We start from the raw sequence: 57,671 nt of genomic DNA, 5'->3' as shown, positions 1-57,671 counted from the left end.
CACACTGGTGCTGGCGTAGGCTTCGATGTAGGCGTTGTTCTTGAACAGTTCGGGGAAGTTCTTCACCATGCGCTTCGCGATTCCCTGATGCTGGGCCACGCCGAGCTGGGTCAAGTCGCCTGCACGCGGGGCGGCATATTTGTCCAGGAACTTGGCGCGTTCAAGCAGACTCTTGCCGAGGTCCGTGAGCTTGCCTGCGGAATCGGCTTTTGCGAGCGTATTGTACAGCGCATGATAGTGGTCGGCCGGCTGGTGGAATCGGCTGCCGTGCCTGCCGTAATGGCTCAGGTAGAAAGGCTTGTAACCTGCGGGTGCCTTGGTGTATTTAGCTGTCGGAGTGGGGTAGGCGTAATAGTTGCTGCCCATCTGGTGACGGTCCTGGGCGATTCCTGAAATCGCCATTGTGAGCAACAGCGCGAGAATTTTTTTCATACTGCTAACCACCTGTTATTGGTGTGGAATGTGAAATGAGGAATGTGAAGTTTCCCATCTCACATCGCACACTACACGTTACACATTGCGGCAACGCCGCTTACATTTCACCTGATTGTCTTACTTTTCGCACGTCTTGAAGAAGCAGCTGCGAGCGCCCGTGTGGCAGGCGACTTGCGGGCCCTGCATGCGGACCTTAAAGAGCAATGCGTCAGAGTCGCAGTCGGCAGCCCATTCCACTACGGTCATCACGTTGCCGCTGGTGTCGCCCTTGTGCCAGTATTCCTTGCGGCTGCGGCTCCAGAACACCATTTCGCCGCATTCGTGCGTGCGGCGGAGGGCTTCCTCGTTCATCCAGGCCATCATGAGTACGTCACCCTTGTCGGCGTCCTGCACAATTGCCGGCGCAAGTGCAACACCGTCCACGACCACTTCAAACTTAATTTCTTTGATTAAATCTTCAAATTTCATAACTAGTTAGCAGTTCTTGTTTATTAAAGGAGATTCCCGCCTTCGCGGAAATGACATTTTATTCCCAAAATCCGAACTCTGAAATCCGAATTCCGAATTATCCTCTCACCTGCCCATTCCCGCGCAAGACCCACTTGTAGGTGCAAAGGCTTTCCACGCCCATGGGGCCGCGGGCGTGCAACTTGTCAGTCGAAATGCCCACTTCGGCACCGAGGCCGTATTCGCCACCGTCGGCGAAGCGGGTGCTCGCGTTCACCATCACGCTGCTGCTGTCCACGTTCGCCACGAAGTAGTCCTGCACGCTCGTGTCTTCGGCGACTACCGCTTCAGTGTGACGGCTGCTGTTCTTTTCGATGTGGTCGCAGGCCTCGGCCACGTTGTCCACGAACTTGACGCTTGCCTTGAGGGCCAGGTATTCGTGGTGGTAATTGCTGTCATCGCCGATGTCCTTGATACGGCTGTCGTGGCTCTGGGCGTCCTTATTGCCGAAGAGTTCCACGCCACGGTCGGCGAGGCAATCAATGAGTTTCTTGACGGTTGCCGCGTCAATGTGGCGGTCAATAATCACGCATTCCATGGCGTTGCACACGCCGGTGCGCTGCGTCTTGGCGTTAATCAGAATGTTCACCGCCTTGTCCATATCGGCGGACTTGTCCACATACACGTGGCAGATGCCGTTGAAGTGCTTGATCACGGGAATCTTGCTCTGTTCCACCACGGCGCGAATCAGGCGTTCGCCGCCGCGGGGAATCACTAGATCGATACAGTCGTTACGCTGCAAAAGCATGCCCACCAAGTCGTGGCTCGTTTCTGTCACGAGTTGCACGGCGTCTTCGTCAATGCCGTTTTCGGCGAGGGCTTCGTGGAAAATGCCGGCGAGGCACTTGGCGGAATTCAGCGATTCCTTGCCACCGCGCAAAATTACGGCGTTGCCCGCCTTAAAACAAAGGCATGCGCCGTCAATCGTCACATTCGGGCGGCTTTCGAAAATGAAGAACACGGAACCGATAGGCACGGCCACGCGGCTAATCTTGATTCCGTTCTTCAGTTCGCGGCTTTCCAGCACCCGGTTCAGAGGGTCGGTAAAGGCGGCAATTTCTTCGGCCCCCTTGGCCATGGCCTCGATGCGGGCGTCGTTCAATGTCAAACGGTCCATCTTGGCGTCGTCCAGCTTTCCGGCGGCGGCTTCCAGGTCCAATTTGTTTGCAGCAAGGATTTCCGGCTTACGGTCGCGCAGAATCTGGGCGACGCGGTTCAGCACGGCGCTACGCTTTTCGCCCGGGAGGGTACGGAGCGCCTTGCTTGCCTTCTGGGCGTTTTTGGCCAGAAGGTCGGAGTATTCTTCCAAGTTGGAATATTTCAAATTGGAGCAAGTCATAAGCCGTTTTTATCCTTTTTTGTGCAATCCATGTGGATGTATAAATTGTTTTACATTGTAAAACTTGATTTTCATCACATTGGAGTATAAGTTAGTATCGTACAGGTTTGTTTTTACCCGCGACGAGGGTTTATAGTCGCAAGGTATCGGACTTGGGTGTTTAGACTCGGTGCAATCCTTCTCTCTCGGGGAGCACCGAGTCCTTTTTTTTGTTCGAATCTTTTACAGCAAATTCACGATAGTCGCGAACAGCTTGTCGGCGAGCACGTTCGTTTCCAGGCCTTCGAATACGTTGAACTGGTTGAACATGATCTTGCCGTTACCGAACGGGTAGAGCTGCAGGTCCGAACCGGTCTTCACTTCGCCATCCTTTAGCGTGACAGAACGTGCGAACACCTTGGCGCCCGGCAGTTCGTTCAGCGAAATGCTCGGCATCACGGCGGCTGCATTGCTGTCGAGAACAGATGCTTCACCGAATACCGGTGCAAGTTCAGAACCCTTGGGCAAGTAGTGCAGGCTGAGTTCGTTTGCGCCCGTGCTCCAGTGAGATTCGATGTTGCAGTCGAACTGGTGGCTCTGGTTCATGTAGTCGATATCTTCTTGCGTGAGGTCAGACAGCAAGAGCGTCTTGCCGCCGTTCTTCACCACGTCTACAATCTTGTCCAGAATTTCATCGGGCCAGGAGCTCAGGTTTGCAGTAAAGATGACCTGTTCCGGACCCGTGAGGGCAGCGAGGGCGTCGCTCGATTCTTCGCTGTTGTCCAAGAAGCAAACCTTCCTCATGGCGCCCTTCACGTCGGCTTCGGCGATCACGATTAAGTCTTCTTCGGTCGTGTGAATCTTGTTGCCGTCGTTGATGAGCGTGACCTGCAGCTTGTACTTGCCTTCGGTGCGCGGGGCCATCATGGTGCAAATGCCCATCTGCGTAAGGCTTGTCTTGCCGGCAGGTTCTTCAGGGGAAATCTTGTCGGTGGCGAGTTCCTTGCCGTTGTCGTCAACGAGCTTGACTTCGACAGAAACGTCTTCGTAACGGCTGTTGTTCAATAGCGTCACCTGGAAACTGATTTCGCTCTGCGGGGCGACCACGTGTTCCAGTTCGCTCACGAGGGCGCGGCTCGGGGTCGTGATTTCCTTCGAGAATTCTTCAAAACCCTTGCTTACGCGGTTTTCGTCACACAGGCCGTCAAATTCGGTACCGCAGTCTGCCCACTGGTCCAAGAAGAAACCGGCAATCTGCGGGTTGCTCTGGAGGGCGGTAATCTGGTCGAGCTTACTCTTGATGGCGATGCGGTTTGCATCGGCCACAAAGCTCTTGTAGTCCTTCCAAATGGACATGTCGCTTTCCACGAAGGTTTCTACGGCCTTGATGGCGTTCTTGATGGCCTTCTGGTTCTTGGCGCTACGCGGTCCCTTGATGTTGGTGGCCGTTTCCGGGAGGAGAGTGTGGTTCTTGAGTGTCACCAGCATCTTGTTGTTGATGTCGCTCACTACATTTTCTTCTTCGTCCTGGAAGTGGCTATCGCCAAGGCCAGTGTCGGGCACGGAAATTTCTTCGGCGTCGCGGTCAAAGCTGTGTGCCAAGAAGTGCGTGTAGGCGGCGTTCGGCGTCATGCGCGGGTTCATGCGCAGAGTGGCGTAAGTCGAAATCTTGTCGACCGTAACCGGCAAGAGTTTGCCAGTATCCTTGCGGAAGTTTCCTTCGTTGTCGATATAGATACTGTTCAGGTTGCTAATAACCGGGCGAGTCATGTCGACCGGGCTAATGGCGTTCAAAAGCTTGTTGCCGTTCTGCAACAGGAGCGTGCCGTTCTCGGCACCCATGACCCATGCGCCAATGCAGGGGTGGTGGTGCTGTTCTGCCACGATGTCGTTGATCAGTTTCTTGACGATTTCAAGACCCTGGGCGGTAGACCTCATGGTGTGGATCGGGAATTCCTGGAACACGATAAGACCGAGTTTGTCGCAAATGTCGAGTGCCTGGGTAGAAAGCGGAGCGCCGCAGCTACGAATGGCGTTATAACCGGCAGCCTTCACGGCCTGCAGGTCCTTTTCGAGTTTCGGGTTGTCGAATGTCCAGAGGCCGCCTTCGCTCCACTGCTGGTTGTAGGTGATGCCCTGGATCTTCAAAATCTGGTCGTTCAGGTAGTAGTCGCCCTTGAGGCAGTCGAACTTGCGGAAACCGAAGGTACGCACCACGGGGAACGCGTATTCGGCGCGCTTGATTTCCTTGCCGTCCTTTTCCTTGCCGGCCTTGATTTCCATCTGGAATTCAATGGCGTAAACGTTCGGGTGTTCGGGGCTCCACTGGAACTTGTGGCGCTGCTGTTCCTTGACTTCGAAAACAAAACGCTGGGTCATGTTTTCCTTGTCGAGCTTCAGGTTGTTCACGAACTGCTCGTAAACGTCGCCATCGGGGTTACGCATGAGCACGCGGAGCCTGGTCTGGAAACCGCGGGGGTTGTTGAAGCTGATTTCGCAGGCGATGCGTTGGGTGTCGGCATCGGGTTCGAGCTTCACGTCAGAAATGAAGGCTGCGGTACCCAAAATCAGGTCCACGTGGCCAAAAATACCGCCAAACGGGTACTGGGTCCAGGGGAGGCCGACAGGCAGTTCGCCCGGGTGAACAAAGCGGTCATCGGCGCCGTCGGCGCTTTCGCGGCCAAAGTCGATACGGCTGTTCAGGGCACCCATGTTGGCGACACGCACGCAAAGCACGTTTTCTTCGCCGAGCTTCAAGGCCTTCTGCAGTTCAATAATAAAGGGGGTGTAGGCACCGAAGTGCGTGCCCAAAAGTTTGCCGTTCAGCCAAACGGTGGCGTGGCTTGCAATGCGTTCAAAACGCAAGAAAATGCGCTTGGCAACCTGTTTTTCGTCGTCGATGGTGAAACGCTTGAAGTAGAAGGCGCAGTCGTGCGACATCAAAAGCTTGTCAAATGCCCTTTCCCAGATGTGGGGAACTTGCACTGTCTGCGTGTCTTTGGGGTAAGTAGCGTACCAACGATTAGAAATACCGGCATCTTCGGTGTCCCAAATCATCTGCCAGTCGCCATCAAGGCTCAAAATCTTGCTCATTCGAGTTTCCTTTATGAAATTTTGGGTGAAAAGATAGAAAATTAGAGCTTAGTGCTTAGAACTTAGAGCTTAGAAAAACTTGTTTTAAGAACTTTGGGGAATCATCTAAGCTCTATCAACTAAGTTCTACCAACTATTTTTCCACAATCCCTTTACACCGAGTGGATTTTTTCTATATTTGGGGTCCCAATAGCAACCAAAAAAGGATTACAAAAATGTATTCTATTGTTGAAACAGGTGGTTTCCAGTATAAAGTTGAGCTGGGCAAGGCTTACAAGGTCCCCACGCTCGATGCCGCTGTTGGTTCCGAACTGGAGCTCAAGTCCGTTCTTCTTTTCGCAGGAAAAGAAGTGCAAATCGGCACCCCTGTCCTGAATGACGCCTCCGTGAAGGTCGAAATTCTTGCCCACGGCAAGTATGACACCGTCATCGTTTACAAGAAGAAGCGTCGTACTCGTTACGAACGTCGTAACGGTCATCGTCAGGGCTATACCGAGGTGCTGGTTACGGAACTTCGCTCCGGCGCAGAATCCGCAAAGGTCGACTCCAAGGTTATCGATCGCAACCGCGCTCGCGTGGCTGCCCTCGCCAAGCAGAAGGTGCAGAATGTGCCTCTGACTCGCAAGGAAAAGATTGCCCAGGGTCTCCCGAAGCCCGCCAAGGTTAAGAAGAACTCTCTGCGTAAGGCTAAGGAGGTATAATCCATGGCTCATAAGAAAGGTCAAGGTTCAGTACGTAACGGCCGCGACAGTAACGCCAAATATCTTGGTGTGAAGAGGTATGCGGGCGAAGTCGTCAAGGCTGGCAACATCATCGTTCGTCAGCGCGGTTCTCACTTCCACAAGGGCACCAACGTTGGTATGGGCAGAGACTTTACTCTGTTCTCTCTCGTTGATGGCAAGGTGAAGTTCGAACGCCTCGATGCAAAGCGTCAGAAAGTTTCTGTCTACCCGGAAGAAAACTAATCGGTTTTGAATCGTTTAGAGCCGACGGTACCACAAGTACCGCCGGTTTTTTGTTTTATCCCGCTACTGCCTACTTCCTACTTGTATTTTCGCTTTGCTCAAGTACCAAAAGTGTGCAAGGTTATGACGCAGCTGAATACTTGTATTCAGATATGGCATAACCGCAGCCACGAACGCCAATGGCGTTAAATGCTCGGCTCGGCCATGTTCAAGTAAACTTGACCGCGGCTCTCGCCTTACGCATTTGTCCTACTTCCTACGGTCTACTGCCTACTTCCTACTATGTTTTTTGCTATTTTATGAATAATGTCTAGGTTTATGACGATTCGTTATCTGTTTGTTGCCGTCCTTTTTTCGATGGCGGCTGTTTTTTGGGCTTGTTCTGACGACGATAGCTCTGTTGAATTTAGGGTAGAACGCGAAGTTTCGGATATTTCGACCTTGTTGCAGTGCGCCAAGGGTGCCGATAGCGGTGCCTACTGCTTTATGGTCCGTTTCCGTTATCCGGACGATACGGAGAGCCTGGACAGCATTTACCTGTGGGTCGGCGACGATGTGCTGGACGATACTTCAAAGACTGTTGGTGACAAGGAAAAGTCGAAGGCGACCGATCGCTTTGCATTCCCCAAAAAGACTGAAGAACTTTTCGACACGATTGACGTGACTCCGTATATCCAGGATTACGTGGAGGAACGCGAAAGCCTGATGGTGGCGCTCTATTGCGACTATTCGGGTGGACGTCCGGGAACGGTTCAAAGAATTTATTTGTATTTTGGCGACAAGATTGCGCCGTCCGATATCAATATCTCTGATTCTACATGGACTACCGGAGCGCTTCTGGAATGGACACGTCCGACAGACCAGACAAACCACTACAAGCCGAATGAACTTTCGGGACCGATTCTTGGTTACAATATCAGAATCTATAGCGAAAACAAGAACGAGGACTTGCGCAAGCTGAAGATCCGGCTTGAATCACCGGACGGAATCGATTCTACCGGCGAAACGCTTTACTTGCGCCACAAGGGCTACCATTCCAACGTGGATTCCGTGTTCCTGCAATCTAAAGAACATGGCGACAGCCGCAAGAACGAGTTGTTCCTGGCCATTCCAGACGGCAAGGGCTACAACAACGACAGCCCCGATTCCAATATTTTCCGTTTGACGATTGAAGGCCTCAAGGCTGAGGCCGAATACAAGATTGGTTATTCGACTTGGGATACTTGTGGCAACTATACGGGTGTAGACCGTTTGGACATGCGCGCATGGCTTACCATCAATACGACGGATTCTGTCGCTCCCTTGATGCCCACCAAGATATTTACGATGAAGGATACTTTGTACCCCGAAATGGCAAGGCTTGACAGCAATAACCGCCTGCTCATTTTCTGGAGCCAAAGCGTAGACCCGTACAAGCGCGAACACGACATCGAGGTCGATACCGTTCTGACGATTCCGGATACATGCCTTGTCAACTTGTGCTACGAAAAGGTGATAAAGTACAGGGTTGAATATTGGGACCGTTACACCGAACAGTGGGTGATTAGCAGCGATGTAGATACCCTGGACCGCTACACCAAATTTTACAAGCCTTCGGGCGATACCATGAAGGTTTCCGCTACGGGCAAGTTCATTTCTGACACGATCCGTTATGTCGCCCCGGGCGATACGCTTGTGCTTCGGATTATTGCAATCGATGAATCCGGTTACTGGTCTGTACCGCTGGTCGACACGATTGCGGTTTCTCCGGGAGCGATCGCAAACGAAATAGAATGCCCTGAAGGCTTTGTCGCGGTCAAGGCTTCCGATACCAATTACTTCTGCATGGAACGCATGGAACACCAGAATGATTCGGGCGAATTCATGACGAACGTTTTGCATTCCGAAGCTCTTGCAACTTGCGAAGCGATTTCGGCAAGCGGTTTCAAGGTGAGTCTGTGTAACGAACGCGACTGGGAACTCGTTTGCCTTTCGGGCGGAACGCTTGCCTATGGCGTGGTTCAGGACGATACTGTTGAAACGGCTGAATTCTTGTTCAAGTACTGCAATGTGGCGACTAACGATTCTGCATCGGCGGCCAATCCTGTCAAGCGCAGTTCCCGTTGCATGAACCCGATGGGCATTCGCGATTTGCCGGGCCAGTACCAGGAATGGGTGAGGGGCCGCTCTGAAGATACGATTGCTGTGGTCAAGGGTGGTTCTTACCGCGTGATGGGCGGGCTTGAAAGTGGCGAGTTTGGCCGTGAAACGCAGGCTCTTTGCACGAACCGCTATTTCCCGTATTTTACCCGTTTGGCCTATACGACTGATTCCGTATTCCTGTATCGTGAGGGCACCAGGGTCGATACCGTTTATACCGCCGATACTTCGAGAACCTTGTACAAGGTGCTCACCAAGAAAGATTTCAAGGATACCTTGCAGTTCTTTGATATTCAGGATTCTAGCGGAAATTCCGTGGGCACGGACTATGTGCCTTATGCAGAATACAAGCAGGGCGGCGATGAATGGCTTGAATCCATTTCCAACGGCATGAAATATGTGCCGGACCATATCGAGGTCGTGTTCCTAACGGGCGAGCGTGTCGCTTACCGCGGGGCGTCGAACTACTACAGGTCTACAAGCATCGGGTTCAGGTGCTGCGCATACAAGGAATAATTCGGATTTCGGATTTCGGAATTCGGAGCTGATTACAAATGGAAAATCAAGATTATTTAAAAGTTGCAGAGGCGCTTGCTAAGGAAGCGGGGGCTCTTTGTCTTGAAATACAGCAGAACTTGGGCGGTGTCAAGTACAAGTCCAAGAAAGATGTGGTGACCCGTGCAGACATAGCAAGCGAGAAGCTGATTGTCGAAGGACTCCGCAAGGCGTTTCCGGAACATTCCATTCGCACCGAAGAAGCTGGCGTTATCGAGGGGGTGGATCCGCGTTACCGCTGGATTATCGATCCGGTCGATGGTACCGTGAACTTTAGCCGCGGAATTCCGTTCTGGGGAATTTCGATTGCGCTTCACTTTGAAGGCAAGCCCCTGGTTGCGATCGTGAATCTGCCGCGTCTGGGTGAACTCTATACCGCGATAAAGGGCGAGGGCGCCTTCATGAACGGCAAGCCTATCCATGTGAGCGACGAGTCGGACCCGGTACACGCGATTGTATCTAACGGCGACTTTAACGTGGGTGACGTGGCCAAAATCAACGCCCAGAATTCCAAGAATTTCGCTCGCGAGGCAGAAACTTTCGAACGTGTCAAGTGCTTTGGTTCGGCGGTGATCGAAGGTTGCTTTACGGCCTGCGGGCGCCTGGACTGCTTTGTGATGACCATGAGTTACCCGTGGGATATTGCGGCCATTGCCTTGCTTGTCGAAGAGGCCGGTGGCAAGTCGACTCATATTGACGGCTCTCCCATGCAGTTCGTGGATGCCGAACAGGTTATTTTTAGTAACGGAATTTTACATAAAACGTTGATAGATACTATCTTGTAAACTTTCTTTTCGTGTGAAAAATCTTCAAAATATGCTATATTGGCTTTGGGTTTGCGGTGTGGTCAATTTTGGAGAAAGTCATGAATTGTAAAAAATACCTTTTTTCGGGTCTGGCCTTTTTGGGTTTGGCCACGACAACGGCTTTTGCAGCGCTCAGCACAGATGATTATGTAGAAGCAGCTTGGATGACCACCCGCTTTTTCGGGGCGCAGCGTTCAGGTGAAGGCCCCAACTGGATTCTGGATGGCACCAATCACCCAACCAGTTTTACAAAGGATAGCTACAACGGCAAGAATGTGAGCGGCGGCTGGTTTGACTGCGGCGACCACGTGATGTATGGTCAGTCCCAGGGCTTCGCCTCTTACGTGCTCGCTTTGGCTTACGCAGAATTTACCGAAGGTTTCTACGACCTTTATACGGGCGACTATTCCGACTACAAGGCCAGTAAGGACTATTCCATGAAGGGCGGCAAGCCTAACAAGGAACGTGACTTGCTCGAAGAACTCCGTTATGAAGCGGACTTCTGGGTCAAGGCCGCAATCGATGGCAATAACTTTGTGACCGTGAAGGGTGATGGCAATGCCGACCACCAGAAATGGGTCACCGCCGGCATGATGAGTACGCTGGGTTCCGGCGAAGGTGGCGAACCTCGCTCGATTACCGGTAATGCAAACGATTCTTACACGCCGGGTATGGCTGCCGCTATGCTTGCCGTGATGGCCCGTATGGATCCCGAAGAATCGAACCAGAAGAAGTACCTTGATGCAGCAAAGGTTGCATACGGTTATTCCAAAAACCATAAGGGCGTGACGACTTCGGGTGGTTTCTATGAATCTACCTGGTGGGATGGCCGTACACAGGACGGCGTGTTCCTTGCCGCCTTGGAACTTTACCGTACGACAAAGGACGAATCCTACAAGAAAGACGCTGAAAAGTATTTCAATGATCTTCAATTCTTGAAGGGTATGTATACCCGATTCTCTTACAGTAACGCAGTTCCGCTTTCCGTGGTGATGGGTGCCGGTGCCCTTGGTCTTGAACCCGGTGGACAGTACAGAGATGTGGAACGTTTCCTGGAAAAGCTTTACCAGGAAAATATGTCCAATGACGTGTTCAAGGGTGAAACCAGCAATAGCGACCATTTCCATGTGCGTACCCCCTCTGGCGGCGCCTTCCTCTATGCTCTTTATTCCAAGCTGTTCGACGATGATTCCTACGATAGCATGATTGAAAAGAACGTCGCTTACTTGCTCGGCGACAACAGCAACAAAAAGTCTTATGTGGTGGGCTTTACCAAGAATGGTGCCAATGCTCCTAAGCGTCCGCATCATCGTGGCTACTATGGCAACGAAGATCCGGGTCGTGAAGTTGGCGGCATGGGCGATGCTCCTGAAAAGAACAAGTATCTGGGCGGCATGATTGCTGGAAACTTTAACGACGGCAACCACAGTGGCGATGTGTCGAACTGGCAGCTTAATGAAGTCTGCGTCGACATGAATGCTCCGATGGTGGGTGCTCTCGGCTACATCTTGAGTAAGAAGGCTCCGAAGACCGACGAAGAACTTGGTGTCAAGTCTGTTGCCAAAAAGGACACCGTCAAGAAAGATACCGTTAGCAAGGATACAGTCAAGAAGGACACCACCAAGAAAGATACCAGCGATGCAATCATCCCGCGTCTTTCTTTGACCAAGAATTTCAATCTGGCCTCGAACGGTTCCATGGTGAGCGTTTCTCAGGTCTTGAATATGCCTTTCAGGGTGCAGGTCTTTGACCTGACCGGTAAGCTTTTGCAGGAAATCAAGGGCGAAGGTCACAACCTTCAGTTCAAGATTCAGGGTAAGGGTGTGTTCCGAGTGCGGGTTATCTCGGCTCGAGCGAGCGAAATATTCACGGTGAAGGCTTACTAGTAGTCGCGAATAGACATCGAAAATTTGCTTAAAAACCCGCCTTTTGAGGGCGGGTTTTTTCATAATGTGAAATCCAATTTTCACTAAACGTTGTAAAACTTTATTTACATTCTCTTTGAAAAATGCTAAACTTACAAAAATGTAGGTTTCGTAGTTTGTGTGCCTTGAAATTTAAAGGAGAAAGGCAATTTTGAAAACTTGCAAAATACTAACTTACAAAAATGTAAGTTTTTGAAGATTTTTGCCCGTTTTTCACTATTTGTCATGCCCCTTTGCTATCTTTACAGACGTTAAAACATTAACAATCAAAACTCTCAACGGAGATATATAAAATGGCAATCAAGAATGCTTACCTTCAGAAAGTCTATGACAAGGTCGTCGCCCGTGATCCGGACCAGGCCCTCTTCCACCAGGCTGTCCGTGAATTCCTCGAATCCCTCGACCCCGTCCTCGAACAGGACAAGTCCTGGGAAACCAACGGCGTTATCGACCGCCTCGTCGAACCGGAACGCGTGATCACCTTCCGCGTGCCTTGGCTCGATGACAAGGGTAACGTTCAGGTGAACCGTGGCTACCGCGTGCAGTTCAACTCCGCCATTGGCCCGTACAAGGGCGGTATCCGTCTCCGTAACGAAGTGACGCTTTCCATGCTGAAGTTCCTCGGCTTCGAACAGATCTTCAAGAACAGCTTGACCACGCTCCCCATGGGCGGCGGCAAGGGCGGTTCCGACTTCGATCCTAAGGGCAAGAGCGACAACGAAGTGATGCGCTTCTGCCAGTCCTTCATGACTGAACTCTGCAAGCACGTCGGTGCCGACACGGACGTTCCGGCTGGTGACCAGGGTACTGGCGCTCGCGAAATCGGTTACATGTTTGGTCAGTACAAGCGCATCCGCAACGAATTTGTGGGCGTTCTCACCGGTAAGGGCCTCTCCTACGGTGGTTCTCTCGCTCGTACCGAAGCTACCGGTTACGGCCTCTGCTACTTCACTCGCGAAATGCTCAAGGACCTCGCTAACGACTCCTTCGAAGGCAAGACCGTCGTGATTTCCGGTTCTGGTAACGTTGCCCAGTTCGCATGCCAGAAGGCTACTCAGCTCGGTGGCAAGGTCGTGACCATGTCCGACTCCAACGGCTACATCTACGACCCGAACGGCATCAACCTCGACATCGTTCTCGACCTCAAGAACGTGAAGCGCGCTCGCATTAGCGAATACGCCAAGCTCGTTCCCGGTTCTGAATACCACGAAGGTTCTAAGGGTGTTTGGACGGTCAAGTGCGACATCGCTCTTCCGTGCGCAACCCAGAACGAACTCGACCTCGAAGGAGCCAAGGCCCTTATCGCTAACGGTGTGAAGGCCGTTGCCGAAGGTGCTAACATGCCTTCTACTCCGGAAGCTATCGAAGCCTTCCAGAAGGCTGGCGTTCTCTTTGGACCTGCCAAGGCTGCTAACGCTGGTGGCGTGGCTACCTCCGGCCTCGAAATGTCTCAGAACTCCGAACGTCTCTCCTGGACCTTCGAAGAAGTAGACAAGAAGCTCGAAGGCATCATGAAGAGCATCTACGCCGCTGCTTCCTCTGCCGCTGTCAAGTACGGCCAGAAGGGCAACCTCGTGATGGGCGCAAACATCGCTGGCTTCCTCAAGGTTGCCGATGCCATGAAGTGGCAGGGCGCTGTGTAATAGTTCTGAGTAATCAGTTCTCAGTTGTGAGTAACAACTCAAAGGCCTCCGGTTCAAAGCCGGGGGCTTTTTATTTGGAATGAAAAAGTTTACGCTTATTTGTCCTTTAGGTTTTTTTGAGTATATATTGCTTGGTAAGAGGGCGAAAATGAAGATACAGGCGTTTTTATTGGTGATGTTGTTGGGCGGAGCGGGACTTGCGAGTGCGCATGTCCTGAAAATGCCCGATTTCAATGACAAGCGCGACGGACGCGTGTATAAGACGGTGCAGATCGGAAACCAACGCTGGTTTGCCGAGAATTTGCGCTTTAACGTGAAGGGGAGCTGGTGCTACGACAGTCGCGATTATAATTGCGAAACGTATGGCAGGTTGTACAATTGGGCGATGGCGATGCGCCTGGTGGATTTTTACAACAACCATTCCATTGCGAACATTGATTTTACCCAAAAGGACTGGAAAACGTATCATGATGCCTGCCCTGCGGGGTGGCGCTTGCCGGCCAACAAGGACTGGGTGACTTTAAAGCGTTATGTGGGGCGAATCGGTAAGAGTGATGGCGTCGGTTTGAGCCTTAAGTCTCCTGAATTGTGGGAAAAGGAACTGCGCGTGCCTGCGGGTTCCGACGAATTCGGCTTTAATGCCTTGCCGGCGGGTGTGCGTAACGAGTATACCGGCTTTATGGACTTGAAGTCTTCGGCGCAGTTTTGGTCTTCGTCCGAAATTGACAACGTGGGTGCGATTTACTGGGGGTTGCTGTACGATTCTAGGTCCTTCGATAAAATCTACGCATCCAAAGACGATGGCGCCTCTATCCGCTGTATCGAAAACAAGGTGTACCCCTTTAGGGAACCGCCTCCGCCGCCACGCCCGAAGGTGATTCCGCAGGTGGTCAATGTGCAGAACAAGGCCGTGCTTACGATTCATATTGGCGATCAGGTGTGGATGGTCAATAACTTGAACGTGAAGGTGCCGGGTAGCTACTGCTACGACGACAGGGAAGAAAACTGCGAACGGTTTGGGCGCCTTTACACGTGGGAGGCTGCGACCAATATTACGAAAGCGGCGAAGATGAAGGACGTCTGCCCCAACGGTTGGCATGTGCCGACATCGCTTGATTTTTACAGGCTCAATATTTACCTGAAGGATATTGACGATGCGGTGGGCGTGGGTACGAACTTGCGTGCCCGAGAAACCTGGATGGAAAGCGATCTTGCGCTCATGGGCGAAAACGGTTTCGGGTTTACGGCGCTGGCCTCCGGTGTGCGCGATTCCGCTGATACTGTTTCGGCATATTCCGGAATTGGAACCTTTACAGGGTTCTGGACGGTGAATGAACTTGATTCGTCGCGGGCAATCGTCTGGACGCTTCCGAATAACAACGATGACTTCGTGATGGATTCGAGTCTGAAGAATAAGGCGTATCCGGTGCGTTGCCTGATGAATCCGCCGGACATTGATGAAATTTATGACAGTACTTCGATTTACGACAAGCGAGACGATAACCGCTACAAGACTTTGGCTGTGGGCGAAGATGTCTGGATGGCGGAAAACCTGCGCTTTGCCGCGCCGGGGAGCTTTTGCTACGAGGATAAGGATATCCGTTGCCGCAATTACGGAAGGCTTTATCCGTGGCATGTGGCGATGAGACTCCCCGAAGACTTTATCGAGAATTCGCTGGATAGCGTGTCGCAGGGGGCCGTTGTCGAAGAACATCAGGGTATTTGCCCCGATGGCTGGCATATTCCGCGGCAAGAGGAATGGATGCGACTTGGACAGTTTGCAATTAACAAACGCAAGGGCTTGGCGGCGGCTCTCAAGAGTCGCGAAGGCTGGGCTCAGGGCGACATGACCAAGAACAACAATGCGAGCGGCTTTAACGCTTTGCCGGCGGGGATTCGTTTCCGCAACGACGGCGAATACACGGAACTCGGAACGAGTGCGTATTTCTGGGCGGCCGAAGGCGGTGGAGGCTCTGGAGCCGCTTACTGGTATGTCGTGAACAGCAAGGATGATTTCAAGAACGAAGAAGATTTCGACGGGAACGCATATTCGCTTCGGTGCGTAAAGAACAAGAAATAGGGCATGGAATTTTAATGTGGGATGTGGAATGTGTGATGTGAAATTACTCATCTCACATTACACACTTCACATTGCGCCATAGACGCTAACATTACACATTGCGGCTTTGCCGCTAGACGTCGCCGACTTCACCTGTTGCAACAAAGTTACGGACGGCTCTTGTGATGCGCATTGAACAGAAGTTCGGCCCGCACATGCTGCAGAAGTGGCTTGCCTTCGCCTGGCTGCCGGGGAGCGTCTTGTCGTGGAATTCCATCGCCTTCTCGGGGTCGAGCGATAGCGCGAACTGGTCGTTCCAGCGGAAGTCGAAGCGGGCGCGCGAAAGGGCGTCGTCGCGGAATTGCGCTGCGAAATGGCCCTTTGCAAGGTCGGCCGCATGGGCGGCGAGCTTGTAGGTGACCACACCTGCGCGCACGTCGTCGCGGTCGGGGAGCCCGAGGTGTTCCTTGGGCGTCACGTAGCAGAGCATCGCGGTGCCGTACCAGCCGATTTGTGCCGCGCCGATGGCCGATGTGATGTGGTCGTAACCGGGTGCGATATCGGTGGTGAGGGGGCCTAGCGTGTAGAATGGGGCGCCGTGGCACTTTTCGAGCTGGCGCGCCATGTTGTCCTGAATCTTGTGCATGGGCACGTGACCCGGGCCTTCGATAATCACCTGCACGCCGTATTCCCAGGCAATTTTCGTGAGCTCGCCAAGCGTGTCCAGTTCACCGAACTGGGCCGCGTCGTTGGCATCGGCGAGGCTTCCCGGACGCAGACCATCTCCCAAAGAAACGGCAACGTCGTAAGCGGCGAGAATCTCGCAGATTTCACGGAAGTGCGTGTACAAGAAGTTCTGCTGGTGGTGGCGCATCTGCCAGAGGGCAAGGATGGAACCGCCGCGGCTCACGATACCCGTGGTACGCTTGGCCGTGAGCGGAATGTGTTCCAGCAAGAGGCCCGCGTGAATCGTGAAGTAATCCACGCCCTGTTCCGCCTGCTCGATGAGCGTGTCGCGGTACAGTTCCCACGTGAGTTCTTCGGCCTTGCCGTTCACCTTTTCGAGTGCCTGGTAGATAGGCACCGTTCCGATAGGGACGGGGCTGTTGCGGATAATCCATTCGCGCGTTTCGTGGATGTGCTTTCCGGTGGAAAGATCCATCACGGTGTCGGCGCCCCAGCGCACGGACCAGGCCATCTTTTCGACTTCTTCTTCGATAGAAGAGGTGATGGCGGAGTTGCCGATGTTGCTGTTGATTTTCGTGAGGAAGCGGTTACCGATAATCATCGGCTCGCATTCCGGGTGGTTGATGTTTCCCGGCAGAATCGCACGGCCCGCGGCGATTTCGTCGCGCACGAATTCCGGCGTAATGGGGGAGCCTTCAATCTTGATTTTGCCCTGAGCTTGCAACTCGTCAAGGCGCTGGTTTTCACGTATTGCTACGTATTCCATTTCCTTGGTGATGATTCCCTTGCGGGCGTAGTCGAGCTGCGTCAGGTGATGCCCCTGCTTCGCGCGGAGCGGGTGGTGTTCCGCGTTAAAGCGCAGGTGGTCGAGTTCGTGGTTTGCACGGCGGGCGCGGCCATAAGCCGACGTCATGTCGTCGAGCTGTTCGGCGTCGCCACGTTCCATAATCCACGATTCACGGAAACGCTCGATGCCCTTCGTCACGTCGAGCTTGGCATCTACATCGCTGTAAGGGCCACTCGTGTCGTACACGGGAACTACCGGCGTTTCGGGGTCTTCAGTCAAAATTTCGCGCATTCCCACGCGGATGTCCGGGTACATTTTTCCCGGAACATACACCTTGCGGGAATTCATAAAAGGTTTAAGGAGAGAATCCATTTTCTTCTCAGTCTTTTTGACTTTTTTTGATTGTCATCCCGGCCCAGAGCCGGGATCTCCTTTTCTTACTTTACTCCAATCAGAGACAAATCGCGCACGGCACCCTTATCTGCGCTTGAGGCCATTGCCGCATAAGCCTGCAATGCCTTGCTGACAACGCGATCGCGGTGTTCCGGCTGCCATGCCTTGGCGCCGCGGGCTTCCATTTCCTTGCGGCGTGCGGCAAGTTCGTCGTCGGTGAGCTGCACGTTGATGCTGCGGTTCGGGATGTCAATTTCGATGACGTCGCCCGTGTGCACGAGGCCGATGTTACCCTTGTTGGCGGCTTCCGGAGAAGCGTGGCCGATACTCAGGCCGCTCGTACCGCCGGAGAAACGACCGTCGGTAAGGAGGGCGCAGGACTTGCCCAGGTGACGGCTCTTGAGGTAGCTGGTCGGGTAGAGCATTTCCTGCATGCCGGGGCCACCCTTCGGGCCTTCGTAGCGGATCACGACCACGTCGCCTGCCTTCACCACATTCGGGTCGAGAATGCCCTTCACGGCATCTTCCTGGCTTTCGAACACCACGGCGGGGCCGGTGAACTTGAAGATGGATTCATCGACGCCGGCGGTCTTCACGATGCAGCCATCGACAGCGAGGTTTCCGTATAGAACAGCGAGGCCGCCGTCCTTGGTGTAGGCGTGTTCGCCATCGCGGATAGCACCCGTAGCGCGGTCCAAATCGTGGTCCGGGTACATGAAGTTCTGGGAGAAGGCGACCAGGTTGTACTTGCGGCCGGGGCCTGCGAGGTAGCGCTGCTTGGCTTCTTCGCTGGGGTTACGCTTCAGGTCGTTCACTTCGAGAGCTTCGCCCATGGTCTTCGCATGGACGGTCTTCGCGTCCTTGTGGAGGAGTCCCATGCGGTCCAGTTCACCGAGGATGCCCATGATGCCACCGGCGCGGTTCACGTTTTCGATGTGGATGTTGTGAACGGTCGGGGCCACCTTGCAGATGCACGGCGTGTTGCGGGAAAGGCGGTCGATGTCCTTCATGGTGAAGTCGACGCCCGCTTCCTGAGCCACGGCGAGCAAGTGAAGCACTGTGTTGGAGGAGCCGCCCATGGCGATGTCGAGGCGCATGGCGTTTTCGAAGGCGTCCTTCGTGGCGATGCTGCGCGGGAGGATGCTGTCGTCGTTCAAATCGTAATACTGGTGGCAGAGTTCCACGATGCGCTTACCGGCGGCTTCGAACAGCTTCTTGCGTTCGGCGTGGGTGGCAACAATCGTGCCGTTACCCGGGAGGCTAAGGCCGAGCGCTTCGGTGAGGGAGTTCATGGAGTTTGCGGTGAACATGCCGGAGCAGGAACCGCAAGTGGGGCAGGAGTTCGCTTCGATGGCGGCCACGTCTTCGTCGCTGATGGTGCTGTCGGCGGAATCGATCATGGCGTCAATCAGGTCGAGGGCGCGGTCCTTGCCGTCCTTCGTGGTCACGTGACCGGCTTCCATCGGGCCGCCGCTCACGAAGATTGCCGGAATGTTGAGGCGCATGGCGGCCATGAGCATGCCCGGAGTCACCTTGTCGCAGTTACTGATGCACACGAGGGCGTCGGCGCGGTGGGCGTTAGCCATGTATTCGGTAGAGTCAGCGATCAAATCGCGGGAGGGCAAGCTGTAGAGCATGCCGTCGTGGCCCATGGCGATACCGTCATCCACGGCGATGGTGTTCATTTCCTTCGCGACACCGCCGGCGGCTTCAATCGCGCGGGCGACCACCTGGCCCAAGTCCTTCAGGTGAACGTGGCCCGGAACAAACTGGGTGTAGCTGTTCACCACGCAAATCACTGGCTTGCCAAAGTCTTCCACCTTGGTTCCAGTTGCGTGCCACAGGGCGCGTGCACCGGCCATTTCACGGCCTTCCATAGTCTTGAGCGAACGAAGTTTCGGCATAATAATCCTCTTTTTGTGTCTTTAAAATCTGCGGCGTTACTCGTAAAAAATGCGGGTAAAAAGACGCCAAATTTCGGGCTAAAATGTAGAAAAATTGCGTGTTGACGCGCAAAATGGCGCCGAAATAGGGGTAAATCTGCAAAAATGACCCCAAAACTGCCGTTTTTTTAGCTGAAAACGACACTTTGTAAAGTAGTTTCTTTCTTACAGAAATCTTAAAATAATCTTATAAATGGCGATTTTGCACAAATTTCGCAGGTGTTGTTTTTTTGTTAAACGCAGTGTGACGCAAATCCCTTTGAATTTTGTGGGGATAAGTCTATATTATGCGCGTCAATAAAAACGAGGTTGGTTTTGATGGACAAGAATATTCTCACGAATAGATTTTGTGGTGTATTTGTATGCGCCATTATGTTGTTTGTAGCACAGGCTTTTGCGGCGTGGAGCGGTGAATATGCCGATGCGGTTCAGCCGACAAAAGAAGGTGATTACTATATCATCGATACCGAGGCAAAGCTCGCTTGGTATGCTAAGAACTATAATAGTGGCAACGCGAAGTTGACTGCCGATATTGATTTGGGCGGGCATCTTTGGATTCCGATTGCGCCTGGAGATGGTAATGCGAAATACAGTAAAACTTTTGATGGTAATGGTCATGTGATCAAGAACATGTACATCAACGGATCGGAACTTGCTCAAATAGACAAAAAGTACGCTCAAAATCTTGGTTTTATCGCTGTGCTTGGAGGCGGAACAGTCAAGAATTTAATTCTTGAGAACGTTGATATTCAGGCTGCGACTAATGCTGGCGATATTTTGGGAAGGGAAGATAGCCAGATTTCTGTGGGACCTTTTGTCGGCTGGATGAATGAAAATGGAGCCAATAAAATTCTGGATTGTGTAGCGGCTTCAGGAACCATCAGGACGACGGGAAATGGTCAAGGCGTTGGAGGTATTGTCGGTAACGCCAAGAAGGGAACTATATCAAATTGTTTGAGTCTTGTTGAAATTCATACTAGCGGTAGTCTTGCATATGTTGGTGGCATTATCGGCATCACTAAGACTAATGTTTCGGTTTCTTCTTGTGTGTATGCTGGCCCGGGTCTTGTGAATACTGGAACAGATGGTCTTACTGGAGGTATTACTGGAAACGTTTATTCAGGGACTATCACTACAGAGAATAATTATTTTGAAGGTGGTGACATTGCCGGTGTTGGTGGCTCGAGTTGTCAAAAGAATTGTACTCCAAATGTCACGACTGCCGGTTTAATTGACAGTGCCAAAGCAAATGCACAAAAGGTCGACGAAACCAATGCTGATAGCGTTGCTTGCGCTTTGAATGGCACAAACGATGATGGTTCCTGTAAAGAAGAACCTTGGTCCGTAGGTCAAACAGGACTTTCCTTGAACGGTTACGGTGCCGACGGCTACAAGATTATTTTCAATGCAAATGGTGGTGCTTTTGCCGGTTCTGTAGTAACCAAGAATATTTACTTGGCTAGTGGAATGGCGATTACCGATAACGAAGTCGGCAAGCCGTCACGAAATGGATTCTCTTTTGAAGGCTGGGCTGCAACTGCCGATGCTACAGAATCACTCGAAAATTTGGGGACTGTTTCCAAATCAACAAAGTTCTATGCTGTTTGGGCGCCACTCAATACAATCATTTTCAATGTTGCTCCGGGATCTTTCTCGTTGGGAGAACAGTCCAAAACCAAGCAAGTGGCTAATGGCGAAGTTATCACAGTGGAAGGTCTAGGAGCTTTACCTACAACTCGCTGCAAAAAATATGTGTCAGGAACAGAAGATGAATGTGAAACATGGTCCTACTTTACCGGTTGGGCATTGACTGAAGGGGCTCTCGAAAGCGACTCGGTTTCTTTGGATACAGTGACCGCATCTGATAGTCTTGTTTTGTACGCTGTATGGACTGATGTGGAAACCTATACGGTGACTTATAACGCCAATCAACATGGTCGGACAACTGTGGATTATGTCCGCGTAGGTGCCGGCGATACGGTTTCAACTCCGACTGATCCGATTGCGGATACTGGTTATGTATTTGATAGATGGTTTACGGATGCAGAAGGCGAGAATCCTTATCAGTTTGCAGCGCAAATTCACGAGAGCATTATCCTGTATGCAAAATGGGTGCTCGATACGTTCACGATTGCTTACGAAATGAATGGTGTGTCAAATGCGGGTGAAAATCCAGTTTTCTATACCATTGAAACGCCGACATTTGCCTTGGCTGCTCCGGCCGATTCTGAAGGCTATGTGTTTGAGGGTTGGTTCTACGATGCCAATTTCACCAACCCGGCTTCCCAGTTGATTCAGGGAACGACTGGCGACAAGACTTTCTATGCCAAGTGGACCAAGAAATCATACAGGATCATGTACCTAGCTGACAACAATTCTCAAGGTGCTATTACGGACCAATTCAAAGAGCATGGAAAGCCCTTTACGCTGGATACTGCAGGCTATTTCAACCGTAAGGGATATGCCCAGACTGGTTGGGCGACTGATACGAACGGAGCAAAAGTCTACGATTTTGGTGCGAGTTACGAAGATGATGCTCCTCTTACTCTTTATCCTGCATGGAGCGATCCTATCGTATACACGATTACTTATGTGTGTGAAGGATGTGTCAATGACCCTAAGAATCCAGAAACGTATACGGTTCTTACTAGTACGGGAATTAAGTATGCTTCTTCTGTACCAGAAGGCTATAGGTTTGGTGGATGGTTTAGTGACAAAAAGTTTACTAAAAAAGTGACGAAAATCGAATCTGGAACGATTGGAAATTTGACATTGTATGGCAAATTGAACAAGATATACAAGATTACTTATGTTGGAACGGATAAATCCTATTGTGATTCTTTGTATACTGTTGATGATAATGTTACATTAAGGAAGCCTGCAGACAGTACTGGTTACATCTTTGGTGGCTGGTTTACTAACGCAAAATTCGAAGGCGATGCCGTGACAGGTATTGCCAAGGGCTCTACAGGCGATACGACCTTCTACGCCAAGTGGATTCCGGAATCTGTTGAAACGAAGTATGGCGCAATTACCGTCACGGAAACTAACTCCAAGGTGGACGGCGAAATTGTGACTACACGTACTGCCGTCATCAATGGCAACTATGGTGGCGATCGAACCCCGAATCCTGAAGAGGCTGATACTGTTGAAATCGCATCTGACATTGTGGTCAATAGCGTGACTTTGGATCGTTCGTTCAACGTGAACAAGATTTCTACGCTGTATGTTCCGTTTGAGATTGATACGGCCAATGTTAAGAATGCGACTGTATACAAGTTCAAGAAGGTTGTGAAAGAAGATAATCGCTGGAAATTTAAGGTGGTTAAAGCGGGAAAAGTCATGCCTAATACGCCTTATGTAGTCTTGCCTTCGGCTCCTCAGGTGACTTTTGACATTGCTGAGTCTGTAACCTTGAACACGACGACTAAGGGCGAAGAAACTACTTCGGGTGCATGGGAATTCAAGGGACTCTATAACTATACCAAGTTTGTAATGGACGACGAAAACCCCATCTATGTCTTTGCTAACCAGGAATGCAGTGGGGCAAAGTTGGGCGAATTCGTGATAACAACTGAAGGTGCCTGGAGCAATCCGATGCGTGCCTACCTCGTTTATCATAAGGCGAAAGCCTTGGCAAAGTCTGCTCTCGGCGACCAGAATAGCTTCCTTCTTCCGAGCGAACTTGATATTGAAATCGAAGACGAGAATGGTGTTGTTGTCCAAACGGGCAAACTCAACACGGTTACGGGCGAGGTTCGCATGGACCGCTGGTTCGACTTGAAGGGCCGAAGCATGAATTCCAAGCCGACCGCGAAGGGAACCTACTACAAGAACGGGAAAAAAACTATTATTAGGTAAAAACGTGGTGCGTGAAAATGAAAATTGCTGAAAAAAAGAGTTCTAAGAAAGAATACGAAGCGCCGCAGATGGATGTCATTACTTTTGACGTCCAGGGGGCGATTCTTCAGAATAGCGGTGGTGGTGACGTTCTAGATTGTACCGGTTCCCCTGAGTGTGCTGATTAGAATTCGTCTTTTAACGAAACTTTACTGATGGTGAAGATCTGTATGAAAACGAAAAAGAAGTATGAAAAGCCTCAGATGGAAATCTATAATGTTCGCCGCACCAAGGCCGCGCTGTTGTTGTATTCTGGTGGCGCAGCGTATCTTGGTAACGAGAGTAATCCCATTGTTTGATATAAATGTTTAGTGCAATTTCTGGGACCGGTTTCGGTCCCTTTTTTCTATCTTTGGGCCATGGGTTTAATTCTGAAGAAAACAGACAAGCTCTTGTTTAAACTGTTGCAGCTTGCGCTCGATACGACGGGCAAGTTGCAGGGGCTTGAGGAGGCGCCTTCCGAAGAAGACTGGAAGGCTATTTATAAGCTGGCGAAGCGCCAGAGTGTCTTGGGCATCGTTTTTAACGCGGTCAAGAAACTTCCGGAAGATTTCAGGCCTACAAGGGCTCTTTTGTTGCGCTGGTCCATGGATGCCGAGGGCACTGCGGGCATGAATGCTCTCTTGAACCAAGAGGCTGCTCGCCTGACGCAGATTTTTGACGGTGCTGGCCGCAAGAATGCGGTGCTCAAGGGCCCTGCCAATGCAAGGCTTTATCCGGATCCGCTGGGTAGGCAGTGTGGCGATATCGATATTTGGGTCGAGGGCGGCCGCAAGGGTGTAACCGAATTGCTTTATAAGTTGAATTTGTTGAATGCGGAAACCGATGACCATGCCTATTCGCGGCACCATATTCACTTGCCCAAAAATAAGGATGGAGTCACGGTGGAGGTGCATTTCAAGCCTGCATCGGGAATCCCGTTCCGCAATGGGGCGCTTCAAAAATTCTTGAATGAAGAAATTCGTAAAGCGACGCTTGTTCCCGAGGGCTTTTATTCGCCGTCGATCAAATTTGCACTTGTGATGCAGCTTGCGCATTTGCAGCAACATTTTTATTCGGGCGGCCTCGGATTCAGGCAGTACACCGACTACTTGATGCTGCTCAGGCATTCTACCGAAGGCGACCGGAATGCGGCTGTCGGTGTCATGAAAAATTTAAGCATGATGCGCGCTTGCGGTGCTGTAATGTGGGTGTTGCAAGAGGTGCTCGGGCTTGAACGTGAATTGATGCTTTGTGCGCCAGACCGCAAACGTGGCGAGCGACTTTTGAAACTTGCTCTTGCAGGTGGTAATTTTGGACAACATAAAGAAGTTCCTAAACCCAAGAATGTTTTTGTTCGCTGGTTCAAGGATCGTTTGCAAGCCCTTTCGTGGCTTACTTTTGACCCGGTGAACGCCGTATTTAAGGAACTCAAGTACTGGCGTGCGACTATTTCGTTGATTCCAAAGCGCATTAAGCGCAGGAGAATTGCCCTATGATTTCTGCAGGAAACGCACGCCGTTATCAGGTGGCGCTTCATTTGTTTGAAGTTTCTCAAAATATTAGCGAGAATTTTTTTGCTGACTGCATGGACAATTATGCTCCGTTTGCTACCGAAAAAGCGGGTGAAGGGCTTTTTTTAATGCGTGTGGAATATGGCGAATCTCCTGCATATACCGAAGAACTTTGCCAAGATGAAGAGGGCCAGCAGATTGTTTGCGGACTTACCGCCGGGCAAAATTCGGTGTTTGATTTTCGTTTGCAAAAGAAAAAAACGGGTGTGTTAGTTTGTTCAAAAGACTACAAGACGGCAACCCTGTTTATACCGCAAGGTACGGCTGCGGCCTTGCTCAAGTTTGCCGTGAACAATGCGCTTATGGTGCTTTACGCGATTGCGTCGGCGCCTTATAATACGGCGCTGTTCCATGCGGCTGTCGTAAATTACGAGGACAAGGGTTACATGTTCCTGGGCAAGAGCGGTACGGGCAAGAGTACGCATGCAAGGCTATGGCTCAAGTACAACGAGGGCTCGGAACTTTTGAACGACGACAATCCCGTGGTGCGTATTGAAAACGATGCGGAAGGGAATGGCGTTACGCGCGTTTACGGGTCGCCTTGGAGCGGAAAGACGCCTTGCTACAAGAATGAGGTTTATCCGTTGGGCGGCTTCGTGATGCTTTCGCAGGCTCCGTACAACAAGATTGAACGTTTGCGCGGCGTGCGGGCGTACGCTGCTTTGGTCCCTTGTATTTCGGGCAAACGCTGGGAATCGGTTATTGCCGACGGCTTGCATAAGACAGAAAACGCTTTGGCGATGAATGTGCCGGTGTGGTACCTGGAATGCTTGCCCGACGAAAATGCGGCAAAGCTGTGCTGCGAGACGATTTCGGGCTAACGGGAAATGAAATGCAAAAGAAAGATGATTCGATGATTCTTTCCGAGGCAATTCGCCTTGTGGGCGAAGGGCTCGAGGTGATTTTCCCGGTGAACGGAAAAAGCATGAGGCCTTTTATTGAAGGTGGCCGCGACAGTGTAGCGCTTGTTCGTCCGGAAAACGTGAAACCGATGGATGTGGTGCTTGCGAAGACAGACGACAACCGGTATGTGATTCACCGTGTTATGGAAATAGCGGGCGACCATGTGACTTTGATGGGTGACGGCAATTTACAGGGCCGTGAACATGCTGAACGTAAACAAATTTATGCTAAAGTAACGCATGTTGTGCATCCAAATGGTTACAAAAGATCTCTTTACACGCCTTTTATACAATTTGTCCAAAAATTGTGGGTCAATTTTTTACCTTTGCGTCGTTATTTGCTTAAATTATATAGAGTCTACATTCGAATCCGGAATTTCTAGAAGGAGAGTACACCATGCACATCAAAAAAGGATTTGTTCTGCGCGAAGTTTGCGGTGAACAGGTGATTATGGGCGAAGGCGTTGGCGCTCTCGATTTCGGGAAGCTCCTTTGCCTCAACGAAACGGCTTCTTGGCTGTGGCAACGCGCGAGTGAACTCGGCGAATTTACGGTCGAGGCGCTTGCCGATGCGCTCTGTAGCGAATACGACGTTGCCGCCGACGATGCCTTGAACGATGTCAAGGGCATTGTTTCGCAGTGGCAAAACGTGAACGTAGTCGAATGAAATACCTTTCGTGGTTATGGAATAGGACGGATGGATTCCGCCTGAACATTGCGCTTCGCATTGTATTTGGCGTGGGGCGAATCTCGCTTGGGCTGTTAATGGTATGGCTCAGCAAGCGTTTTATAGATGAAACAATTCGCACGGGTAGTCAAGATGACATCGTGCAAATGATTGCACTGCTTGTGGCAACGGTCGTGGGTGCGATTGTTTTGCGTATCCTGTTTTATTATATGACGAATGTGGCGATGGTTCGTCAGTCGAATCGCTTGCGCCTGCAGGTGTTCGAAGGTTTGTTCTTGCGCAAGCTTTACGCGGGGGCAGAACTGCATTCGGGTGATGTGGCGTCTAGGCTTTCGAAAGATATCGAGTCGGTGTCGACCACGACCATGGAAACTTTGCCGCAAATGATTGTGACGACGCTACAGCTGGTGGGCGCATTCCTTTTGATGCGCTGGTTTGACCCGCGGCTCGCTTGGGCGTTGCTGTTGCTTACGCCGGTGGCGATTGTGCTCGGCAAACTGGTGTCTCGCAAACTCAGGAACATGACGCTTGCGATTCGTGAGCGCGAATCCAAAATCCAGATGCAGGTGCAAGAGGGTGTAGAACACAACGTGCTCATGCGTTCGCTCGAAAGTGAAAGCTGGGTTGCGGACCGCCTGGGCGACATGCAACAACACTTGGAAAGCGATGTGTTGCGCCGTACGCGGTTTACCACGCTTTCCCGTTTTGCGCTCGGGTCTGCCTTTGGGCTGGGTTATTTGCTCGCCTTTATTTGGGGCGGCCTCGGGCTTCGCGATGGAGCGATTACCTTCGGTATGATGACTTCGTTCTTGCAACTGGTGGGCCAGATTCAGCACCCGATTCTTTCGATTTTGAACATGGTGCCGCAAGTGGTGCATACGACGGCGAGCATAGACCGCTTGGAAGATCTTGAAAAATCCAAGGAGCCCGAAGTGGACGGAACGCCTGTGGCGCTTGAAGGCTCGCTCGGGGTTCGACTCGAGAACCTGCATTTTGGCTATGCGGCGGGAAGGCACGAGGTCCTGGAAGGATTCAGTCACGATTTTGAGCCTGGCTCCAAAACGGCGATTATGGGCAAGACTGGTGCCGGAAAGACGACTTTGTTCCGGTTGCTGCTCGGCTTTGTAAGGCCTGATAGCGGTCGAATGCTAATTTATTCAAATTCCGAGGTGTGCGCGATTGGCAAAGAGACCCGCACGAATTTTGTGTACGTACCGCAGGGCAATACTTTGCTGAGCGGGAGTGTTCGCCTAAATTTGCAGTTGGCGAAGCCCGATGCGAGCGAACAAGAAATGATGCAGGCTTTGCACGCGGCGTGCGCCGACTTTGTGCTGGATTTGCCCGAAGGCTTGGATACAGAAATCGGCGAGCGCGGTCGCGGCTTGAGCGAGGGCCAGGCGCAGCGAATCGGAATTGCCCGCGGGCTTTTGCGGCCCGGGAACGTATGGTTGTTTGACGAGGTGAGTTCTTCGCTTGACGAATCGACGGAGCGCGAATTGTTCGAAAGACTGTTTGCGACTTACCCCGACAAGACCATGATTTTTGTGACGCACCGTTCGGCAATGTCTGAAATTTGCGACGAAGTCGTCCGACTGTGAAAAACATGTGAGCGAAAATGCATCCGCTTAAACACTTTATAACGATTACGAAACACCGAAACGAGGTGATTCGGCTTTGCTTTAGGGCTGGAATCGGGTTCCAGGGATTGTTTCACGATTTGTCGAAGTACAGCCCGACTGAATTTATTCCGGGAGCCAAGTACTACATGGGTGACCAGTCTCCCAACAACGGGGAGCGCAACGACAAGGGCTATAGCTTGGCTTGGATGCATCATAAGGGCCGGAACAAACATCATTTTGAATTCTGGTATGACTATGAAATGGCGACCAAGAAGCTTGTGCCGATTGATATGCCGGACCGCTACATTAAAGAGATGTTCTGCGATCGTGTGGCCGCATCCAAGACGTACAACAAGGCGGGCTATACGCAAGAATCGCCGCTTTTGTATTTGACTAAAAGTACGGCTTGCGAAAAGATGACCGAAAAAACTTACCGCAAGTTGCTTTACTTGCTCAAGATGCTTGCCGAAAAAGGTGAAAAAGAAACGCTTGCCTTTATGCGCCGCACGAAGGTGCTGCCCGAAGCAGAAGTTTAAATCTTTGCGATAAACACGTTCAGGCTGAAACCGCCGTGGCTGGTGGCGATGCATTTTGCGATCGGATTTTGTTGCGGGGCGAGCGCGGGGCATTCGTGCAATAAGTTTGCGGTGCAAGTGTATTTGGAGCCTGGGCGGTTGTCGTCTTTGGGAGCAAGGATTGCTACTGTGAGTTGCTTGCCGAAGGGCGTTAGGTCGCGCGAAAGTTTGGCGAGTCGGCGGCCAATTTGCGTATAGAGCTTGGGTGCGTCAAAATCAAGGCGCTTGCCGTAGGGCGGGTTCAACACGATAACGGGCGAGGCTTCGCCCGAGTTCGAATTGCAGGAACATGCGTCGGCAATTTCTTTTGCGGTGTAGCTGAAAAAGTCGCGAAGTTGGGGGGTGATTGTCGGTGTGGCGTCGTTTGGAGCGATGTCTGCGAGCGGACCGCTTTCCACATTGTGCTTGATGATTTTGACGGCTTTAGGCGAAATGTCGCTGGTGAGGATGCGCGTGATTAGATTCTTCGACTCCACGCCGTTCGGCGTTTCGCTCAGAATGACACGCTCTTGTTTGACGATGTGGTTCCAGGTAGCGGGTTTGAATGCTGGCTGGTGCTTGAGTGCGAAATCGCGACTTTTCCCTGGAATGAGTCCGTTTGCCATGTAGGCAGCTTCGAGGCTGAACGTGCCGCTGCCAGCCATTAAATCAAGTAGGCAGTAGGCAGTAGGAAGTGGACAGGCAGGTGATGGTAATGAACAGGCTTCGAACAGCATCGCTGCGGCTATGGTTTCTTTGAGGGGGGCGTCGTTCACGAACCGCTCGTGACCGCGCTTGTAAAGTTCCTCGCCGGCAAGGTCTAGCCAAATGGTGCATCGGTCATTGATAAGGGTGACGTAGAGGTTTTGAGGGGGTGGGGTATGGGGTCGGGCTTCGCCCTTTGAGCTCGCTTCGCTTTGGGCCATGTGAAATTGCGTGATTACGTTGTTCAGGCGTTCTGCGATGGCTTCGCTATGGTACAGTCGCGAAAGCTTGCAGGTGACATGTATGTTCAGTAATCTTTCGTCTTTCGTCTGTAGCGAGTTATCGAGCGTTCTTTCGTCTAAATAAAGTTCCCACGGAATTTCGGCGGCTTTCTTTTCGAGGTCACGGAAGTTTTCTGCCTTAAAATCGGCAATGTGCATCAGCACGCGGTTTGCAATGCGGCTGTAGGCCACAGCTTTCCAAGCTTCGGTGATTTTCGCGGTGAATTCAACCTTGCCGTCTCCTGCAATAGCAGGGGCGCCTTGGGCATCGGTAAATTCTAGCCCGAAACCTTGCAATTCGCGAACAAGAGTCTGTTCAAAACCGAGAGGGGCAATCGCCAAAAACCGGTGCGGTTTTCCGATAATTTGCCGTTTAAGCCTTTTTTCGAGGTTATTGGTAATCAAAATCGTTCGACTCGCTGTAATCGTCGTTGCCGTAAGAGTATTCTTCGTCGTCTTCGGGTGGCGGGGGCTCAAAACCCTCGGGCGGTTCGTCGCTAGACATTTGCTCGTCGGCGAATTCATCCGGAGCTTGTGACGGTGCGTTTGCAACAGGTTGAGTACTCGGTGCCGGGATTGTCTGTGCAAGCATCGCGGACTCGGCTTGGACTGGTGCGGGGGCTGCGGCGACGCTCGGCGTAGAAATTGGAATGGGTGGCGTCGGAGCCGCAGGCATCGGTGCTCCTTGAATCACCGACTGGAACAGTATCAGTTGCGCCTTGCTGCGGACCACTTGGTCGGCGAACGCGTCGATGGTGATTTTTTCGGCGTTGAACAGGGCGTTCAACTTTTGCATGCCCTGCGTAAACTTGGACATCTGCATGCGCGTTTCGACCGCTTCGTTGCTGGTCAGCGGAATCATGTGCTTTTGTCTGTCGCAGAGCTTGGTCGAAAACACGGTCAGCGTCTGGTAAAACTCAATGATTTCTTGCGGAGTTTTCCATTGTTCCTCGGGCAAGCCTTCCAAAAAGAGCCTGAGCGTGGGCGACACGTTTTCGTACATCAACTGCGGCGAAACGGCGCCAGTCTCGGCGTAGAGTGCAATTGCCGAATTCACGAATTCTTCGACCACCGGAGATTCAAACATGCGGACTCCGCTTGCGGCCCAGTCCATGTCAAAATATTCCAGCGCGCGGTCCATCAGCGTCGGGTTACGAAGCACCAGATTCGCGAATCGGATTTCCATCGGCGGAATGCTAGCCCAATCGAGTGAGGCTGCTTGCTCCAATTGCGGAATCACTTCAGGTGCTCCGGGGGTGGCTGCGTTTGCCGCTATCGGGCGGCGTTCTTCGGGGCCTTTTTGCGGCTTCAGACTTTTCACTTGGGCCAAGGAGCGGCTTGTATTGAATCGTTCCGCAATCAGCTTTACATACTGGTTTTGAAGTTCGCGATCGGTAATGCTTTTTACGAGTGACTTGGTGTAAGTCACAAAACGGGCGCGCTCTTCAGGGCTTTGCATGTCGTGTTGGCGGGCCAAATAAGAAAGCCAGTCTTCGGATTCGCGCAAAGCGGCGCGGAATGCATCTGCCCCGCGTTCGTTTACAAAGTTGTCGGGGTCGATTTTAGTGCCATCGGGGCGCGAAAGTGCAAACACGCGGGGCGCAATTCCCTTGGGCAATACGATTTCCAAACTTCGGAGGGTTGCCTTTTGACCAGCGGCATCGCCGTCGAATACCAAGTAGGCGGTATTTGCGTATCGGGCAAGAATGCTTGCGTGGGTTTCGGTCAGCGCCGTTCCCGAAGCAGCCACTACGTTTGTGACACCGCCTTGATACAGGCTGATCATGTCAAAGTAGCCTTCTACGATAATCACCGCATTTTCTTTCGCGATGCTTTGGCGGCTCTGATGCAGGCCGAACAGAATGTCGCTTTTGTGGTACAGCGCCGATTCCGGGCTGTTCATGTACTTGGCGTGGCTCTTTCCAGAGAGGTCACGGCCACCGAAGGCGACAATCACGCCCGAAAGGTTCTGGATGGCGATCATCAGTCGGTCGCGGAATTTGTCCGAGATTCCGCCGTTTTCCTTTTGGATGGCAAGTCCCGCCTTGACGCAGTCTAGTGGCGAAAATCCATTCTTGGCTGCATGGCCGATAAAGCCTTCGCGTCCATCCGGGGCGTAACCGATATGGAACAGCTTGCGGGTCTCGTCGGTAATATGGCGGCTTGAAAGGTATTGTAGCGCTTTGGGCGAAAGGGCAAGCTGCTGTTCAAACCATTCGCAGGCCAGTTCGTTCAGTCTGCGGACCATGGCGCGTTCTTCGGTCTTTTCGCTATCTTCGGGGGCGCCTAGCTGGGGGAGTGCAAAACCGGTAAAGTTTGCAACCCATTCCACGGCCCCCTTAAAATCCATTTTTTCGTGTTCTTGGACGAACTTGAACACGTCTCCGCCCGCGCCACAGGCAAAGCATTTATAGATGCCCAGGCTCGGGTTTACATTCATCGAAGGGCTTCTGTCATCGTGGAAGGGGCAGACGCCCAAGTAGCGGCCATTTCCGGAACGTTTCAGCGGTACAAAGTTTTCAATCACCAACGCAATGTCTGCGTGGGCTTTGAGTTGCTGAATGATTTCGTTAGAGTAAAATGCCACGGCTCAAATTTAGCAAGAATGCGCCTTCAAAATTATGACAGGAATAAAAAAAAAAGAATCCGTTCTTGAAGAATCGGATTCTTTTTTAGTAGCGGGGGCAGGACTTGAACGCTGCGACCTTCGGGTTATGAGCCCGACGAGCTACCAACTGCTCCACCCCGCGTCGAGGTTGCACCATATATAGTAAATTTTTATAGCCTTGTCAAGGGTTTTTTACACGAATTTTTTCAGGATATGCTTGCTGGCGACGAAATAATCAATACCGCTAATAATGGTAATTGCGGTGATGACGCCCATCACAGCTTGCGGGAAAATGGCCCAAAATGCTTGATAATTGGGAATAATCGTTTCCATGGGGTCGAGGGCGCCGAGCAAAATGGCGACAATTCCGATACCCTGGAGCGCAGTTTTCCACTTGCCGCTGCGGCGAGCGGGCATAATCAGTCCTTCGCTTGCGGCGAGAGTACGGAGTGTCTCGACGCTCGATTCGCGGAAGTAAATGAGGGCGACCATCCACACCGGGGCATACCCCGTAGCGATAAAGCACATGAAGATTGTCATGTTCGAAATTTTGTCACTGAACGGATCCAGGTACTTGCCGAGAGTGCTCACTTCGCCGAGTTTGCGGGCGAGGTAACCGTCCAAAAAGTCGGTCAGCATAAAGCCGAGCACCATCACCAGCGAAAGGCTCTTGAAAACGAGGCTGTTATTGCTGTAATCCAGGTCGTTGTCGTAGAAGAAAACCCACAGGAAAAACGGGGTCAGCACAATGCGGCTCATGGTGAGCTGGCTTGCAATCGAAAGCGGCTTTCTGTGAGCCGGGTCGCGGTAATACCAGTAGGCGTATGCAACGGTCGAGGCGATAATCAAGAGAATCGACGTCACCATGCAAATCTGCTGGTAATCTTCGAGATTCAACAAGTACACGCCCATCGTTACTGTAATCGCAATGTTTGACAATTTACTCCAGCGACGCTTGCGGGGGAGCGACTTGCCTTCGCGAAGCACGCCGAGGCTAAAGAGCGTGTGCGCGACAAGACGGGCCAACAGGAATACGCAACCGACGGCGAGCAACTTTTCGGCTTGGTCATTTTGCAATAAATCGCGCACAAAAATGCTGGTCATCACTGCAAACGAAAGGAATCCGTCAATCACGTTCAGCCAAAGTCTATAATAGGGCTTTTCGATTTCTTGCGAACGGAGTTGGTACAAATTAACCCAGCCCATAATCAGGGCGATTGCAACCAGGGCGGTGGCGGTTTTTGCCATTCCCATCCAGATAAAGACAATGACGGCTATAAAAACCATAGCCCTTAAAACGCTCCAAATACGCGAGCGCAGTCTAATATCGGATGTCTGTTCTTGTGTCATTTAATGCCTCTGTCAAACTTCTAAAAGTTGTCTTGCATGTTCGCGTATCGTGTCGGATTCGCCACCTAGCATGCGAGATAGTTCCTTGATACGACCTTCGTGGTCCAGTTCGACCACATGCGTATACGTGCGGCCATCGATTTCTTCTTTGCTGACCGCGAGCTGGTTCTTGGCGCGGCTTGCTACCTGGTGCAAGTGCGTAATCGTGAGCACTTGGTGGTGTTGGCCTAAATTCTTTAAAGCTTCGCCGATGCTGTTGCCGACTTCGCCGCTGATTCCGGAATCCACTTCGTCGAAAATCAAAAGGGGTACGCGGTCGAGGTCGGCCATCACGCTCTTGATTGAAAGCAGCACACGACTGAGTTCGCCGCCCGAAACCGCTTTTTGCAGGCTCTTGAATCCTTCGCCGGGGTTTGGGGCGAGCGTGAATTCAATCTTGTCGGCGCCGTTCGGCGACAAGGACTGCATAGTAATCGATGTCGCAAAAATTGCCTTCGGCATGCCGAGCGTATTCAGGATGTCGCTTACGGCCTTGTCGTAGCGGGCGGCGGCTTCCTGGCGAGATTTCGTGAGCTTGAGGGCGGTCGCCTGCAATGCTTCCAACGCCTTCTTAGACTGCCTGGAAAGTTCTTCCAAGTCCGCATCCAAGTTCTCGAGGCTCGAAAGTTCTTCCTTGCGTTGTTCAGTCAAGGCAATCAGGCCCGCGACATCGGTGCGGTACTTACGCTTGAGTTTCTGAATCGCCGCAATGCGGGCGTTCGCGCGGTCAATATCGGCGGCGCTCATGGCTGCTGCCGGGCGGAGTCTCAGCAAGTCCTTGCAAACGCTTTCGTAAGGGTCCGTCACTTCGTCAAGCGACTTCAGGTAATCTTCGTAGTCCGGGAGCTTTGCTGCAAGTGAACGCAACTTGGACTGCAAAATCTGCACTTGGTCCAAGAGCCCGTTTTCGCCACCCAGCATTCCCTGGATGTCGTTCAGGTAGCGGGTTTCGGCTTCCTGCTTGCTTGCGCTGTTCACCTTTTCTTCGAGGGCTTCTTCTTCGCCTTCTTTGAGGGCGGCTTTCGAAAGTTCGTCAAATTGGAACTTCAAAAAGTCTTTTTGGGCGGCCAAGTTCTTCGCGCGTTCTTCGGTAGCGCGGATTTCGTCTTGAATCTTGTTCCAGGTTGACCATTCGCTAGAGTATTCGGCGAGCAGTTCGCCATTTCCGGCAAAGTCGTCGAGCATCTGCGTATGCGTGCGGATGTCGCGCAGTAAGAGCTGTTCGCTTTGGCCGTGCATCTGGATCAGTTCTTCGCCCAGACGTTGCAAATCGGGGAGTGCCACGACGGCACCATTCACGCGGGCGCGGCTCTTGCCGTTCTCCTGAATTTCACGGCGGATAATCAGTTCGTCGTCGCTGTCGAGTTCCAGTTCTTCAAGAACCTTCTTCACTTGCGGTTCGTTAGTGATATCGAATGTGGCTTCGACGACGGCCTTTTCTTCGCCGGTACGAACCATGGTCGATTGCGCCTTGTCGCCGCATACAATGCGAAGAGCCTTCAAGAGTACAGATTTTCCTGCGCCGGTTTCGCCGGTAATTGCAGTAAAACCATCGCGGAACGGAACTTCCGCATTCGCAATCAAAGTAAATCCACTAATCGACAGGTGCTTTAACATACGGCAAATAAATTAGCAATTTAGCTTGACACTAAGTGTCATTTTTCGAATTCCACTACGCTACGGTAGATGGGGCGACCTTCCTTGCGGTACTTCTTTTCGAAGCCGGTCATAATCCCTTCGGTAGGTTCTGCGGTATTTCGTTCCAGAATTTTGCAACCCTTGAAGTTGTCGAAAACTTCAAGCGCGACTTCGTTGTATTCCTGGTGATCGGTACCCCAGTAGAAAATGCGCTTGCCAGGCTTTAATACGCGGGCGACTTCAACCAGAAAGTCCGGGCGCAAAAGGCGGTTCTTGTGGTGGCGTTCTTTTGGCCACGGGTCCGGGAAATACATGTGGAATGCATCTACCGTATTGTCCTTCACGCAGTCTCGCAAAAAGAAGAATACGTCGCCGCGGAGCATGGTGGCATTGGCCAGAGCGCCGGCCTTGTCCATCTTGCGCTGGGCGAACTTTGCCCAGGTGTAATCCCATTCGCTACCCATAATGACGGTATCGGGGTGCTTGGGCGCATATTCCGAAAGGAATCCGCCCTTGCCGCTTCCGATTTCGACTTCTACACGGTCGCCCATGTTCGGGAACATGTCTTTCCAGTTAAAATCCAGCTTGTGGGGGAGTCCGTCAGGCGTTGCAATCGGCTTGCGGTCGCCGTGAGTACGGAACACGTAATGCCACAGTCCCTTCGATTCCGGATCTTCTTTCAAGTCGCGGTAAAATTCTGGGATTACGACTTCCTTTTCAACTTCTTCAATGTTTTCGATATCGCTCATATTCTTTATTAAAACCTCACGCTCCTAACCACTCCCAACTTCCAACTTCCAACTTCCAACTTCCTACTGTCTACTTCCTACTTCCTACTTCCTACTAAATAAACGCGACGACTCTATCTAAAAATTTCTCCGGGATTTCCTTTGCAATCATTTCGCGAATGTATTTTTCGGAATACTTCATCGAAAAATGCGCAAGGATAATCTTTTCGCATTTCACCTGGTCGCCCATGCGGTTCAACGCATCTGCAATCTGGCTAATGTGCGTGTGGCCTTTCTTGTGGCTCATCTCGTAGTCTTCGGGGGCGAGGAACGTGCATTCCGTAATTAGCACCTTCGACTGGAATATGCGCTGGTTTTCCAGCAGGCTTTCGCCCATGCAGTCACCCATAAAGCTCACCAGCGGATCATACACTTCTCGCGTAATTTCGGTGCCGCTTTCGCGCAGCTTGATAATTTCGTCGGGAGTCTTTCCCAAGAATTCATCCTTGAGTTTTTTCTTGTAATGGTACAGGGTTCCGCCCATGGCATAAATGGAATGCCTGACTTCGAACGCTTCAAAAGCCAAGTCCTTGCGGTGTTCCAAAAACAGCAGGTCGCCACTATTGACGGGTACAATTTCGGGGTAACGGAACTTGGTGTCAGGCACGCCTTCGAACATGGCCTCGGCATGAATCCAGTTACGGGCTCCTTCGCAAATGCGTTCGGGCATGTAATAGGTGCTTTCGCGTTCAACACCCATCATCTTGCGCAAACTGTAATGACGCATCAGGCAACGGGCGTGATCCCCGTGGGCATGAGTCAAGAAAACGTGATTCAACGAGGTCGCCGAAAGCGGGCATTCGCCCATATCAATACAAAAATCCAGTTCCGGGAGCTGGATATAGGTCGCAAGCCCCGAAATCGAAAATCCGACAACGGACGTACACGAGGTATTCACGTGCACTTGCTTTAGGGCGTTATGAATGTATCTGCTTTCAGCCATGACGTGGGAACAAATGTAGCAAAAGAACTTGGGTAGTTCGGAATTCGGAATTCGGAAATCCGATTTTAATCAAAAAAAATCGTCTAATTTTATTTAGACGAAATAGGAATATTTTGATATGAAATACGCCGTAGGCGTCAATTCCGAAATCTGAACTCCGAAATCTGAAATTACTTCGTCTTCGCGTTTTCAGCGACAAGTTTATCGAAGTCTTCGCAGCTTAACGTTTCGATATGGTTACCCATGGCGACACTACGAGTACGGGCATTACCCTTCTTTTCGGGAACGCGGAAGCAGAAATTGTAGACATTGCCCTTGTCGGTCGGGATTCCCATCTTGAAAATACGGATACGCTGGGCGCCCTTATTGTAAATTTCGTGATAATCGTAGGAATTCTTAATCTTTTCGAGGCGCTTCTGTTGGGAAAATTCAATTTCTTCAGTAATGGGGCCTTCCAAAAGGAGTGGCAGGGAGTTCTGGAAACGGAGCTCGAGTTTTCCGCTGGATCTTACGATTGAAGTTTCTTGCGGTTTAATCAGGTAACGCTGTTGCGGAATGTTCTTATAGGCCAGGGTGTGAACCGTGCGGACACCGCACATTTCTCGCATATCGGGTTGCTCAACAAAGTCAATATCGCGGCAGATAGGGGGAAGGTTCGTCGGAACTTCCAGATTATCGCCAGAGTTTGAACCGGCACAGGCGGAAAGGAGAATAGCTATAGCGAAACCAGAGAATAGCAAGATTGTAGATTTCATGCCTTAAATATAATTTTATTATTTCGTTTTGCATTTATTTTCTTTAGAAAGTTTATTTTTTTAATCGGCGAGTGTAAACTTTTTGTTTCCTTAATTGGTTTTTGGGCAGAAAAGTCGGAGTTTCGGGGGATAAAATCATCTTTACTCCCTAGTGCTGTCAAAAAAATGTATTTTTGCCGCGGATTAAGAATTGGGTATAACATGAATATTTATAGCTGGAACGTGAACGGGCTTCGCTCCGCCCTCAAAAAGGGATTTACGGACTGGTTTGCAGCAACAAAGCCGGATATCTTGTGCTTGCAAGAAGTCCGCGCCGAGGTGGACCAGATTCCCGAAGAGGTTGCGAATCCTGACGGCTACTTTGCCTACTGGAACCCTTGCCGTCGCAAGAAGGGGTATAGCGGTGTAGGCATCTATACCCAAATCGAACCTGACCGTGTAAACTATGGCTTTGACATCGAGGAATTCGATGAAGAAGGCCGTGTGCTCCAGCTCGTGTTCCCGGACTGGGTTCTCAATAGCATTTATTTCCCGAATGGTGGACAGGGCGATGATCGCCTGGACTACAAGCTGCGCTTTTACGATGCCTTCCTCGAAAACAGCAAACGCTGGATTAGCGACGGAAAGCATGTGGTAACGCTCGGCGATTACAATACTTGCCATAAGGAAATCGATATCGCTCGCCCCAAGGAAAACGAAAACATCAGCGGATTCCTGCCGATTGAACGTGCGTGGATGGACAAGTATGTCGAAAACGGCTTTGTAGACTCGTTCCGTCTGTTGCACCCTGAAGAACGCGACCGCTATTCCTGGTGGTCGAACCTTTTCGGGGCCCGCAAGCGCAATGTGGGTTGGCGTATCGACTATGCTTTCGTAGATGAAGGCCTTGTCCCCAATATTATCAATGCCGAAATTTATCCGGATGTAATGGGCTCGGACCATTGCCCGATTAGCATTGAACTCGAGCCCCCGTTTGCACCGTTGCCAATCGCGGCTCCCGCATACGAACAATAAAAAAACGCTCCTTTTGAGGAGCGTTCGTTTTTTAGAACTTATCTTCCCTTGACGTTTTTCCAGGCGTCGTCAAAAAGCTTGACTGCGTCGCCGGGGTAGCGTAAGAAAACCATGCGGTCGATTTCTTCGCGGGTTGGGTTAATTACCCGATTGTTCTTGAACTTTTCGTCAATGAGCTTGAGTGATGCGCTGTTCGGAGAGGCGTAGTTGATTGTGGTTGCCAGCTTCGCCCCGTTCTGCGCATCAAGAATGTAGTTCATGAAGGCATATGCGCCTTCGACATTCTGCGCGCGACTGCTGAGAGTCATTGCGTCTACCCACATGAAACTGCCTTCAACGGGAATGGCGTAGCGTAGTGTCGGGTCTTCAGAAATGGCGGCCATGGCTTCGCCGTTGAATACAATAGCTGCCCAGTACTCGTTTGCAAGAATCTTGTCCTTGGCGCTTACGGATCCTTCAAAACCGGCAAAATTCGGGTCGCGCTTGATTTCGTTGATCCACTCGACGGCCTTGTCGATGTCTTCGGGCCTGAAGCTGTTGGCGTTTATGCCTTTCGCTTGCATTGCAATAGAAAGCATGGAGCGGGATTCATCAAGCAGGCAGAACTTGCCTTTGATCTGCATGGGGTTGAAAAGAGTGTTGTAGCTTACACCGCTTGGATTAAGCGTCGTGTCGCGGTAAAGAATCCCGGTGGTTCCCCATTGGTAAGGAAGCGTGTACATGTTGTTCGGGTCGTAAACAGGATTCTTGAATTGATCCGCAATGTTTACTTTGTTTGGAATTTTGTCCATGTCGATGGGCTTGATCAGTCCCAAGTGGATCATTTGCTGGATCATCACGTCCGATGCAATAATCACGTCGTATTGTTTTTCCATTGCGGCTTGCAACTTGACGATCATTTCATCTTGAGCTTCGTATTCGACCAGCTGTAGCTTGTAACCGCTTTTCATTTGAAAATCGGTAAGCATTTCAGGATCCATGTATTCGCTATAAGTAAGGACGGTGACTGTCACGGGGTACTGTTGCGACTTCTTGTCGCAACCACAAAGAATTCCTGTCGCAAGGAGGACCGTTGCAACAGCGATGTGAAAAAACAATTTTTTCATACCCTCTCCTTCAGTCTTTGACAGTCCTCCTAATCCTCGTTAGGTGTAGACTAGCTATGCAGGTATTCTATGATTGCGTCGTGGATAGTGGTGAACACGCTGCGCAGTTCGTCTTCGTCTTCTTCCAGGAGTGTCACGCGGAATCCCTTCAAATCCGTGCAGAAACTTGTACTTGGCACAACGCAGATACCCTTTGCGCCAAGCAGGTAGTACACAAAGCGATAGTCCAGGTTCGTAGTCTTGCTGCACCATTCTTCCACCTTTTTCTTGATAATCGGATTGTCGATCTTCAAGGTCTGGTGGCTGTTCAGCGTGCCTTCGCGGAAGATGATTGTGTTGTAGAATGCGCCGTAGGTCGGGTTGAAATACAGTTCCGGAATGTCGGAAAGGATTTCGTTGATGATGGCGCTTCTGCGGCCAATCTTTTCGTTCAAGGCGTCGCGGTGTTCCTTGAAGCGCTTGTCGCCAAGCACGCGGGGAATCGTCATCTGCGGGAGCGTGGTCGAGCAGACTTCCACCATCTTCGCGTTATCCAAAGCGCGGCAGAAGGCGTCGAACTGTTCGTCCTTGTCGCGGTTGTAGTATTCGGCCCAGCCGCAGCGAGCGCCCGGCCACGGGTATTCCTTGGAAATGCCCTTGAGTGCGATACCCGGGACATCGCCGATGTATTCGGCGAGCGCGTAAGCGTGGGCGCCATTGTACGTAATCTTGTTGTAAATTTCGTCGCAAATAATGAACAGGTTGTAGCGCTTGGCAATGTCCACGATTTTCTGGAGGATTTCAAGCGGATAGACCATGCCTGTCGGATTATCCGGGTTCAAGATCAGAATGCCCGCGATGCTCGGGTTGTACTTTACCTTGTTTTCGAGCTCTTCCAAATCCGGATACCAGTGGTTTTCCGGCTGCAAACGGTAGGTAATCGGGGCCGTGTGGGCGTGAGCCGCTTCGGCAGAACTATGGGTCGAATAGGCGGGGGCAGGTCCAATAATACGGGTCGTCATCGAAAGTAGACCGTAAATCGTAGCGATTGCGTCGCCGAGGCCATTGAAGAACAGAATGTCGTCTACGCTAATCTGGGCGCCGCCGAGCTTGTTGTTTTCCTTGACCAGGAATTCGCGGGTCTCGAGCATGCCCTTGGAGGGGCAGTAGCCGTAGCTGCGGTTAGTCTTGACGAGGTCCACCACGATGTCCTTGATCCAGTCGGGAATCTGGCACTTCTTTTCAATCGGGTCGCCGATGTTTTCCCAGTGGATGGGGAGGCCGAGTGCCTTGAGCTGGTTTGCCTTCTTCACGATCTCGCGGATTTCGTAAGAGAGTTCCTTGGCACCTTCGCTCAAAAGTCTTCTGCGCATTTTATGCTCCTATGGAGTTGTCGAAAAATCACTTGTTTTACGGCGTAATTATAGAATAATAAAACAATGAAATTTCTTTAAGTTAATGGTTTTAGTTGTGTTTTGGGTACAAATTTGATGTAACGAACGAGCTGTAAAAAAATAGGGCAGTCGTTTACGGGGCTGTCCTTGAAACTTGTTGTCTAGATTTAAGCGTTATGCTTTACAGATTTTGGTTTCTCTGGACAGCCCCATAATAGCTCGGGCTGCTGCCGGGCTTGCTGCCATTGCCGCTACTGCGGTGTTCTGTCCAAAGATTTTATTCATATAATCAAATATAGTTTGAAGATTGGGAAATTGTCAAGTCTATAGGAATTTTTTATTTTACTGAAAAAAAACACATCCCACCTCTCATCACACACTTCACATTCCACACTCCACATTCTTTCCCCAAAGTGAACGACCTCAAGCATCAAACCTTATTCGACCCCATCCGCAAAAAGGACGTGCCCGATACGCCCGAGGAGCGCGTGCGCCAGGCGACAATCCGTTTCTTGATAGACGAGGTTAAGGTCCCTCAGAACTTGATTGCGGTAGAGTTTGCGCTTTCGACGGTGGAGCCCAAGACCGATGACCGAGTGGATTTGTTGGTGCAAGATTTCAAGGTTTCCGGTAATTTAAAGCGCCCGTGGCTCCTTGTAGAATGCAAGGCTCCCGGCGAATACACTTGGCAAGCACTACAAGTGCAGCTGAACAAGTATTTGCAGATTCTGACTCCCAAGTACGTGATGTTGTCGCTTGGCGATGCGGTGCGCTATTTTGCGTTGGATGCCGCAACCAAGCGCTTCCTGAAGATTGATTCGCTTCCTGAATTTGAATAATGTGTAATGAGTAATGTGTGATGAGTAATTATACATTGCACATCTCACATTACTTTACAACTGACTGTACGCTGCCGTCTTTAAACCTTGTGGTCAGCGTATCGCCGGGCTTTAGCTGGCTTTTATTTCGTACAAATTTACCATTTGCATCTAGCGTAAGCGTGTAACCCTTTGCAAGCGTTGTCTCGGGGTCGGCGCTTTTCACGCGGAGTTCGATGAGGTTGAACTTTGATTTTTCAAGGTCCAGAATTTTTCGGGAACCCTGGTGCAGACCTTCGTTGTCGCGGGCGATGCGTTCTTTCTCTCCTCTGAAAATAAACTGCAAGTCTTTTTGCATGTTGCTTCTGTAGAGTGAAAGTTTCAGGGCTTCTTTCTGAATCAGGGCATTTACTTTTTGCTGCAGGCGATTGCCCGTATTCGAAAGTTCTTGTTTATAGTCGTGAAGGGCTTCTTTTGTCTGCCCTGCAATTTCTTGTGCCGTCGAAAGCATTTTTTTCCAGCTGTCCGCTACGCGGTCTATCAAGCGCTTGGCGGTATCGGTCGGTGTAATGCAGGACTGGTAGGCGACTTCATCCAAAAGGCTTCGGTCAATTTCATGACCGATTCCGGTAAATACCGGTAGCGGGTAATTGGCGACGGCGCGGCACAAGGCTTCGCTATCGAAAAAGTTCAAGTCTGTCTTGCTTCCGCCACCGCGGATAATGCACACTACATCCAGTTCCGTATCCTTGGCGAGTTCCTCGAGGGCGGCGAGTACGGTCGGTTCTGTGTCTGAGCCTTGCATTTTTGCGTAAGCAGTTTTCACCTTGAAGTTAAATGGTGATTCTGCAAGCTTAGTCGTAAAGTCCTTGTAGGCGGCTGTTCTTTCGCCGGTAATAAGTCCCACGCGTATTGGTACATCGGCGAGTGTCAAAGCCTTGTTTTTTTCGAGCAAGCCTTCTAGCGCAAGCCTCTTTAAAATCGCACTCTTGGTAAGCGCAAGTTCACCTAGAGTGTAAACGGGGTCAATATCCAGAATCTGCGCCTGCAACTTGCCGTAAGGCACATACAGGTCGGCCTTAATCAAAAAGCTGACTTTGAGCTGTTCTTTAAGTTCAAACGGTTGCGGGTAATTTTCAACTTTGGCGCGAATGGCTGCGAATTTGGCCGCAAAGCAGTACAACGGTACTGTCGCGAGCGGATTTACGTTCCCTTCTTCAAAGTCCGCAATACTCAGGTAAACGATTTTTGATTTTTCATTAATCTGGGTAATCACGCCACGCACCCATACGGCAGGGGTTGATTCCACCTTCTGCTTCAAGGCTTTCATGTATTGAGTGACGGTGTAGGACTTGTTTTCGGTTTCCATGCGCAGAATATACTATTTTTAGGGCATGTCTAAAGTAGTTTCAGCCATGGAAGTCCGCCAGAATTTTGGCTCGATGTTGAATCAGGTTTCGCTCAAGGACGAAGAAATCGTCATTGAACGCGCCGGTAAGCCCCTGGCTCGTCTTGTAAGCGTTGACGCTCCGACGGCAGGGCTCTTGGATTTTCGCGATATCGGTAAACTGCCGAACCAAATCTGGGAAGATTAGTCCGCTTTTGCAATAATCGTGATGGTAAGCGTGTCGCGCATAGAGGGGTCGGCAACGCTTTGGGCAATCAGTTCAGCCTTTTCTCCAATTCCGTCTTCGAGCGCAATCAAGTAATTCGACGAAATTTCCTGCTCCTCATCGCAAGTTTCTGACTTGTAGTTACTGCTATTGTTCAGGTAGTCAAGCGTTTTGCAAGGCACGAACCAGGCAATGTCAGAACCGATAACCTTCCAAGAAGTCTTGGAATGGGCGGTCATCGTAAAGTCAAAGTCTTCGAAGCGCATGGTGTCGCCTACGGCAAGAACCTTTTCTTTCAACGTGGCGTCTTTTTCGGAATCGTAGAACTTCATTTCTTTCAAGAGACCGGGTTGCTGGACCATGGTGTAGAGCTGCAGCACATAGCGCAGGCTGTCAGGAATGCCCTGGTCAAGCGGGTCGGAATTCAAACGAAGATAATGCAGGTAATACGGGCCTTCGGGCATGTCTCCGTTCACAGTGAAGCTCCCGCCGTATGCACTACTGATTGTTGCTTGCGATTTCTTTTTCTTGTCTAGAATTTCAATAGATACGTTCTGGAAGTTTTCGTCGTTGTAGTTCTGGATCCAGTGTTTGACGATTACGGAATCACCCTTCTTGTAGTCGCCAATCCACACGAACTGTTCTTGACGCAAGTTGTATTTGTAAGTTCCGATGTCGTCTTTGGGACGAGTGCGTTCGTAAGCTTCGCCGGGGTACATGATTGAATCCGGATTCGAGAAGTATTCGCCCTGTTCCAGTTCGCGAGCCTTGGTAATGGTTTCGAAGAATGCGTACGGGCCGGTCCAAATGCTTGAGAAAGATTCGGGCTTGATCTTGATGGACCAGTTCACGGAATCGTTCGGTACCAGCATGGTGTCGAGATTCGTTTTCGAAGAACCGAGTTCCTTGTCGCCATCGGTAAGCTTGTAGAGAATGATATTTTCGCCAACGGTGGTGAGGTTTACGCTGTAGCCTTCACTAGCGGAGAATGCGATGGACACTTCCTTGGGGGCGTTGTCAATCAAAAGAATGCCGCGCAAGGTGTCGTTCATCTTCATGGAAATCTTTTCGTCTTCGCCGGTGTACTTGTAGTAAGACGTGTCGACGAGTACTTTGAGTTTCATGCTGGACTCGTCGCTGAATTCGCCTTCGACTTCAAGGAAGTAGTGGCTGTCGTTAAAGGTAACGAAGGTGTTGGAATCCCTGAAGGTGGCAGAAGAGTCTGCGCCAAAGCTAGGAATCAAGGAATTCCTGTAAACGGAGTCCTTGCGTGCAGCCGTCTTAGGGGCAGCCTTGATTGCCTGCAGGTAGTCGCCGTATTCGCTCTTGATGCGAATCTGTTCGCTCTCGATGTTTGATATGCTTGCGAATACCTTGATGCGGCTTCCCTTAGGGAATTCGCCCAGGTACATCGGCAAAGTCGTTGCCATGCTGTCAAGGTAGATTTCGCTTTCGTCCATCTTGGAGGAATCGCCCTTGAACAGTTCCAGGTAAATGCGGAGCGTGTCGCCGAGATTGACTGTATCCTTGTAGTCAATGTCTGCGCGAGTGCTCAGGGAACTGCTCGACTTGAACGAAGGTACCGAGGAACTGGATTCTTCGTCTGAGGCAGAAGAACTGGAGTCGTCGCCGCATGCGGTCAAGGCGACGGTTATGAATAATGCTGCACTAAGGCTTAATAGTTTCTTGAACTGCATTTGGTTTCTCCTAGTTCAGGATATAGAATTGCTGCTCGGCGGTGAATGCTTCACCAATCACGCGAAGAATGTACTTGCCGGTGGGGAAGGCCATAGCCTTAAATTTGAAGTGAGTCTTCTTTTCGCCGGCGAGGTCGCGGGCGGCAACCGTTAGCATTCGCTTGCCGAATTCGTTCACGATTTCGATTTGCACGAATTGCGGGTAGCCGACGGTCAGGTCGAAGTCGCATTCCAAACTGTATATGTCGATGTTTACCTTGGTAAGCGTATAACCGCCGTCCATGGCTTCGCCGCCTACAGAGCGAGAGTTGTCGAAGTAGCCGACATAGAGCGAAGGCGCGAATTCCTTGCCTGCGGCAGCGCTTGCCAAAACAGTTTCGCCCGGTTCTACAGCGGTCAAAATCAGAGTGTAAAGCTGAGAAGGATGCTTGCGCTTAAAGAATTCGGTGAAGGTCGGCGTGCGCAGGAATGCGCCGAGAGGAGCCTTCGGGTTAATGGTGATAATGCCCAAGAAATCTGCGTACTTGGTGTCCACGCCGCCACCCGAGTTCTTACGGATGTTGAACTGGCCGCCCTTTTGCTGCGGGAGGTTTGCCGGAGCGTTTTCCCAGGTGAGTTCGTAGTCAACCCAGTCAACGCCCAACTTCTGGTCGCCAAAGTTCATGTCTTTGCCTGTTTCCTTAAGGCCAAAGATGTTCAGCTGTACGGGTTTCTTGATAGAATCCTTGTTGAATTCCAGCTTGAGTGCTGCATCAAACAACGGACCCGGCAATGCTGACAAGTCGAATCGCAGATAGATCTTTCCAGCGTTTCCGGTCGTCACGTTTGCAACATGCAATTCGTGGTCGGAGTTGTGCGGGCTGAAGTTGTCGAATTCCGAAATCCAGGTGGCGGCACCCTTACCGCTCGGGAATCCGTCGCCGGTGTTGTCGAGCGTGGTGTAGTGCAAGTCGAACACGTAAACCTTACCGGTGTCAGAGCCCGTCTGGTATCCGTCGTCGGCGGAAAAGATGATGTTGTAGCGTCCGCTTGCCGTAAATGAAACGTCGGTCTCGTAAGCCATGCTGTCCGAGAACACGACCTTTCCGGGGCCAAGTCCCTTCGTCCAGCGTACGGGGTCTTCGCAAAGACCGTCGCCACGACCGTCATCGACCACGGAACCCTTCATTCTTAGGAGATTCGGCTGCACAATCACCATTTCGTCGGGAATGAACGCCTGTGGTTTTTCGTTTGCGCCAAGTTTCGGAGCGTAACCCGTAAACAGCGGAATCATTACGCCGCCGTTGGGAGTGTGCTTCAGGTCTTTCCCGTACAGCGACTTGATTTTGGATCCCTTTCTGGATTCTTCGACAATGGTGGGGTAGGCGTTTCCGCGGGTAAGCGTTTCACGGAGGCCCGTCACCGAAAGTCCGGAGTTGTCGTTAATGAACATCGGGCGGTCTTTTGCCTTGTCGCTTGCAACGATTTCGACACCGATGAGTTCGGCATGAGCCTTGTTGAAGTTCTGGAGAATGGTGTTGCCCTTCTTGGCGGTAAGGCCGAGAATCCAAATAGAACCGCCGTTATTGGTAATCTTCGGACCCTTCGTGTCGCCAATCAAGGCGACCTGGCGTCCCCACAGCTTCTGGTAGTTCAGTTGGAGGGTTCCAAGCGTCACGTCTTCGAGGTAAATGTCTCCGCCGCCGACTTCGGCAGTTTCGAGCGAACGCACCATCATGTTTTTCAATAGCAGGTTGCGCTTTGCCTTCAAGATAATTCCGCTACCGAATTCAGAGAAACGTTCAATCGTGAGTTCGTTGAATGCTCCGGCTTCAATAATGAACTTGCCTTTACCGTCAATGCGGCCTTCGATACCGATAATCTGGCGAATGCGGTTGCGAATGTAGATGTCGCGGTTGATCGTCCAGCGGCCTCCCGGCGGGAAGTACAGCGTTTCGGCACCGTCATCAATAGCGTCTTGAATTGCCTTCGAGTCGTCGGATCCCGTGTTCGATTTTCCGCCGTAGTCGCCGGCAATGGTAATCCAGTTGTCGGGCTTCTGTTCCGGGAATGCCGGAGTTTCTGCAACGGCTAGGCGCATCGACTGCTTGGGGCTGTGGCAAAGTTGCTTGGTCTCTTGTGTCGAAAATTCAATGATTTCGCCCTGGATCATTTCCTCGTTGTAGCCTTTCTTCTTGGAATTGATCATGGTCTTGTAGCGCGAAACCTTCATGGATCTAGCAAACAGGTGGCTTTCGTTCAAAATGGCTGTAGTGGGCTTGACTTTTTTATTGCCGTTGTCGAATTCAAGCAGACCGTCAAGCAAACTCATGATGGCAAAATCGCCGTGATTGTAAACAGCAGGAACGCTACCCTTGAATCTCAGGGCGCGAACAGCAAGGTTCATGTTGTCGTTTTCAAGGCCGTATTTTCTCTGGCCGCCCATGGTTACATGTTCGAGCGTTGCCGTTCCCGTTTCGCCCTTGGCGTAAATGCCGATGTTAAAGCCGTTGATTTCGACATTCTTGATTAAAAGCGGACCAATACCTTCGGTAAAGCCGAGGTCAATGCCGTACACACCCAGGGAGTCGCCGGAATGGATCTTGACATTGTGGATTGTACCTTGGTTCGATGCGTTAAATTGGATGCCGATTGCGCCCGGGTTTCCTTTACCGGTACGGATAGTCATGTCGCGGACGGCATTTCTGTACTTGGGGCCGGGGCCTTCGCCTGTGAAAATGACTGCTTTGGGAAATTCAGGGTTGTCGAAACCGTAGGTGTTGTCTGCAAGTTGCAGAATAGTCCCGCCAATGCTTTGACCTTGCAAAATAGTACGTCGGCTCGAGGATTCCGGTTTTTTGGTAACAGGCCAAGTCAATCCATCGGTAATCTTGTAGATGCCGTGGGGTAAATAAATAATATAGTCGCCATCGGGATGGTCGTTCAACGCCCTCTGAATAGCTTCGGTGTCATCGGTTTTGCCGTCACCCTTAGCGTAGTATGGGTCTTTTGTGACATTAATAATCTTGGACGCCATGGGGAATTCCACCTGGGCGCACACAGAAACTGCAAAAAAGACAATAAAAAAGAATAGGGTCCTGTACATACTAACCTCATGTATAAATATAATTACAATTTCCGAAATCGGAATTCGGAAATGAGAAAAATTTGCTATGAATAAACTCGAAAATGTCTATTATGAGATCAAAAACTCCGAAATCATAACTCTGAAATCAGAATTTACTTGCATTTTTCGTACACAAAGGGGTTGTGGTCGCCCTGCACCTTGAAAATACGGCGGTCCCGTTCGCATTCTTTGTCTGTAACGGGGTACATCTTGTCCCAGGCTTCAAATAGTTTCCGGTCTTGTTTAGACAAATTAACGCCATAGGTCTTTTCCATGTAAAGGCTTGCTCGGGCTATGATTCCGCGGGCTTCTTCGCGTGGCTGAGCTTTTTTTAGTTTGAAATCTACAATCGTCTTGCAGCCGCCATACATGGGCTCGGGGTCGTTTGTCCACTGGCTGTACATAAAGTTGTTGCGGTCCCCGTTGACTTCGCCAATGGCGGGGTACAGGTTGTGCATGTCGCCTTCCATAATCTTGAAGGTCGTGTCGTTGGCGCTACAGTTCTTGCGGCCTCCGTCGCGCCAGCAGGGGAGGTGCTGGCCCATGTTGTGGGCGGTGACCATATGTTCCCACTCAATACGCTCGGCGCGTTTAAAACTTTTGCGTTTTGGATTCTCGCGCGGCTTGAAGTTACAACTTGAAAAGTCGACGTTCTTCTTGTCGTCGTATCGGCATCCGCAGTAGAGCGTTTCTTGCAGTTCGCCGTAGTACACGCGCCTTAGCTGCTTGCTCGCGTCGCGGTAGTTGTAATGCTGCGGGGCGGCTGTAGGGTCTACGCGCGACCATGCGATAGCGATAAAAACTGCCAGAAGCAGTATTATTCCAAAACTTTTCATATAAAAACCGTGTAGTAACGAAAAGAAATATAGATAACTATTCTAATGTGTAATGTGAGGTGTGAAATGAATTGTAGACAGTAGGAAGTTGACCGTTGGCAGTGGTTTTGCCATTACACATTACACATTACACATTACACATTTTTTAAATTTGGCACATGCAATCACCTGGTATGGATTATTTGAATTCTCGGCTCATGTTCGGTATGGTTCCGGGGCTTGAATCGACTCGAAAACTTTGCAACGCTCTCGGAAATCCTGAACGCTCTTTCAAGACCATCCATATCGTCGGTACTAACGGCAAGGGCTCTACTAGCTACTACCTCGCAGGCATCTTGCAGGCCCATGGCTTTAAAACGGGGCTTTTTACGAGCCCGCATCTGGTAAGCCTTCGCGAGCGCATTCGTGTAAACGACATTCCCATTAGCGGTGCGGATTTGGACCGCTTGCTTCTCCAGGTGAAGGCTGCCGCCGAGCAGCTACAGGTGGAGCCGACCTTCTTTGAAGTCTTGACGCTCGTCTCGTTCCTTTATTATGCCGAACAAGGTGTCGATGTGGTTTCGATGGAAGCGGGCATGGGTGGCCGCTTGGACAGCACGGCGGTTGCATGCGGCAACATCGTGGTGCTCACGAGTATCGGACTTGAACACACCGAAGTTCTGGGCCCCACCGAAAGCGCCATTCTTAAAGAAAAGATGGCTGTTGTCGAAGCGGACCATCGCCGCAATAAGACTTTTGTCGTTGGAGGCCTTTCCGAAGAATTGTTGGCCGAAGCCCGTGCTTATGCAGGCGAACTTGGTGCAGAATGTATTGTTCCTGCGATTCGGACCGACATCAAACTCCCGAATTTGGGCCGCCATTACATAGAAAACGCAAGCCTTTCTTTGGCTGCCGCCGAAAGCTTTGTTCACAGTGCGGGTCGCGTTTTTGACGATTCTCTCGCCTTAAAAACGCTTGAAACCCGTTCCTGGGCTGGCCGCATGCAGCAGTTGACCGATAAAAATGGGGTGGTTCGCTACATTCTGGATGGAGCTCACAATTCCCACGCGGTGCGTCGCTTGGTCGAAACCTTGGCGGAATATTACCCCGGTACCAAGTTCCACTGCGTTTTCGGAGCCCTTAAAGATAAAGATGTGGGCGAAATGCTCAAGTTGATGGCTCCATTTGTAAGTCACTGGCATATAACCAAGACTCCTTACCCGCGTTTCCGCGAACTGGACGATTTGCGCTCGGAACTCTCGAATTTGGGCTTGAAAGTTGCTAGCGAAGGCGTACTCAGCCGAAAATTTTTGGACCAAGTTGCCGAGATTGCCTCTGCAGATAACGAAAATATTCCTGTTTTAGTGACCGGCAGCCTCTATATGATTGGTGAAACGGTGCAATTTCTCAAGGACGATTTTGATGGTTTGGCTTTTTTCCGTGGCCTTGATCCCTCGACAAACGAACACCGCTAATTTTGCGTAGAAAACAAATTCTGTAAACAGTTTTGGCTCCAAAGCAAATCCTGTAAATCCAAAAAATTTTCTTGTAAACTTTAGTTTTCGTAAATTTTGCGTTTTTATCGCCAAAAACGTGGTTTTTATCCATTATTTCAAAAAATTTGCCGTTTTTTTCGACTTTTTGTCAAAATTACTTGTATATTACTATCGAAATTTTTCCGAAAAGGGCTATTCGGGCGTTTTTTGCCTGTTGGTTTCGTCGGATTAGTATTGGAGATGATATATATGGCAGAAGACTTGCAATACCTTATGGAACGCATCCAGAAAGATGCTGTCGATAAAGCAGAAACCGAGGCTGCGGCAATTATCGCCCGCGCCAAGGACAAAGCGGCAGAAATCGTGAAGGCTGCCGAGGCCGAAGCGTCCGCCCGTCTGGAAAAGGCCGACAAGGACGCCGAAGCGTTCACGGAACGTAGCGAACGCACCCTTGAACAGTCCGCCCGCGACCTTTTGCTTTCGGTAGGCAAGAATCTCGAAAAGATGATTATGGACCTGTTGAACCTCGAGGTGGAGAAGTCCCTGGACGAATCCACCGTCAAGAGCATGCTCCTCACGGTAGCCAAGTCCTATACCTCCGACATCGAGGTGGATTTCTCCGATGCCGACGCCCGTAAGCTCAGCTCCTTTGTGATGGGCGAGTTCAAGAAGCAGCTTTCCGCCGGCGTGAAGGTCGAAAGCGACAAGGGTGTCAAGTTCGGCTTCCGCATCAAGCTCGATGGCGGCAAGGTCACCCACGAATTTACAGAAGCTGCAATGGCCGACGCTCTTTCGGCCCTGCTCCGTCCGCAACTTGCCAGAGTGGTAAACGCTGCCGCACAGGCGAAGTAACGCGGGTACTTGATGAGCAGTCCTTCTTACTTGATGGCATCTCTTCCGATGATTGAGTTTGGCGATCCAGCCCCGCTCAGTATGGAAGATTTTCGCCACCGCTGCATCGGCGTGCTGTCCGAGTCGGAAATTGCGGCTCTGGACGCGCTTTTGGATGACGGTGAATGCGAAGAGTGCGACGACGAGTTCGTGCGCGCTTACAAGGCCCACGAAATCCAGATGAAGAACGTTTCGGGCAGGCTCCGTGCAAGCGCATGGGGGCCCGATATCCGTTTTACGGAAAAGTCCTTCCCGGGTTACGATGTCGCCTTTGCCAAGATGATTCAAGATGCGTTTGCCAAGTCGAATCCTATGGAAAAAGAGCAGGATATCGACAAGGCCCGTTTCTGGCTTGTGGACTCGCTTGCAGGTGTAGGCGAGGGTACCGTCAAGCATGTTTACGCTTATGCAATAAAACTGAAGATTTGTGAACGTTGGGCGCGCCTCTCCGAACAAGCGGGCGACGCTGCCGTGTTGAATGTTATTAATGCAAACGATCCTGCATACGCCCCTGCGGCGGCACAGGAATGACCGGAGGTCCATTTTCAATGGCTAGTATCGGAAAAATCATCGGCGTCAACGGTAACCTGATTCGCGTCAAGTTCGAAAGCGCCGTGTCCCAGAACGAAGTGGCGTATGCCAAGCTTACTCAGAAAAACAAGGACGGAAAGTCCGAAGTCATCCCCCTCAAGAGCGAAGTCATCCGTATCCGCGGCGACTACGCCGAACTCCAGGTGTTCGAAGACACCACGGGGCTCAAGACGGGTGACGAGGTGGAATTTACCGGCGAACTCTTGTCCGTAGAACTTGGCCCCGGCCTTTTGACCCAGGTGTTTGACGGTCTGCAGAACCCGCTCCCGAAGCTTGCCGAAGAATGCGGCTTCTTCCTGCAGCGCGGTAAGTACTTGAAGGCGCTCCCGCGCGACAAGAAGTGGGCGTTTACCCCGGTCGCGAAGGTGGGCGATGTGGTGGTCGCGGGCGATACGCTCGGCACCGTGCCCGAAGGCGTGTTCACGCACCGCATCATGGTGCCGTTCCGCCTGCTCGGCAAGTGGACTGTGGAATCGGTCTCTGCCGCGGGCGAATTCACTGTAGAAACTGTTGTTGCTAAGCTCAAGAACGACAAGGGCGAAACCCAGGACGTGACGATGGTGCAGACCTGGCCGGTGAAGATGCCGATCAAGGCCTACGAAGAACGCCTGCGCCCCTCCAAGCCCCTCACCATGCAGCAGCGCATTATCGATACGTTCTTCCCCGTGATGCAGGGCGGTACGTTCTGTACGCCGGGCCCCTTCGGTGCCGGTAAGACCGTGCTCCAGCAGCTCATGAGCCGCTACGCCGACGTGGATATCGTGATCTTGGCCGCTTGTGGTGAACGTGCTGGTGAAGTGGTGGAAACCCTCCGCGAATTCCCTGAACTGATTGACCCGCGTACCGGCAAGTCCCTCATGGAACGTACGCTGATTATTTGTAACACGTCTTCGATGCCGGTGGCAGCCCGTGAAGCTTCCGTCTATACGGGCGTGACTCTCGCCGAATACTACCGCCAGATGGGCCTGAACGTGCTCCTCTTGGCTGACTCGACTTCCCGTTGGGCACAGGCCTTGCGTGAAATGAGCGGCCGCTTGGAAGAAATTCCGGGCGAAGAAGCCTTCCCGGCCTACCTCGAATCCGTGATTGCCGCCTTCTATGAACGCGGTGGCGTGGTTCGCCTCAAGGACGGCTCTACCGGTTCCGTGACGATTTGCGGTTCCGTGTCGCCTGCAGGTGGTAACTTCGAAGAACCGGTGACCCAGGCTACCTTGAAGGTGGTGGGCGCATTCCTCGGCCTTAGCCGTGAACGTTCCGACCAGCGCCGCTTCCCGGCAATCCATCCGCTGGATTCCTGGTCCAAGTACGAAGGCATTATCGACAGCAAGAAGGTTGCCGAAGCCCGTCACATCCTCGCAAGCGGCGTGGACGTGAACAACATGATGAAGGTGGTGGGCGAAGAAGGTACCTCTATCGACGACTTCGTGATTTACCTGAAGTCCGAATATTTGGACTCCGTTTACCTGCAGCAGGACGCCTATAACGAAATCGATGCTGCCTGCTCTGCCGAACGTCAGAAGTACGTGTTCGACAAGGTTTACACCATCCTCAAGACCCCGATGAAGTTCAGCGAGAAGGACGTCGCCCGTACGTTCTTCCTCAAGCTCACTCAATCGACGAAGGACTGGAACCGCGTCAAGTTCGATTCCCAGGAATTCAAGGACCTTGAACAAAGTATTTTCGCTTCCGTGAAGGAGGTTTCCGCTAATGCATAATGTGGCATACCATCGTATTGAACGCATCGCCGGTTCCGTGATTACGCTCCGCGCCGAAGGTGTAGCAAACCAGGAACTTGCCCAGGTGACAAGCTCGTTCGGAACATCCCTTGCCCGCGTGATCCGTATTGACGGCGACATGGTGGACTTGCAGGTGTTCGCAGGTGCCCGCGGTATTTCCACCGACTCCGAAGTGCGCTTCTTGGGCGAACCGATGAAGGTCCCGTACAGCGAAGCCTTGCTTGGCCGCGTGTTTAACGGTGCCGGCAAACCCCGCGACAACGGCCCCGAAGTGGACGGCGAACGCATTACTATCGGCGGCCCTTCCGTGAACCCCGCAAAGCGTATCATCCCGAAGACGATGGTGCGTACGGGTATCCCGATGATCGACGTGTTCAACACGCTCGTGGTTTCGCAGAAGCTCCCGATTTTCTCTATCGCCGGTGAACCGTACAACGAACTCCTTGCCCGTATTGCATTGCAGGCCGAAGTGGACGTGATTGTCCTTGGCGGCATGGGCCTGAAGCACGATGACTACCTGTACCTGAAGGACTTCCTCGAAAAGAACGGTGCCTTGAGTCGTACGGTGATGTTCATGCACACCGCCTCTGACCCGATCGTGGAATGCTTGCTCGTGCCGGATGCATCCCTTGCCGTGGCTGAAAAGTTCGCCACCGAAGGCAAGAACGTGCTCGTGCTCCTCACCGACATGACGAACTTTGCCGACGCCATGAAGGAAATCGCCATTACCATGGAACAGATTCCGTCGAACCGTGGTTATCCTGGCGACCTTTACTCTCAGCTTGCTAGCCGTTACGAAAAGGCTGTGGACTTCGAAGGTTCGGGCTCCATCACTATCCTTGCTGTTACGACCATGCCTGGTGACGACGTGACCCACCCGGTTCCGGATAACACCGGTTACATTACCGAAGGTCAGTTCTACCTGCGTAAGGGCCGTATCGAACCGTTCGGTTCTCTGTCTCGTTTGAAACAGCAGGTGAACGGCAAGACCCGTAGCGACCACCGTACCATCATGAACACCATGATCCAGCTGTACGCAAGCTACAAGGAAACTTTGGAAAAGCAGTCCATGGGCTTCAACATGAGTAACTGGGACCAGAAACTGTTGAAGTATGGCCAGCGCTTCGAAAAGGAAATGATGGACCTGTCCGTCAACATTCCGCTCGAAAAGGCTTTGGACCTTGGCTGGGAAATCCTTGCTGACTGTTTCGCACCCGAAGAAACCGGTATTCCGACCAAGATGATCAACGAATATTGGCCCAAGAAGGGGTAATATGGCGAAGGTCAAGTTAACTAAAAACGCCCTCAAGGCGGAACGCGACGCATTGAAGCGCTTCCAGCGCTATCTGCCCACGTTGCTCTTGAAAAAGCAGCAGCTGCAGATGGAAATGCGCACGCTCCAGGAGAGGGTGATGGCTAAGCGAGAAGAGGAGGACAAGCTCCGTAAGAGCATGGCTTCCTGGATTTCGCTGTTTGCCGAACCCATCGAATGGTCAAAGTACCTGTCGGTGAAGGAAGTGCGCCAGGGCGAAGGTAACATCGCCGGCGTGAAGATTCCGACATACGACGGGGTAGACTTTAATATTTCGATTCCGGATTTCTTCACCACGCCTGTGTGGCTGGACGACGGTATCAGAAGCCTTCAGGGCCTGATTTCGCTGCGTCTGGAACGCCGCGTGCTCGAAAAGCAGTACGAACTCCTCTCGAAGGAACTGCGTACCACGAGCCAGCGCGTGAACCTGTTCGAAAAGGTGAAGATTCCCGAAGCGAAGGAAAATATCCGCGTCATCAACATCTTCCTGGGAGACCAGCAGACCAGTGGCGTTGCCCGCAGCAAGCTTGCGAAGGGTAAGGCTACCGCCCGTACCGCTGCCCAGGATGCACTCGCGAAGGAGGCCGCCGCATGATTACTCCTATGAAGAAAGTGACGGTGCTGACGGTTGCAGGTGCGGTTGAAGAAACGCTCCAGGCGCTCCGTACGCTTGAAATTTTGCACCTCACGCCATTGCAGGCGGCTGCAGGCGCCAAACTGAACAAGGCCCGCGGCGAAGTAAACCGCGTGCAGAAGGCCTTGGAAGTGGTGCCCGAAAAAGCCCCGAAGGGTGTGACTCCCGTGAAGGATGCCGCTCCTGCCGCAAGCCTTATCGATGAAATCCAGCAACTGGTTGCCGAAAGCAAGCAGGCGGAAATCGACAAGGAACAGGCCGAAGAGGAACTCACCAAACTTTCCATGTTCAAGAACCTGGACCCCGCAACGGCAGCTGCCTTGCAGGCGAAGGGTATCTATGTCAAACTGTACCAGCTCCATGACGGTAAAGTCCCGTTCGAACTCGATGGCGAAGGTTCTATCGAGGAATTCGGCCAGGATGAAAACGGCAAGTATGTGGCCGTGGTGAGCAGGGGAGATGCCCCTGTCGCCGTGAAGGGTAACTTCACCGAACTCTCGATGCCGCAGAAGTCGCTTGCCGAATACCGCGAAATGGAAGCGAAAGCCAAGGAAACGCTTGCCCGCGTCGAGCGTCGCCTGGGTGAACTTTCGGGTGTCCGCGAATCTATCGAAGACAAACTCCTCGAAGTGGGTGACGACTACCGCATGGTCGAAGCCGAAGCCTCGATGGTGGGCGACAAGAATGTCGCCGCCGTGCAGGGCTTCTGCCCTGCACCTCGCGTAGGCGAACTCGAAAAGGCCGCCCGCGAGCACGGCTGGGGCCTCCTGGTGGACGACCCAGCCGACGGCGACGATATCCCGACGCTGTTGACCTATAGCAAGCTCAGCCGTCCCATGCAGTTCCTGTACGACATCATCGGCATTTCGCCGGGGTACAAGGAAGTGGACGTGTCGGCCGTGTTCCTTTGCTTCTTCAGCATCTTCTTTGCGATGATTGTGGGGGATACCGCTTACGGGTTGCTCTTCCTCGGTTTGGCGCTCTTTGCCCGCAAAAAGATGCCGAAGGCGAACCCTGCTGGTTTCCACTTTATCTACCTCATGAGCATCGCCACCATCGTGTGGGGTGTCATCAACGCAAGCTTCCTCGGGCTCAGCCCCTCGCTTGCGGGGTGGACGTATTACCTGGACATCACCAACTACGGCTGGTTGCCTGAACCGCTGAAGAACGCGATGCTCTGGATCCGCACAAGCGCCCCGACTGACCCTGCGAAGTTCGAAGCCTACAAGGCCTTCGCCCAGTCAATCACTATCTTGCCCGAAAGCTTCGTGCCGAAGACGGCGGGTGCCTCCCAGATGCAGCATATCCAGCTGTTCTGCTTCTGCATCGCCGTGGTCCACCTGAGTATCGCTCACGTGTGGAACGTCTGCGTGCGCATCAAGCGCAAGGACTCCACGTTCATGGCGCAGGTGGGCTGGCTCATCGGCTGCTGGGTGATGTTCTTCCTGGCCTGCCAGATGGTGCTCGGTATCGATATGCCGAAGTTCGTCATCCCGATGTTCATCGTGGAAGCCGTACTCCTGGTGCTCTTTACCGTGCCGCCCAAGAGGCTCAAGCAGGACTTCATCAGCATCCCGATGCTCGTGCTCGACGTGGTGAACAGCTTTACTGACGTGATCAGTTACATTCGTCTGTTTGCTGTGGGCATGTCCGGTGCGGCTATCGCCGAGGCGTTTAACGACATGCTCTCGCCGCTGTTCGGCTCCGCTGTCGGTATCGCCGGTGCAGCCTTCCTGCTGCTCTTCGTGCATGGCCTGAACATCGCGCTTGCGGTCATGGGCGTCGCCGTCCACGCCGTACGTCTGAATACACTCGAATTTTCAAATGGACTTGGCCAGGAATGGAGCGGATTTGCGTTCGCGCCCTTCGCCAAGCAGAAAAATTAAACCAA

At 51.6% G+C, this 57,671-nt stretch carries 45 protein-coding genes and 1 tRNA gene (1 of these 46 running past the window's edge); 26 read left to right on the top strand and 20 right to left on the bottom strand.

The window, feature by feature from the left end; genetic code table 11:
* The 4 genes from BUC02_RS10415 to BUC02_RS10400 form a co-directional block, all read right to left on the bottom strand.
* Positions 1 to 432, bottom strand: partial view of a histidine-type phosphatase gene (locus BUC02_RS10415; protein WP_139261110.1) — the 5' portion only. It extends 885 nt beyond the left edge of the window; the window shows 432 of its 1,317 coding nt (coding positions 1-432); the start codon lies at positions 430 to 432; the stop codon falls past the left edge of the window.
* A 120-nt stretch (positions 433 to 552) separates the two neighbouring features.
* Positions 553 to 903 carry a phosphoribosyl-AMP cyclohydrolase gene (gene hisI, locus BUC02_RS10410; protein ID WP_073322318.1) on the bottom strand — a complete coding sequence of 117 codons (351 nt, stop codon included), beginning with the start codon at positions 901 to 903 and terminating at the stop codon, positions 553 to 555.
* A 97-nt stretch (positions 904 to 1,000) separates the two neighbouring features.
* Entirely contained in the window at positions 1,001 to 2,281 is a 1,281-nt protein-coding gene (locus tag BUC02_RS10405) for a glutamate-5-semialdehyde dehydrogenase (protein WP_073322316.1), read from the bottom strand.
* A gap of 222 nt (positions 2,282 to 2,503) precedes the next feature.
* A complete protein-coding gene (locus tag BUC02_RS10400; protein WP_073322314.1) occupies positions 2,504 to 5,353 on the bottom strand; it encodes a glycoside hydrolase family 2 protein in 2,850 nt (949 codons plus the stop codon).
* A 215-nt stretch (positions 5,354 to 5,568) separates the two neighbouring features.
* On the opposite strand from BUC02_RS10400, the gene rplU reads away from it, so the two are divergent.
* The 7 genes from rplU to BUC02_RS10365 all read left to right on the top strand — a co-directional run bounded on the left by rplU (position 5,569) and on the right by BUC02_RS10365 (position 15,466).
* On the top strand, positions 5,569 to 6,054 hold the full coding sequence (rplU, locus tag BUC02_RS10395) for a 50S ribosomal protein L21 (RefSeq protein ID WP_072801234.1): 486 nt from the start codon (positions 5,569 to 5,571) through the stop codon (positions 6,052 to 6,054).
* 3 nt (positions 6,055 to 6,057) lie between these two features.
* Positions 6,058 to 6,318: a 50S ribosomal protein L27 gene (gene rpmA, locus BUC02_RS10390; protein WP_073322312.1), complete on the top strand. Its 261-nt coding sequence runs from the start codon at positions 6,058 to 6,060 to the stop codon at positions 6,316 to 6,318.
* Positions 6,319 to 6,624: 306 nt separating this feature from the next.
* On the top strand, positions 6,625 to 8,973 hold the full coding sequence (locus BUC02_RS10385) for a fibronectin type III domain-containing protein (protein WP_254794191.1): 2,349 nt from the start codon (positions 6,625 to 6,627) through the stop codon (positions 8,971 to 8,973).
* A gap of 38 nt (positions 8,974 to 9,011) precedes the next feature.
* Positions 9,012 to 9,797, top strand: coding sequence for an inositol monophosphatase family protein (locus BUC02_RS10380; RefSeq protein ID WP_073322308.1), 786 nt, complete (start codon positions 9,012 to 9,014; stop codon positions 9,795 to 9,797).
* Positions 9,798 to 9,877: 80 nt separating this feature from the next.
* Positions 9,878 to 11,704 carry a glycoside hydrolase family 9 protein gene (locus BUC02_RS10375; RefSeq protein ID WP_073322306.1) on the top strand — a complete coding sequence of 609 codons (1,827 nt, stop codon included), beginning with the start codon at positions 9,878 to 9,880 and terminating at the stop codon, positions 11,702 to 11,704.
* A gap of 332 nt (positions 11,705 to 12,036) precedes the next feature.
* Positions 12,037 to 13,386 carry an NADP-specific glutamate dehydrogenase gene (gene gdhA / locus BUC02_RS10370; RefSeq protein ID WP_073322305.1) on the top strand — a complete coding sequence of 450 codons (1,350 nt, stop codon included), beginning with the start codon at positions 12,037 to 12,039 and terminating at the stop codon, positions 13,384 to 13,386.
* A gap of 148 nt (positions 13,387 to 13,534) precedes the next feature.
* A complete protein-coding gene (locus tag BUC02_RS10365; protein ID WP_175549839.1) occupies positions 13,535 to 15,466 on the top strand; it encodes an FISUMP domain-containing protein in 1,932 nt (643 codons plus the stop codon).
* Between the two features lie 112 nt (positions 15,467 to 15,578).
* Here BUC02_RS10365 and thiC read toward each other — a convergent pair whose 3' ends face one another.
* Both thiC and ilvD read right to left on the bottom strand, forming a co-directional pair.
* Positions 15,579 to 17,291 carry a phosphomethylpyrimidine synthase ThiC gene (thiC, locus tag BUC02_RS10360; protein WP_073322301.1) on the bottom strand — a complete coding sequence of 571 codons (1,713 nt, stop codon included), beginning with the start codon at positions 17,289 to 17,291 and terminating at the stop codon, positions 15,579 to 15,581.
* Positions 17,292 to 17,356: 65 nt separating this feature from the next.
* Positions 17,357 to 19,216, bottom strand: a complete 1,860-nt coding sequence (gene ilvD / locus BUC02_RS10355; protein WP_073322299.1) for a dihydroxy-acid dehydratase — start codon at positions 19,214 to 19,216, stop codon at positions 17,357 to 17,359.
* 411 nt (positions 19,217 to 19,627) lie between these two features.
* Between ilvD and BUC02_RS10350 the strand changes: the two genes are divergently transcribed.
* The 9 genes from BUC02_RS10350 to BUC02_RS10320 are packed head-to-tail and all read left to right on the top strand — an operon-like array spanning position 19,628 to position 28,453.
* Complete coding sequence (locus BUC02_RS10350) at positions 19,628 to 23,116, top strand: InlB B-repeat-containing protein (protein ID WP_175549838.1); 3,489 nt, start codon at positions 19,628 to 19,630, stop codon at positions 23,114 to 23,116.
* Between the two features lie 17 nt (positions 23,117 to 23,133).
* On the top strand, positions 23,134 to 23,283 hold the full coding sequence (locus tag BUC02_RS16230; RefSeq protein ID WP_175549837.1) for a hypothetical protein: 150 nt from the start codon (positions 23,134 to 23,136) through the stop codon (positions 23,281 to 23,283).
* A 42-nt stretch (positions 23,284 to 23,325) separates the two neighbouring features.
* Entirely contained in the window at positions 23,326 to 23,454 is a 129-nt protein-coding gene (locus tag BUC02_RS16635; protein ID WP_256375153.1) for a hypothetical protein, read from the top strand.
* Positions 23,455 to 23,514: 60 nt separating this feature from the next.
* Entirely contained in the window at positions 23,515 to 24,633 is a 1,119-nt protein-coding gene (locus tag BUC02_RS10345) for a nucleotidyltransferase domain-containing protein (RefSeq protein ID WP_073322507.1), read from the top strand.
* Positions 24,630 to 25,529 (top strand): hypothetical protein, encoded by a 900-nt coding sequence (locus tag BUC02_RS10340; protein ID WP_073322295.1) that lies wholly within the window; start codon positions 24,630 to 24,632, stop codon positions 25,527 to 25,529. Before BUC02_RS10345 ends, BUC02_RS10340 begins: the two co-directional genes overlap by 4 nt.
* Positions 25,530 to 25,540: 11 nt before the next feature.
* Positions 25,541 to 25,993: a S24/S26 family peptidase gene (locus BUC02_RS10335; protein ID WP_073322506.1), complete on the top strand. Its 453-nt coding sequence runs from the start codon at positions 25,541 to 25,543 to the stop codon at positions 25,991 to 25,993.
* Positions 25,994 to 26,007: 14 nt separating this feature from the next.
* On the top strand, positions 26,008 to 26,277 hold the full coding sequence (locus BUC02_RS10330) for a PqqD family protein (RefSeq protein ID WP_073322293.1): 270 nt from the start codon (positions 26,008 to 26,010) through the stop codon (positions 26,275 to 26,277).
* The gene (locus BUC02_RS10325) at positions 26,274 to 27,896 is read left to right on the top strand and encodes an ABC transporter ATP-binding protein (protein WP_073322291.1); all 1,623 of its coding nucleotides are present in this window, start codon (positions 26,274 to 26,276) and stop codon (positions 27,894 to 27,896) included. The genes BUC02_RS10330 and BUC02_RS10325 overlap by 4 nt, the downstream gene beginning before the upstream one ends.
* Positions 27,897 to 27,913: 17 nt before the next feature.
* Positions 27,914 to 28,453 (top strand): DUF5662 family protein, encoded by a 540-nt coding sequence (locus BUC02_RS10320; protein ID WP_073322289.1) that lies wholly within the window; start codon positions 27,914 to 27,916, stop codon positions 28,451 to 28,453.
* On the opposite strand, the gene BUC02_RS10315 is transcribed toward BUC02_RS10320, so the two are convergent.
* From BUC02_RS10315 to BUC02_RS10280, 8 genes are all read right to left on the bottom strand, one after another.
* Positions 28,450 to 29,799, bottom strand: coding sequence for a THUMP domain-containing class I SAM-dependent RNA methyltransferase (locus BUC02_RS10315; RefSeq protein WP_254794190.1), 1,350 nt, complete (start codon positions 29,797 to 29,799; stop codon positions 28,450 to 28,452). The genes BUC02_RS10320 and BUC02_RS10315 overlap by 4 nt on opposite strands.
* A gap of 49 nt (positions 29,800 to 29,848) precedes the next feature.
* Positions 29,849 to 32,044: a DNA primase gene (gene dnaG, locus BUC02_RS10310; RefSeq protein WP_073322287.1), complete on the bottom strand. Its 2,196-nt coding sequence runs from the start codon at positions 32,042 to 32,044 to the stop codon at positions 29,849 to 29,851.
* Between the two features lie 89 nt (positions 32,045 to 32,133).
* A tRNA-Met gene (locus tag BUC02_RS10305) sits at positions 32,134 to 32,207 on the bottom strand.
* Between the two features lie 50 nt (positions 32,208 to 32,257).
* Entirely contained in the window at positions 32,258 to 33,352 is a 1,095-nt protein-coding gene (gene pgsA / locus BUC02_RS10300) for a CDP-diacylglycerol--glycerol-3-phosphate 3-phosphatidyltransferase (protein WP_234989094.1), read from the bottom strand.
* Between the two features lie 75 nt (positions 33,353 to 33,427).
* Positions 33,428 to 35,071, bottom strand: coding sequence for a DNA repair protein RecN (gene recN / locus BUC02_RS10295; protein ID WP_073322285.1), 1,644 nt, complete (start codon positions 35,069 to 35,071; stop codon positions 33,428 to 33,430).
* 38 nt (positions 35,072 to 35,109) lie between these two features.
* Entirely contained in the window at positions 35,110 to 35,841 is a 732-nt protein-coding gene (locus BUC02_RS10290) for a tRNA (guanine(46)-N(7))-methyltransferase TrmB (protein WP_072799580.1), read from the bottom strand.
* A gap of 94 nt (positions 35,842 to 35,935) precedes the next feature.
* Positions 35,936 to 36,823, bottom strand: coding sequence for an MBL fold metallo-hydrolase (locus BUC02_RS10285; protein WP_073322283.1), 888 nt, complete (start codon positions 36,821 to 36,823; stop codon positions 35,936 to 35,938).
* A 170-nt stretch (positions 36,824 to 36,993) separates the two neighbouring features.
* Entirely contained in the window at positions 36,994 to 37,578 is a 585-nt protein-coding gene (locus BUC02_RS10280) for a hypothetical protein (protein ID WP_073322281.1), read from the bottom strand.
* Between the two features lie 201 nt (positions 37,579 to 37,779).
* Here BUC02_RS10280 and BUC02_RS10270 point away from each other — a divergent pair, with 201 nt between their 5' ends.
* Positions 37,780 to 38,592, top strand: a complete 813-nt coding sequence (locus BUC02_RS10270) for an exodeoxyribonuclease III (RefSeq protein ID WP_073322277.1) — start codon at positions 37,780 to 37,782, stop codon at positions 38,590 to 38,592.
* A gap of 38 nt (positions 38,593 to 38,630) precedes the next feature.
* On the opposite strand, the gene BUC02_RS10265 is transcribed toward BUC02_RS10270, so the two are convergent.
* Positions 38,631 to 39,698 carry a polyamine ABC transporter substrate-binding protein gene (locus tag BUC02_RS10265; protein WP_073322275.1) on the bottom strand — a complete coding sequence of 356 codons (1,068 nt, stop codon included), beginning with the start codon at positions 39,696 to 39,698 and terminating at the stop codon, positions 38,631 to 38,633.
* A 50-nt stretch (positions 39,699 to 39,748) separates the two neighbouring features.
* A complete protein-coding gene (locus tag BUC02_RS10260) occupies positions 39,749 to 41,050 on the bottom strand; it encodes a pyridoxal phosphate-dependent aminotransferase (protein ID WP_073322273.1) in 1,302 nt (433 codons plus the stop codon).
* Positions 41,051 to 41,484: 434 nt separating this feature from the next.
* Here BUC02_RS10260 and BUC02_RS10255 point away from each other — a divergent pair, with 434 nt between their 5' ends.
* Positions 41,485 to 41,910, top strand: a complete 426-nt coding sequence (locus tag BUC02_RS10255) for a type I restriction enzyme HsdR N-terminal domain-containing protein (protein ID WP_073322271.1) — start codon at positions 41,485 to 41,487, stop codon at positions 41,908 to 41,910.
* Positions 41,911 to 41,959: 49 nt separating this feature from the next.
* Here BUC02_RS10255 and xseA read toward each other — a convergent pair whose 3' ends face one another.
* Entirely contained in the window at positions 41,960 to 43,258 is a 1,299-nt protein-coding gene (xseA, locus tag BUC02_RS10250; protein ID WP_073322269.1) for an exodeoxyribonuclease VII large subunit, read from the bottom strand.
* 25 nt (positions 43,259 to 43,283) lie between these two features.
* On the opposite strand from xseA, the gene BUC02_RS10245 reads away from it, so the two are divergent.
* Positions 43,284 to 43,484, top strand: a complete 201-nt coding sequence (locus tag BUC02_RS10245) for a type II toxin-antitoxin system Phd/YefM family antitoxin (RefSeq protein ID WP_073322267.1) — start codon at positions 43,284 to 43,286, stop codon at positions 43,482 to 43,484.
* Here the strand turns inward: BUC02_RS10245 and BUC02_RS10240 are convergent.
* The 3 genes from BUC02_RS10240 to BUC02_RS10230 all read right to left on the bottom strand — a co-directional run bounded on the left by BUC02_RS10240 (position 43,481) and on the right by BUC02_RS10230 (position 49,141).
* Complete coding sequence (locus tag BUC02_RS10240; protein ID WP_073322265.1) at positions 43,481 to 45,199, bottom strand: hypothetical protein; 1,719 nt, start codon at positions 45,197 to 45,199, stop codon at positions 43,481 to 43,483. The genes BUC02_RS10245 and BUC02_RS10240 overlap by 4 nt on opposite strands.
* Positions 45,200 to 45,209: 10 nt before the next feature.
* The gene (locus BUC02_RS10235; protein ID WP_073322263.1) at positions 45,210 to 48,284 is read right to left on the bottom strand and encodes a glycosyl hydrolase family 28-related protein; all 3,075 of its coding nucleotides are present in this window, start codon (positions 48,282 to 48,284) and stop codon (positions 45,210 to 45,212) included.
* A 134-nt stretch (positions 48,285 to 48,418) separates the two neighbouring features.
* Entirely contained in the window at positions 48,419 to 49,141 is a 723-nt protein-coding gene (locus BUC02_RS10230) for an endonuclease (protein ID WP_073322261.1), read from the bottom strand.
* A gap of 158 nt (positions 49,142 to 49,299) precedes the next feature.
* Between BUC02_RS10230 and BUC02_RS10225 the strand changes: the two genes are divergently transcribed.
* From BUC02_RS10225 to BUC02_RS10195, 7 genes are all read left to right on the top strand, one after another.
* Positions 49,300 to 50,595: a bifunctional folylpolyglutamate synthase/dihydrofolate synthase gene (locus BUC02_RS10225; RefSeq protein ID WP_073322259.1), complete on the top strand. Its 1,296-nt coding sequence runs from the start codon at positions 49,300 to 49,302 to the stop codon at positions 50,593 to 50,595.
* Positions 50,596 to 50,865: 270 nt separating this feature from the next.
* Positions 50,866 to 51,468 carry an ATPase gene (locus BUC02_RS10220; protein ID WP_073322257.1) on the top strand — a complete coding sequence of 201 codons (603 nt, stop codon included), beginning with the start codon at positions 50,866 to 50,868 and terminating at the stop codon, positions 51,466 to 51,468.
* 12 nt (positions 51,469 to 51,480) lie between these two features.
* Positions 51,481 to 52,038 (top strand): DUF2764 family protein, encoded by a 558-nt coding sequence (locus BUC02_RS10215; RefSeq protein ID WP_073322255.1) that lies wholly within the window; start codon positions 51,481 to 51,483, stop codon positions 52,036 to 52,038.
* 17 nt (positions 52,039 to 52,055) lie between these two features.
* Complete coding sequence (locus BUC02_RS10210; RefSeq protein ID WP_073322253.1) at positions 52,056 to 53,813, top strand: V-type ATP synthase subunit A; 1,758 nt, start codon at positions 52,056 to 52,058, stop codon at positions 53,811 to 53,813.
* A complete protein-coding gene (locus tag BUC02_RS10205; protein WP_073322251.1) occupies positions 53,806 to 55,107 on the top strand; it encodes a V-type ATP synthase subunit B in 1,302 nt (433 codons plus the stop codon). The genes BUC02_RS10210 and BUC02_RS10205 overlap by 8 nt, the downstream gene beginning before the upstream one ends.
* Position 55,108: 1 nt before the next feature.
* Positions 55,109 to 55,741, top strand: a complete 633-nt coding sequence (locus tag BUC02_RS10200) for a V-type ATP synthase subunit D (protein WP_073054013.1) — start codon at positions 55,109 to 55,111, stop codon at positions 55,739 to 55,741.
* Positions 55,738 to 57,666, top strand: a complete 1,929-nt coding sequence (locus BUC02_RS10195; protein WP_073322249.1) for a V-type ATP synthase subunit I — start codon at positions 55,738 to 55,740, stop codon at positions 57,664 to 57,666. Before BUC02_RS10200 ends, BUC02_RS10195 begins: the two co-directional genes overlap by 4 nt.
* Positions 57,667 to 57,671: the final 5 nt, after the last annotated feature.

The sequence above is a fragment of the Fibrobacter sp. UWOV1 genome (assembly GCF_900142495.1).
In the GTDB taxonomy this organism is placed as follows: Bacteria; Fibrobacterota; Fibrobacteria; order Fibrobacterales; family Fibrobacteraceae; genus Fibrobacter.
This window is presented reverse-complemented; position numbering and strand designations above follow the sequence as displayed.

What these genes read in the sequence shown, in the direction of transcription:
- BUC02_RS16230 (WP_175549837.1), top strand. Translation starts at nt 23,134, where the DNA reads ATGAAAATTGCTGAAAAAAAGAGTTCTAAGAAAGAATACGAAGCGCCG.
- rpmA (WP_073322312.1), top strand. Translation starts at nt 6,058, where the DNA reads ATGGCTCATAAGAAAGGTCAAGGTTCAGTACGTAACGGCCGCGACAGT.
- BUC02_RS10235 (WP_073322263.1), bottom strand. Translation starts at nt 48,284, where the DNA reads ATGTACAGGACCCTATTCTTTTTTATTGTCTTTTTTGCAGTTTCTGTG.
- BUC02_RS10215 (WP_073322255.1), top strand. Translation starts at nt 51,481, where the DNA reads ATGAGCAGTCCTTCTTACTTGATGGCATCTCTTCCGATGATTGAGTTT.
- BUC02_RS10270 (WP_073322277.1), top strand. Translation starts at nt 37,780, where the DNA reads ATGAATATTTATAGCTGGAACGTGAACGGGCTTCGCTCCGCCCTCAAA.
- BUC02_RS10290 (WP_072799580.1), bottom strand. Translation starts at nt 35,841, where the DNA reads ATGAGCGATATCGAAAACATTGAAGAAGTTGAAAAGGAAGTCGTAATC.
- BUC02_RS10230 (WP_073322261.1), bottom strand. Translation starts at nt 49,141, where the DNA reads ATGAAAAGTTTTGGAATAATACTGCTTCTGGCAGTTTTTATCGCTATC.
- BUC02_RS10220 (WP_073322257.1), top strand. Translation starts at nt 50,866, where the DNA reads ATGGCAGAAGACTTGCAATACCTTATGGAACGCATCCAGAAAGATGCT.
- ilvD (WP_073322299.1), bottom strand. Translation starts at nt 19,216, where the DNA reads ATGCCGAAACTTCGTTCGCTCAAGACTATGGAAGGCCGTGAAATGGCC.
- rplU (WP_072801234.1), top strand. Translation starts at nt 5,569, where the DNA reads ATGTATTCTATTGTTGAAACAGGTGGTTTCCAGTATAAAGTTGAGCTG.
- BUC02_RS10225 (WP_073322259.1), top strand. Translation starts at nt 49,300, where the DNA reads ATGCAATCACCTGGTATGGATTATTTGAATTCTCGGCTCATGTTCGGT.
- BUC02_RS10330 (WP_073322293.1), top strand. Translation starts at nt 26,008, where the DNA reads ATGCACATCAAAAAAGGATTTGTTCTGCGCGAAGTTTGCGGTGAACAG.
- BUC02_RS10285 (WP_073322283.1), bottom strand. Translation starts at nt 36,823, where the DNA reads ATGGCTGAAAGCAGATACATTCATAACGCCCTAAAGCAAGTGCACGTG.
- xseA (WP_073322269.1), bottom strand. Translation starts at nt 43,258, where the DNA reads ATGGAAACCGAAAACAAGTCCTACACCGTCACTCAATACATGAAAGCC.
- pgsA (WP_234989094.1), bottom strand. Translation starts at nt 33,352, where the DNA reads ATGGTTTTTATAGCCGTCATTGTCTTTATCTGGATGGGAATGGCAAAA.
- BUC02_RS10350 (WP_175549838.1), top strand. Translation starts at nt 19,628, where the DNA reads ATGTTGTTTGTAGCACAGGCTTTTGCGGCGTGGAGCGGTGAATATGCC.
- thiC (WP_073322301.1), bottom strand. Translation starts at nt 17,291, where the DNA reads ATGGATTCTCTCCTTAAACCTTTTATGAATTCCCGCAAGGTGTATGTT.
- BUC02_RS10325 (WP_073322291.1), top strand. Translation starts at nt 26,274, where the DNA reads ATGAAATACCTTTCGTGGTTATGGAATAGGACGGATGGATTCCGCCTG.
- BUC02_RS16635 (WP_256375153.1), top strand. Translation starts at nt 23,326, where the DNA reads ATGAAAACGAAAAAGAAGTATGAAAAGCCTCAGATGGAAATCTATAAT.
- gdhA (WP_073322305.1), top strand. Translation starts at nt 12,037, where the DNA reads ATGGCAATCAAGAATGCTTACCTTCAGAAAGTCTATGACAAGGTCGTC.
- BUC02_RS10240 (WP_073322265.1), bottom strand. Translation starts at nt 45,199, where the DNA reads ATGCAGTTCAAGAAACTATTAAGCCTTAGTGCAGCATTATTCATAACC.
- BUC02_RS10400 (WP_073322314.1), bottom strand. Translation starts at nt 5,353, where the DNA reads ATGAGCAAGATTTTGAGCCTTGATGGCGACTGGCAGATGATTTGGGAC.
- BUC02_RS10245 (WP_073322267.1), top strand. Translation starts at nt 43,284, where the DNA reads ATGTCTAAAGTAGTTTCAGCCATGGAAGTCCGCCAGAATTTTGGCTCG.
- BUC02_RS10200 (WP_073054013.1), top strand. Translation starts at nt 55,109, where the DNA reads ATGGCGAAGGTCAAGTTAACTAAAAACGCCCTCAAGGCGGAACGCGAC.
- BUC02_RS10380 (WP_073322308.1), top strand. Translation starts at nt 9,012, where the DNA reads ATGGAAAATCAAGATTATTTAAAAGTTGCAGAGGCGCTTGCTAAGGAA.
- BUC02_RS10340 (WP_073322295.1), top strand. Translation starts at nt 24,630, where the DNA reads ATGATTTCTGCAGGAAACGCACGCCGTTATCAGGTGGCGCTTCATTTG.
- BUC02_RS10280 (WP_073322281.1), bottom strand. Translation starts at nt 37,578, where the DNA reads ATGAAATCTACAATCTTGCTATTCTCTGGTTTCGCTATAGCTATTCTC.
- BUC02_RS10205 (WP_073322251.1), top strand. Translation starts at nt 53,806, where the DNA reads ATGCATAATGTGGCATACCATCGTATTGAACGCATCGCCGGTTCCGTG.
- BUC02_RS10365 (WP_175549839.1), top strand. Translation starts at nt 13,535, where the DNA reads ATGAAGATACAGGCGTTTTTATTGGTGATGTTGTTGGGCGGAGCGGGA.
- BUC02_RS10320 (WP_073322289.1), top strand. Translation starts at nt 27,914, where the DNA reads ATGCATCCGCTTAAACACTTTATAACGATTACGAAACACCGAAACGAG.
- hisI (WP_073322318.1), bottom strand. Translation starts at nt 903, where the DNA reads ATGAAATTTGAAGATTTAATCAAAGAAATTAAGTTTGAAGTGGTCGTG.
- BUC02_RS10375 (WP_073322306.1), top strand. Translation starts at nt 9,878, where the DNA reads ATGAATTGTAAAAAATACCTTTTTTCGGGTCTGGCCTTTTTGGGTTTG.
- BUC02_RS10265 (WP_073322275.1), bottom strand. Translation starts at nt 39,698, where the DNA reads ATGAAAAAATTGTTTTTTCACATCGCTGTTGCAACGGTCCTCCTTGCG.
- BUC02_RS10385 (WP_254794191.1), top strand. Translation starts at nt 6,625, where the DNA reads ATGTCTAGGTTTATGACGATTCGTTATCTGTTTGTTGCCGTCCTTTTT.
- BUC02_RS10335 (WP_073322506.1), top strand. Translation starts at nt 25,541, where the DNA reads ATGCAAAAGAAAGATGATTCGATGATTCTTTCCGAGGCAATTCGCCTT.
- BUC02_RS10345 (WP_073322507.1), top strand. Translation starts at nt 23,515, where the DNA reads ATGGGTTTAATTCTGAAGAAAACAGACAAGCTCTTGTTTAAACTGTTG.
- recN (WP_073322285.1), bottom strand. Translation starts at nt 35,071, where the DNA reads ATGTTAAAGCACCTGTCGATTAGTGGATTTACTTTGATTGCGAATGCG.
- BUC02_RS10210 (WP_073322253.1), top strand. Translation starts at nt 52,056, where the DNA reads ATGGCTAGTATCGGAAAAATCATCGGCGTCAACGGTAACCTGATTCGC.
- BUC02_RS10195 (WP_073322249.1), top strand. Translation starts at nt 55,738, where the DNA reads ATGATTACTCCTATGAAGAAAGTGACGGTGCTGACGGTTGCAGGTGCG.
- BUC02_RS10405 (WP_073322316.1), bottom strand. Translation starts at nt 2,281, where the DNA reads ATGACTTGCTCCAATTTGAAATATTCCAACTTGGAAGAATACTCCGAC.
- BUC02_RS10260 (WP_073322273.1), bottom strand. Translation starts at nt 41,050, where the DNA reads ATGCGCAGAAGACTTTTGAGCGAAGGTGCCAAGGAACTCTCTTACGAA.